Raw genomic sequence first — 57671 nt, forward strand, 5'->3', positions numbered from 1 at the left:
CGCTCGGCGACGGCGGGCTGCGGCCCGGGGAGATCGTGACCGAGAAGGCGATGGCCTCCGTGTACGGCAAAGGGTCCGACCCGGTCACCGGCGAGCAGCTCGGCCGGCCGTATCCGACGTTCAAGTCCGCCGCCGGGCGGATTGCCGACGCGGTTGCCGGCCTCCCCGCCGAGCTGTCGGAGGAGGCCCGGGCGGCGGCGGTCGCCGGGATCGAGGCGCATGTGAAGGCCAACCCGTCCCGGTCCGCGGTGGCGGGGTTCGATCTGACGTTCACGGTGCCGAAGTCGGCGAGCGTGCTCTGGGCCCTCGGCGAGGAGACCGTCCAGGCAGAGGTGGTCGGCGCGCACCGGGCAGCGATCGACGGGGTGCTCGAGCTCATCGAGGACCGGTTCCTGCACACCCGGATCGGGGCGCAGTCCTGCGCCCAGGTCCCGGCGCGGGGGTTGATCGCGGCCGCGTTCGATCACTTCGACTCCCGGGCCGGTGACCCGCACCTGCACACCCACGTCGTGGTCGCCAACAAAGTGCAGGGCCCGGACGGGCAGTGGCGCTCAGTGGACGGGCAGGAGCTCTACCGCGCCGCGGTCGCCCTGTCCGAGGTCTACAACGACCTGTTCGCCGACCAACTCGCCCAGCGCCTGCCGGTCACGTGGTCCTGGCGCGAACGCGGACCGCGGAGTTCGCCGGTGTTCGAGATCGACGGCGTCGACGACGACCTGCTCGCCGTCTTCTCCCAACGCTCAGTCCAGATCAGCGCCCAGCTGGAGGACCTGGTCGCCGACTTCACCGCCGAGCGCGGCCGCGAGCCATCGCGGGCGGAGGTGCTGCGCCTGCGGCAGCGCGCGACCCTGGTCACCCGCCCCGAAAAGGAGATCCACCCGCTTGCCGAGCTGCGTGACACGTGGCGGGCAACCGCTACCGCCGCGACTGGTAAGCGCCCGGCCGAACTCGTCGACCCGGCGCTCACCAGCACGCAATTCGCCGCGCTGGCAATTGAGAACGGCTTAGCGGTCGACACCGGAGCCGACCCGGCGGCGCTTGCCGAGGCCGTCCTGGCCGGGGTCGCGGTGCGCCGGCCGACCTGGACCCGGGCGAATCTGCTCGCCGAGGCAGCCCGCGCCACCCGCCACCTGCGCCTCACCGACCCGGCACAGCGGATCGCGCTGCTCGACCAGGTCGTCGAGGCCACCCTGGCGCGGTGCGTCGCGCTGGATCCGCCGGAGCTGTTCCGCACCCGCAGAAGTTCCGTCGCCTGGACGGCACCAGCGTCTTCGACCGGCCGTCGGAGGCCGCGTTCACCACCACCGCGGTCCTCGATGCCGAAGCCCGGCTGCTGGCCGCGATGGCGGACCTGACCGGACCGGCCGTCCCGGCCGCGGTCCTGGAGCCGCTGGACCGGCCGATGCCCGGGCAGCGCCTGTCCCCGGACCAGCACGCCGCGATCGTGGGCATCGCCACCTCCGCCCGCCGCCTGGACGTCCTCATCGGACCGGCCGGGACCGGGAAAACCAAGACCCTCGCGGTCCTGACCCGCGCTTGGGCCCACACGCACGGCCCCGATTCCGTGCTCGGGCTCGCCGCCTCCGCCGCGGCGGCCGCCCAACTCTCCCTCTCGTTGCGGATCCCGTGCGAGAACACCGCCAAGTGGCTCCACGACCACAACCATCCCCGCACGCCCGCGCCCGGGGCGGCCCCTTCAGTACTTGCCGAACCGGTTGCCGGCATGCTTGCCGGGCTGGCATCAGCGCAGGTCAACGGCCCGGGGTCGATGCGCGCCGGGATGCTCGTCATCGTCGATGAGGCCTCGCTTGCCTCCACCGCGCACCTCCACGCCCTCATCGGTCACGTGACCGCAGCCGGGGCGAAGCTGCTGCTGGTCGGGGACCACCACCAGCTCGACGCCGTCGACGCCGGCGGTGGGTTCGCGCTCCTCGCCGAGACCGCGATCGAGTCCGGCACCGGCCACTCCCTCGACGCGCTCTGGCGCTTCACCAACCGCTGGGAAGCCGACGCCACCCGCGCTCTCCGCACCGGCGACCCCGCCGTCATCGCCACCTACGCCGATCGCGGCCGGGTGCTCGACGGCGACACCGCGGCGATGACCGAGTCCGCCTACCGCGCCTGGCAGGCCGACCTGATCGCGGGCAAGACCACCCTGCTGATCGCACCCGACCGAGACACCGTCACCGCGCTGAATCTGCGCGCCCGCGAGGACCGCCTCATCGCCGGTCAGGTCGCCGGCCCCGAGGTCGGCTTGCAGGACGGCACCGCCTGTGCGGCTGGGGACTGGATCATCACCCGGCAGAACGACCGACGCCTCCGCATCCCCGACGGCGGGCACGTGCGCAACGGCGCCACCTGGACCGTCACCGCCGTCCACCCGGACGGCACCCTCGACGCCGTCCCGCGCGAACCCCACGACCTTCCGGGCGCTGCGCCGGCGCCGGAGCGAGCAGGCCGCCGACCGCATCGCCAGCGGCCCTTCGTGGCCCGACTCCGACTTCGTGTTCACTACCCGCCACGGCACCCCGATCGAACCGCGCAACCTGGCCCGCAGCTTCGAACGGATCGTCGCCGCGGCCGAACTGCCGCGGATACGTCTGCACGACCTCCGCCACATGTGCGCGTCGTTCCTGGCCTACTTGCGGGTGCCTCCGCGAACGATCATGGAGATCCTCGGACACAGCCAGATCGCGGTGACCATGAACGTCTGCACCCACGTCACATCGGACGAGCAGCGCGCCGCGATGCGCCTGATGGACCAACTCCTGGACCAGGGGAAACCCCCGGTCACCAAGGGCGACTCGGGATGACGTTGCCGTCAGCGTTGCCGTCAAACAGGGCCCGACAGCGAAAAGGACACCCGTGGAATCCACGGGTGCCCAGGTCAGCGGGGTGGGCCTAGATGGACTTGAACCATCGACCTCTTCCTTATCAGGGAAGCGCTCTAACCGAGCTGAGCTATAGGCCCGAGGGCTGCCGAGCGTGGGCGCGCGAGTTCGCTCCCGCGCCACGTTCCTGACCGCCGGTCGAAGATACAGCAACGCAGCGGGCCCCTCCCAATCGGTTGGGAAGGGCCCGAAGAATCTGCAGGTGGGACGGCGGTCACTCTTCTTCGGCGAGAGTCATCTCGAGGCCACCCACGAGCTCGGTGGAGAGGTTGTAGAGGTAGCTCGCCAGGGTCGCCAGCGCGGTGATCATGATCGTGTTGACCAGCGCCAGGATCGTCGCGATGCCCATCACGCGGGGCAGCGAGAAGAACGAGACCACGTTGAAGCCGGAGGAGTTCGCGCCCCCGCTGACGTCGCTGACGGTGTGGCCGACGCTGGAGAACACGCCCATCACGTCGAGGGCCGTCCAGAGCAGCGCCACCGCGACCATGAACACCAGGCCGAGGGCGACCGAGAACAGGAACGACACCTTCATCATCGACCACGGGTCGACGTTGACGACCTTCAGGCGGGCCCGGCGTACGCGCGGGGCACGCCCACCGGTGGTCTCGGTACTGCGGGAACGGCCAAGCCGGGAGCGCGGGATCGGGGCCTCGTCGGAGACGGCCTCGGTCTCCGCAGTGCCCTTGACGCGGGCGGCCGTCCTGGCCTTCACGGAGGTCCAGCCGGCTCTCGCGGCAGGGTGTGTGGGCGCCGCTTCCGGCTCAGGCTTGGGGGCCCTGCCGAACGGACGGTCGCTCACCGAATCGGCAACCACAATTCCGACCCCTGCCCCGGGACCGATGCCCGAAACCTGAGGAGTGCTCTCGGAGTTGCCCCGGATACGGCCCAGAGCGCGCCCGAATCCCGGGCGCTCCTCCTTGGGGCTGTCGTCCACGCCTAACCCTCCTGGTCTGCAGCGCCCCCCTCGGCGCCGCCATGGTCGTCTGAACCGACCGGGCGCGCGTCGCCCTCAACCCCCGCCTCGGGCTGCTCTGGTTCCGCAGAGCCCGCTTCGGTCTCCGAGTCCTCGTCGACCGAGTCCTCAGCGTTGCGCGCGATCGCCACCACACTGTCGCCGTCGGCCACGTCGATCAGCCGCACGCCCATGGTGGCACGTCCGGTACGCCTCAGGGTCACAGTTGTGATAACCGTACGTAGGACGCCGCCATTTGACGTGATTACGAACAATTGTTCACCCTCAACGACTATCAAGGCGCCCACCAGCTCGCCTCGATCGTCGGTCGTTCTGGCAGCTTGTGTCCCATATCCACCGCGTTGTTGCACCCGGTACTCGTCGACGTCGGTCCGCTTGACATAACCGTTCGCCGTCGCGACCACCAGGTCCGAACCCGGCCGGACCAGCGCCAGCGACAGAACGGCGTCGTCGTCCTTGAGGTTCATGCCACGCACGCCACCGGTGGCCCGGCCCATCGGACGCAGCGCGTCGTCGTCGGCGGTGAACCGGATCGACATGGCCTTGCGGCTGACCAGCAGCACGTCGTCGGTGGGGGAGACGAGCAGCGCGCCGATCACCTCGTCGTCCTCGCGCAGGTTGATGGCGATGACGCCGCCCTGCCGCGCGGAGTCGTACTCGCCCAGCGGGGTCTTCTTCACCTGCCCGCCGCGGGTCGCCAGCAGCAGGTACGGCGCGACCGCGTAGTCGCGCAGGTACATGACCTGGGCGATCTTCTCGTCGGGCTGGAAAGCCAAGAGATTCGCTACGTGCATGCCTTTGGCGTCGCGTCCGGAGTCCGGCAGCTCGTAGGTCTTCGCCCGGTACACCCGGCCTTTGTTCGTGAAGAACAGCACCCAGTGATGGGTGGTCGTCACGAAGAAGTGCTCGACGATGTCGTCCTGCCGCAGCGTGGCCCCGCGCACGCCCTTGCCGCCGCGCCGCTGGGAGCGGTAGAGGCTGGCGGAGGTCCGCTTCACATAACCGCCACGGGTGATCGTGACGACCATGTCCTCCTCGGCGATCAGATCTTCCATGGAGACGTCGCCGTCCCAGGGCATGATCTGCGTCCGTCGCTCGTCGCCGTACTTCTCCACGGTGGCGGCGAGCTCGTCGGAGATGATCTGCCGCTGCCGGCCCTCCGAGTCCAGGATCGCGTTGAACTCCGCGATCATCGCCATGAGTTCCTCGTACTCGTCGAGGAGCTTCTGCCGTTCCAGGGCCGCCAATCGACGCAACTGCATGTCGAGGATCGCCGTGGCCTGCAGCTCGTCGATCTCCAGCAGCGCCATCAAGCCGGTGCGGGCGTCCTCGACCGAGGCGCTGGCCCGGATCAGCGCGATGACCTCGTCGAGTGCGTCCAGAGCCTTGAGCAACGCGCGCAGGATGTGGGCCCGGGCCTCGGCCTTGCGCAGCCGGAACCTGGTGCGCCGGACGATGACCTCGATCTGGTGCGCGACCCAGTGCCGGACGAACGCGTCCAGGGTGAGAGTGCGCGGCACGCCGTCGACCAGCGCGAGCATGTTCGCGCCGAAGGTCTCCTGCAGCTGGGTGTGCTTGTAGAGGTTGTTCAGCACGACCTGGGCGACGGCGTCGCGCTTGAGCACGATCACCAGGCGCTGGCCGGTTCGGGCCGAGGTTTCGTCGTTCAGCTCCGCGATGCCCGCGACCTTGCCGTCGCTCACGAGCTCAGCGATCTTCTGCGCGAGGTTGTCCGGGTTGACCTGGTAGGGGAGTGCGCTGACGACCAGCTGGGTGCGGCCCTTGCTGTTCTCCTCGACCTCCACGACCGCGCGCATCGTGATCGAGCCGCGGCCGGTGGTGTACGCGTCGCGGATCCCGCGCAAGCCAACGATGTAGGCGCCGGTCGGGAAGTCCGGGCCCTTCACCCGTTCGAGCAGCGCGGCGAGCAACTCCTCCTTCGAGGCCTGCGGGTTCGCCAGGTACCACTGCACGCCCTCGGCGATCTCGCGCAGGTTGTGCGGCGGGATGTTGGTCGCCATGCCGACGGCGATACCGGCCGAGCCGTTGACCAACAGGTTCGGGAACCGGGCCGGCAGGACGTTCGGTTCCTGCTGCCGGCCGTCGTAGTTGTCGGAGAAATCGACGGTGTCCTCGTCGATGTCCCGGAGCATCTCCATCGCCAACGGCGCCAGGCGGCACTCGGTGTACCGCATGGCGGCGGCCGGGTCGTTGCCCGGAGACCCGAAGTTGCCGTTGCCGTCGACCAGCGGCATCCGCAGCGACCACGGCTGCGCCAGGCGGACCAGGGCGTCGTAGATCGCCGAGTCGCCGTGCGGGTGGTAGCTGCCCATGACGTCGCCGACGATGCGGGCGCACTTGTTGTAGCCCCGGTCGGGTCGGTACCCACCGTCGTACATCGCGTAGAGGACCCGACGGTGCACCGGCTTCAGACCGTCGCGCACGTCGGGCAGCGCGCGACCGACGATCACGCTCATCGCGTAGTCGAGATAGCTTCGCTGCATCTCGACCTCGAGCCCGACCGGCTCGACGCGGCCGCCGGGGGGCGGACCCGTCATTTCCTCAGTCACAAAGAATTCCTCGGTGGAGATAGGATCTGACGGCTGGTCAGATATCCAGGAAGCGGACGTCCTTCGCGTTGCGCTGGATGAAGCTGCGCCGGGCCTCGACGTCCTCGCCCATCAGCACGCTGAACAACTCGTCGGCCATCGCGGCCTCGTCGAGGGTGACCTGGAGCAGCACCCGGGACATCGGGTCCATCGTGGTGTCCCACAGTTCCTTGGCCGGCATCTCACCCAGCCCCTTGAACCGCTGGATGCCGTCCTCCTTGGGCATCTTGCGGCCGGCCGCGGCCCCAGCGGCGAGCAGCGCATCGCGCTCGCGGTCGGAGTAGGCGTACTCCGCGTTGTCCTTGCCGCCGGGCCATTTCAGCTTGTAGAGCGGCGGCTGGGCCAGGTACACGTGACCGGCCTCCACCAGCGGCTTCATGAAGCGGAACAACAAGGTGAGCAGCAGCGTGCGGATGTGCTGGCCGTCGACGTCGGCGTCGGCCATCAGGACGATCTTGTGATACCGCAGCTTGTTGATGTCGAACTCGTCGTGGATGCCGGTGCCGAGGGCGGTGATGATCGCCTGGACCTCGGTGTTCGCGAGCACGCGGTCGATGCGGGACTTCTCGACGTTGAGGATCTTGCCGCGGATCGGCAGGATCGCCTGGGTCATCGGGTCGCGGCCACCGACCGCGCTGCCGCCGGCCGAGTCGCCCTCGACGACGAACACCTCGCAGTGCTCGGGTTCGTTCGACTGACAGTCCCGCAGTTTTCCGGGCATGCCGCCACCGGTAAGCAGCCCCTTGCGGTTCCGGGCCAGATCGCGAGCCTTGCGTGCCGCGATCCGGGCGGTGGCCGCGTCGATCGACTTCCGGGCGATCTGCTTGCCCTCGGTGGGGTTCTTCTCCAGCCACTCGCCGAACCGGTCGTTCAGCACGGTCTGCACGAACGTCCGTGCCTCGGTGTTGCCCAGCTTGGTCTTGGTCTGACCCTCGAACTGGGGTTCGCTCAGCTTGATCGAGACGATCGCGGTCAGGCCCTCGCGGATGTCCTCACCGGTGAGGTTCTGGTCCTTCTCCCTGAGCAGGTTCTGGGCGCGCGCGAACTTGTTGATCAACGAGGTGAGCGAGGAGCGGAAGCCCTCCTCGTGGGCGCCGCCCTCGTGGGTGTTGATCGTGTTCGCGAAGGTGAACACCGACTCGTTGAACGTCGGGTTCCACTGCATGGCGATCTCGAGCGCCATACCGCGATCGGTGTCCTCGGACTCGAAGAACAGGATCGTCGGGTGCGAGACACCCTTCACGGCGTTCAGATGGGCGACGTAGTCGACGATTCCACCGGAGTACATGTACTCGACGCTGCGGACGTGGTCCTCGACGTCCTCGTGCCCGGGCCGCTCGTCGGTGAGCGCAATCGTCAGGCCCCGGTTGAGGAACGCCATCTCCTCGAATCGGCGGCGCAGGGTCTCGAAGGTGTACTCGACCGTGTCGAAGATCGACTCGTCGGCCCAGAAGGTGACGACGGTGCCGGTCTCATCGGTCGGCGCACCCTGGGCCAGCGGAGCGGTCGGGGCACCGCCGGCGTAGGACTGCGTCCACATGTAGCCGTCGCGACAGATCTCGACGTCGAGCCGCGTGGACAAGGCATTGACCACAGAGACACCGACGCCGTGCAGGCCGCCGGAGACCGTGTAGCCACCGCCGCCGAACTTGCCGCCCGCGTGCAGGACGGTCAGCACGACCTCGACAGCGGGCCTCTGCTCGACCGGGTGCATGTCGACCGGGATGCCACGGCCGTTGTCGCGAACCCGGACACCGCCGTCGGCGAGGATCGTGACGTCGACCCGGGTGCAGTAGCCGGCCAGGGCCTCGTCCACGGCGTTGTCCACAACCTCGTACACGAGGTGGTGCAGACCGCGCTCGCCAGTCGATCCGATGTACATGCTGGGACGTTTGCGAACCGCTTCCAGACCCTCCAGCACGGTGATCGTGCTGGCGTCGTAGGAATGCGCGACCGCCGTCCCGTTGAACCCACCGCCCGTTCCCGGATCCGGAGCGTCGGGCAGGACCGCCACGCCCGGCGCAGCTTGTTCGACCACCAGCGGTGCGTCCCCTCGGTAGTTCTGCCTTCGTCGCCGGAGGCACCCAGCGACCAGCGCCCCACCGAGAGAATCTCGGCGGGTCGCGCACGACAGTCGGGTGCCCCGGCGTTCCGGGATTCTGTCTCAGATTCTATCGTCTTTCGGCGGGTCGCATCGCCACGACGGGCTCGAATCGAGCCACAGACGCAGTTCACCCCCGGGTCGGTGTCCCCCCACGAGGGAGATCACGGCGAACTCTGTGGCGGCGAATCGCTGTTGTCCCCACAGTTCTGTCCACAGCTGTGGACAACACTGGGGACAACACGGTTGACGACCCGCCGACGGCTCAGTTCACCCGGCAGTGCACATCGTCGGGTTGCTGGCAACACGTGCTCCTTCGTTGCGCGCTTGCCTCAGTCACCCGTACGTGTCCCGCGGCCCACGGCTGTCGCGGGCCCGCAGCGGGCCCTTGACCCAGTTCGGCGCGGCCGGGCCGCGGACGTCCAGGCGGGTCACGGTGTTGTGCCCGAGTTCGGTGTTCAACCGGCGCAGGATGTCCGGGGCCATCAGCCGCAGCTGGGTCGCCCAGGCCGTGGAGACCGCGCGCACCACCAGCACCCCGTCGGTGAGCGACTCGGCCTCCGTCCGCTCGGCGATGTCCGACCCGACCAGCTCCGGCCAGCGGTCGACCACCCCGACGGCCTCGGCCGGCGCGGTCCAGCCGCGGTCGGTCACCAGCCGGCCGAGCACGGCACCGAACAACTGGGGGTCGCGGGACTCGTCGCCGCGGACTCGGACCACCGGACTTGCGGGTCGCCGGGTCCGGCGCGGGGTGGTCTTCCGGGCGCGGTCGCGGGCATCGGCCAGGGCTGCGCGGGCCAGGTCGAGACCGGCGGGTTGGTCCGGAGCAGCCGGGGGAGCGGCTGGGGTCTGTTCGTCATCGGACACGGCTGACCACCCCCTCGAGCACCTGGTACCGGGCGCCGGCCAGCTCCTCGGGGACGTCCTCCGGCACGGCCGCGGTGACCAGCACCTGCTCGGCGCCGGCGACCAGGTGCGCCAGGCGGCCACGTCGTTGCGAGTCCAGCTCGGCGAACACGTCGTCGAGGATCAGCACCGGGTCGGTGCCCAGGGCGCTGCGCAGCAGTTCGTAGGCGGCCAGCCGAAGCGCCAGCGCGAACGACCAGCACTCCCCGTGGCTGGCATACCCGCGCGCCGGTAGCGGACCGAGGCTGAGTACCAGGTCGTCCCGGTGCGGCCCGAACAGGCTCAGGCCCCGGTCGAGTTCGGCGTTCCGGCTCGCGAGCAGCGCGGCCAGCAGGGCCGACTCCAACGCGGGCCGGTCCGGCTCCAGGTCGACATCCGCGCCCAGCGAGCTGCGATACGCCAGCGCCGCGGCCCCCCGGCCCGCACTGATCTCGTCGTAAGCCTTGGCCACCAACGGCTCCAGGGCCCTGACCAGCTTCAGCCGGGCGGCCAGCAGGTCCGCCCCGAAGGTCGCGAGCTGGCCGTCCCAGGCCTCGAGCGTGCGCAGATCGCCCCGGCCGGATCGGACGGCGGCGCCGGCTGACTTCAGTAACGCATTGCGCTGCTTGAGCACCCGGTCGTAGTCGCTCCGCACGCCGGCCACCCGCGGGGACAGCGCCACCAGCAGATCGTCGAGGAATCCGCGGCGGGCCGACGGGTCGCCCTTCACGATCTCCAGGTCGTCCGGGGCAAACAACACGGTGGCCAGCACCCCGAGCACCTGCCGCGGCCGCGACAGCACCGCCCGGTTGAGCTGCACCCGGTTTGCCTTGCCGGGCAGGATCTCGATCTCGACCAGCGCGCGGCGTTCGTCGCGGACCAGCCCGCACCGCAGCACGGCCTGGGATGCACCGAGTCGGACCAACGCCGAGTCGGTCGCGACCCGGTGGCTGCCCAGGGTCGAGGCGTAGCCGATGGCCTCGACCAGGTTGGTCTTGCCGGCGCCGTTGACGCCCAGGAACGCACTCGGCCCGGCCGGCAGTTCGATCTCGGCCGTGGCATAGGACCGGTAGTCGGTCAGCCCCAGGAACTCGACGTACATCTGGCCCGGTGGTCTGTGGTCAGGCGGGCGGACCGGAGGTGGTGACGGCGTGCCCGCCGAACTGCTGCCGCAAGGCGGCCACGACCTTCATCGCCGGCGACTCGTCCTGCCGCGAGGAGAACCGCGCGAACAGCGCCGCGCTGATCACCGGCATCGGCACCGCGTTGTCGATCGCCGCCTCCAGCGTCCAGCGGCCCTCGCCGGAGTCGTCGGCGCGGCCGCGCAACTCGTGCAGGTCCGGGTCGGCGTCCAGCGCCCGGTCCAGCAGGTCCAGCAACCAGGACTGGATGACCGTGCCCGAGCGCCAGGACTTGAAGGTGGCGGGCACGTTGGTCACCACGTCGGAGGCGGCGAGCAACTCGTAACCCTCGGCGTAGGCCTGCATCAGGCCGTACTCGATGCCGTTGTGGACCATTTTCGCGTAGTGCCCCGCACCGACCCCGCCGGCGTGCACGAATCCGAACTCACTGTCCGGCTTGAGGGTGTCGAAGATCGGCTGCAGCCGGGCGACGTCGGAGTCCGCGCCGCCGACCATCAATGCGTAGCCGTTCGTCTTGCCCCACACGCCACCGGAGACGCCGGCGTCGATGTAGCCGATGCCGCTCTTGGCCAGGTGGGCGGCGTTCTCGATGTCCTCGGTCCAGCGCGAGTTACCGCCGTCGATCACGACATCGCCGACGGAGAGCAGCTCACCGAGGGCGTGGACGGTGTCGCGGGTCGGCCCGCCGTGGGGGACCATCACCCAGATCGCGCGCGGTGCTTCCAGCGCGGCGACCAGGTCGGCGAGGTTCTTGACGTCGGCCAGCCCCGGGTCGTTGTCGAACCCGATGACCTGATGGCCGCCGGCCTCGAGGCGTGCCTTCATGTTGCCGCCCATGCGGCCGAGTCCGATCAGGCCCATCTGCATCGGTTACGTCTCCGATCTGTCCGCGACGGCGAGAGGTTCGAGATTCAGCCCGAGAGCCGGACCGGCATCAGCAGGTGCCGGTACTCGGCCGTCCTGGGATCTTCCTGCCCGCTCCCCCCGGTTATCACCGCAGGTTTCGTCGAGGTGGTGAATGACAGGCGAACCTGTGGGTCATCGAGTGCGTTCAAGCCGTCCAGCAGGTAGCCCGGGTTGAACGCGATTGCGATGTCCGAGCCCTCCAGACCGGCCTCGAGCGCCTCCGAGGCGGAGGCCTCGTCGCCGGAACCGGCCTCCAGGACGACCTCGCCCGCGCTGAACGTCAGCCGGACCGGGGTGTTGCGGTCGGCCACCAGCGAGACGCGGCGAACCGCCTCTACCAGCCGGGCGGTCTCGACCGTGGCGCAGGAGGAGTACTCGCTGGGCAGCAGCGAGCGGTACTTCGGGAAGTCGCCCTCCAGGAGCCGCGAGGTGGTGCGTCGGCCGTTACCGGCCAGCCCGACGAGCCCGGCGCCGGCGTTCCCGGTGGACAACGCGAACTCCACCTCGCCGCTCAACGACTTCGCCGTGTCGGACAGCGTCTTGGCCGGCACCAGCGCCTGCAGGGAGATGCCCTCCTGCTCCGGCTTCCAGCTGAACTCCCGCACGGCCAGCCGGTAGCGGTCGGTCGCGGCCAGCGTGACCTTCTCGCCCTCGATCTCGATGCGGATGCCGGTGAGGATCGGCAGGGTGTCGTCGCGGCCGGCGGCGACCGCGACCTGGGACACCGCGCCGGCGAGCACGTCGGCAGCCACGGACCCGGAACGGGTGGGCATGTCCGGCAGGGTCGGGTAGTCCTCGACCGGCAACGTCAGAAGGTTGAACTTCGCGCTGCCGCAGGTCATCAGCACCTTGGTTCCGTCGGTGCGGATGTCGACGGGCTTGTTGGGCAGGCTCTTGCAGATCTCGGCCAGCAACCGACCCGAGACCAGCACGCGGCCCTCGTCAGCCACCTCGGCCGACAGCTCCGCTCGGGCGCTGGTCTCGTAGTCGAAACCGGCCAGTGCCAAACCGTTGTCGTCCGCGGTCAGCAGCATGCCCGCGAGGACCGCGACCGGTGGCCGGACCGGCAGGCTGCGCGCAGTCCACGCGACTGCGTCGGTCAGCACGTCGCGTTCTACCCGGAACCTCATCGGACACCGCCCATCAACCGTCAGTTGCCCAGTGGCCGTTCAGTCTGTCAGTCGCCGCTCGCGATTGCGCGCACGGTCGCTTCTTGTAGTTCAGAAGTGGGGAGAAGAGAGGAACCGCCGTAGTAAGTAGGAGCGGTGGGAACTGTGGACAACCGAGAACGTGCAGGTCAGCGTGCCCCTCGCCGTGCACCGCCCTGTGCGTTCGTCCGGGGATGACAAGAAATGTCCGACTCGTACCGGTTCGTCCGGCTTGGTGTCGGGGATGTTCGTGCTGCGTCGTCCACCGGTCGGGCACACGGTGTCCCCAGGGCTGTTCACAAGAGGTTCATCGAGCGCGAGTACCTATCGCCCGAAGCTCTTAGGCAATTCTCAGTCCACAGGGTTGTTCACAGCTGTGGGTATGTGAGTGAGGCAGACCACACATCCGGGTTCACGCGTTGCGGTTCTGCTGTTTGATCCGCGCGGTGAGCTCGGCGATCTGGTTGTAGACGCTGGCCCGTTGGGCCATCAGGTCGCGGATCTTGCGCTCGGCATGCATGACCGTGGTGTGGTCGCGGCCGCCGAACGCCTGGCCGATCTTCGGCAGTGACATGTCGGTCATCTCGCGGCACAGATACATGGCCACCTGACGGGCCGTCACCAGCACTCGCGAGCGGGACTGTCCGCACAGGTCGTCGATGGTCAGCCCGTAGTACAGCGCGGTCTGGGTCATGATCGTGGCCATCGAGATCTCCGGGCCGGCCTGGTCGGCGAGGATGTCCTTCAGGACGATCTCGGCAAGCGACAGGTCGATCGGGGTCTTGTTCAGGCTGGCGAACGCGGTCACCCGGATCAGGGCGCCCTCGAGTTCGCGGATGTTCGCCGAGACCTTGTCGGCGATGTACTCCAGGACCTCCGGGGGGGCCACCGAGCCGTCCTGGGCGGCCTTCTTGCGCAGGATCGCGATCCGGGTCTCCAACTCGGGCGGCTGGACGTCGGTGATCAGGCCCCACTCGAACCGGTTGCGCAGCCGGTCCTCCAGCGTGACCAACTGCTTCGGGGCGCGGTCGGAGGAGATCACGATCTGCTTGTTCGCGTTGTGCAGCGTGTTGAACGTGTGGAAGAACTCCTCCTGGGTCTGCTCCTTGTTCTCCAGGAACTGGATGTCGTCCACGAGCAGGACGTCCACGGCGCGGTAGCGCGAGCGGAATCCTTCGCCGCGGCCGTCGCGGATCGAGTTGATGAAGTCGTTGGTGAACTCCTCGGAGCTCACGTAGCGCACGCGCATGCCGCGGAACAGGTTCGACGTGTAATGCCCGGCGGCATGGAGCAGGTGGGTCTTGCCCAACCCGGAGTGGCCGTAGATGAACAGCGGGTTGTACGCCTTGGCCGGTGCTTCGGCCACGGCGACCGCGGCTGCGTGTGCGAACCGATTGCTCGAACCGGTGACGAAGCTGTCGAAGACGTATTTGGGATTCAGTCGCGCGGCCGGCTCGGCGTTGATCTCGCCGAGCGCCAGCGCGGGGTCGCCCGGGGGAGTGCCCGACCCTGTCCCGGCTGTATGTGAATTGAACTCAGGTTTGTCGTCCTGCGGTTCGGCTTCTACCTCCGCGGGCGGGTCGTCCACCGTCACCGCGATGCGGACCTCACGGCCGGCAGCGGTGCTCAGCGAGCCGGCCAGCTCCTCCCGCATGCGGGTCTCGATCGCTTCTTTGGCGAAGTCGTGCGGGGCGCCGATCAGGAAGGTGCCCTCGACCATTCCGATGGGGCGGCTCAACCGGAGGAACGCCCGTTGGTTCTGCGGCAGTTGCACGACCCGGTCATCCTCGAGAGCCCTGGTCCAGAGGGCGGAGAGGTCCGGATCCGGAACAGTCACGGGGCGATCCTTAATTGGTGACAGGCGGGTTGCGCCGCGATGCTCCGCGGTCGGCCGGAGTCGCAGCTCGCTGAAGCCGGCGGTACGTCCGAATTATGTCTGTTCGTCCCGCTCTCGCACACAGCCGGCCGGGGTTTCCTCCGCCGTTGTCCACAGGATGATCCACAGTTGTGGAATCCCATCCACCGTCAGGTCGAAGGGCGCCGCGCGCGGCGGATCACACGAGTTTGACCGCCCAGTCCTGGGGTGCGTAACGTATGCGAGTCGTCCCCGCGACGGCATCCACCATGCTCGGCTCTTCGCCCACTGGAACAACGTTGTCCGTGGGTTCCGGCCGACGATGTGCAACAAGCGGAGTATCCAGTGAGCAAGCGCACGTTCCAGCCGAACAACCGTCGTCGTGCGAAGACACACGGGTTCCGGCTGCGCATGCGCACCCGAGCCGGCCGGGCGATCCTCACTGCGCGTCGTGCCAGGGGTCGCGCGAAACTCTCGGCCTGACCCTCGTGCTGGCCGCTGCCAACCGCCTCTGTGATCGCCGCGACTTCCAGCAGGTAGCTCGCCGCGGGCATCGGTCCGGGCGCGACTGTCTCGTCGTACAACTCTTCGCCGGCGCTGATCGCACCGACCAACCCCGGGTGGGTTTCGTGGTGGGTCGTGCGGTCGGCGGCGCCGTCGTCCGCAACCAGGTGAAGCGTCGGCTGCGTCATCACGTACGCCCGCACCTCGACCGACTGCCGGCCGGCTCGATGCTCGTGGTCCGGGCGAACCCGACCGCCGCTACCTGCTCCTCGGCCACGCTGGCCGCCGAGCTCGACCGCGGTCTTGGCAAGGTCCTGCGCCGGGTGGGCGGCGACCAGTGAGATTCCTCTTCCTCGGTCTGATCCGGCTGTACCAGGTGACGGTCAGTCCGTTGCTGGGCCCGCGCTGTCGTTTCTATCCCTCGTGCTCGCGGTATGCCTATGAGGCGTTCCGGCAGCACGGCACCGCGCGCGGCGCCTGGCTGACACTCCGTCGCCTGCTGCGGTGCCACCCATGGAACCCTGGTGGGATCGACGAGGTGCCGGCGCCGTCGGACCGATTCGGGCCCCGCCTACTCCCCGCCGAGCATCACCATGGAGGCTGCGGATGAAGATCTTCGATCCGCTGTACACCGCTGTCTCGTGGGTGATCCTGCACCTGCACGACGGGTTCCACACCATCGGCATGAGCCAGAGCTGGGCGTGGTCGCTGGCGATCGTCGGCCTGGTCATGCTCATCCGGATCGCGCTGATCCCGCTGTTCGTCAAGCAGATCCGCTCGATGCGGAACATGCAGGTGCTGCAGCCGGAGATCAAGAAGATCCAGGAGCGGTACAAGGGCGACCGGGAGCGGATCTCCCAGGAGCTGATGAAGCTCTACAAGGAGCACAACACCAACCCGTTGGCCAGTTGCCTGCCGGTGCTGGCCCAGTCGCCGTTCTTCCTGGCGCTCTACCGCGTACTGAGCAAGATCTCCGGCGGTCACCCGATCGGGGTGATCAAGGGTGCCGACGTCGACAGCGCGAAGAACGCGACCTTCTTCGGCGCGCACCTGTCGGACAAGTTCATCGGCGCGCACTCGGTGCACGTCCAGATCGTCACCGTGGTGATGATCCTGGCGATGTCCGGCTCGCAGTTCTACACGCAGCGGCAGCTGATGACGAAGAACATGCCGAAGGACACCTCAGGTACACCCAGCGCCTTCATGCAGCAGCAGAAGGTCATGATGTACCTGTTCCCGGTGATGTTCGGGGTCTTCGGCATCAACTTCCCGGTCGGCGTCCTGGTCTACTGGCTGGTCTCGAACTTCTGGTCGATGGGCCAGCAGCTGTACGTGATCCGCCGGATGCCTGCGGTCGGCAGCGTTGCGCACGAGGCGATGCTGCGTCGCAAGGGTGGCGGGGGAGACGAGGGCGACTCGCCGGCCAAGCGGCCGCAGAGCCCCGAAGGTGGTCCCGCCGCCGGCCCGGGGGCGAGCGACTCGGCCTCGCCCGAGGCACCGGCGCCCGGGGGTCGACAGCAGCCGCAGCGGCAGTCGCGTAGCCAGCGCGGCGGCGCCAAGAAGCGTTAGCGGTTTCCAAGGACAGGGAGTTCCAACGGTGAGTGCACCAGAGCCGATGTCCGGCGAGCAGTCCGTGGTCGACGAGGACCTCGACATCCTCGACGAGGAGTCCGACTCCGATTCGGCCGAGTCCGACGAGTCCGGCAGCGGCGGCTCGCGTCCGCGGACGCCGCGCAAGCCGTCGAAGGCGCGCCTGGAACTGCTGGAGCAGGAAGGCGAGATCGCGGCCGACTACCTCGAGGGGCTGCTCGACATAGCCGACCTCGACGGTGACATCGACATGGACGTCGAGGGCGACCGCGCCGCGGTGTCCGTCGTGGGCGCCGACCTCAAGCAGCTCGTCGGCCGCGGCGGCAATGTGCTCGACGCCGTCCAGGAGCTCACCCGGCTCGCGGTGCTGCGCGCCACCGGCGAGCGCAGCCGGCTGATCCTCGACATCGGTGGCTTCCGGGCCGCCCGTCGTGAGGAGCTGACCGAGCTCGGAAGCAAGTCCGCGGAGGAGGCGCGCGCGAGCGGCGAACCGGTCAAGCTCGCGCCGATGACCCCGTTCGAGCGCAAGGTCATCCACGACGCCATCGCCGCGGCGGGCCTGCGCAGTGAGTCCGAGGGCGAGGAGCCCAATCGTCGGGTGGTCGTCCACCCGTCCTGATCCGCGCCGGAAGATGGATCAGTTGGCACCACCCGCTCCCGAGGCTGCCCGGCGCAACTTCGAGCCGTACCTGCCGAAGCTCGAGCAGTACGCGGCCGTGCTCGCCGACGCCGGTGTCGTCCGCGGGCTGATCGGCCCCCGCGAGGTCGAACGCCTCTGGGACCGGCACTTGCTCAATTGCGCCGTCGTCGCCGAGGCGGTCGGGTCGGCCCGCCGCGTGGCCGACGTCGGCTCCGGCGCCGGCCTGCCGGGCATAGTGCTCGGGATCGTCCTGCCTGATGTCGAGGTCGTCCTCGTCGAGCCGATGCTGCGCCGCGCGATGTTCCTGGCGGAGACGGTGGCGAGCCTCGAACTTCCCAACGTCCGGGTGCGCCGCGGCCGAGCCGAGGAGTGCGTCGAGTTGCGCGGTGCCCTCGACGTGGTGACGGCACGAGCGGTCGCCCCGCTGGATCGGCTGCTGGGTTGGACGCTGCCGCTGCTCGCCCCCGGCGGTCGGTTGCTGGCGATGAAGGGCGCGGCGGCGGCGGCGGAAGTCGCGGCCGCAGGTTCCCACCTGCGCTCTGCGGGTGTCGCGGACGTGGTTGTGAGAGGTTACGGAGTGGGGGTCGTCGATCCACCCACCACGGTTGTCGAGGTCACCACGTCGGCGTCGCGGGGAGTCGGCACCGGCCGTATGCGATGACGAATGTTTCACGTGAAACAAGGAGATGAGTGTCCGTGGTCGCGGGTTGGATGTTCCGGTCGAGTCGACCTTTGCCTTCCGGCGACGAGCCCGGCTCGGACCACGAGTCGGAGTTCGGCTGGCGCGACTCCGGCCAGGGACGCGACGACCTCCCGATCATGTCCGCGGCTCGGAAGGCTGCCGCGATGCGGGCCGGGGTCATGCCCCGGCTCCCGCGGCCCGCGCGTCGGCGGGTGATGGTTGTCGCGAACCAGAAGGGCGGCGTCGGCAAGACCACCACCGCGGTGAACATGGGCGCGGCACTGGCGATACACGGCCTGAACGTTCTGCTGATCGACCTCGACCCCCAGGGCAATGCCTCGACGGCACTCGGCGTCGACCACCACCGTGACGTCCCGTCCGTCTACGACGTGCTCACCGGGGAGATGTCTATCGTCGAGGCCGCGGTTCCGGTCCTCGACGTGCCCAACATGGCGTGCGTGCCGGCGACCATCGACCTGGCCGGCGCGGAGATCGACCTGGTGTCGATGGACCACCGCGAGACCCGGCTGAGCCGAGCGTTGGCCGCCTCGGAGCTGGAGGGGGTCGACTACGTCTTCATCGACTGCCCCCCTTCGCTCGGCCTGCTCACGGTCAACGCGCTGACCGCTGCCGGTGAGGTCCTGATCCCGGTCCAGTGTGAGTACTACGCGCTGGAGGGACTGACCCAGCTGCTCCACACGATCGAGCTGGTGCGCAGCCGGCTGAACACGAAGCTCGACGTCTCCACGATCCTGCTGACCATGTACGACGGGCGCACCAAGTTGGCCGAGCAGGTGGCCCAGGAGGTGCGGCGGCATTTCGGCCCGAGGGTGTTGCGGACGACGATTCCGCGTTCGGTGCGCCTGTCCGAGGCCCCGAGCCACGGCCAGACCGTGCTGACCTACGACCCGGGTTCCCCGGGTGCGCTGTCCTACCTCGAGGCCGGCCGGGAGCTCGCCCGGGCCGCTGTCGTCGAGGAGCCTGCGACGCCCGCGCAGTGACCGGCTGCTCGGTATGCGGCGCGTCCGCCGCGGCCGAACGTTTCACGTGAAACATCCGTGCCAGACTTGGCCCCGCTCTCGGGGCTCAGCCGTAACCGATCTCGACCTCTCGGAGCGTTGCAGTGTCTCAGCCGCGTCAGGGTGTTCCGTCTCTCGCCCCGGCCCGCCGCGGACTCGGCCGCGGGCTTGGCGCACTGATCCCGACCGCGCCGCCGGAGGAAGCCGGTGCCGCTTCGGCGGCCCGGGCCTCCGGGGCCCCGGCACCGGAGTTCGAGGTCCCGGCCGGCGCCTACTTCGCCGAGTTGCCGCTCTCGGCCGTGGTGCCCAATCCGCGCCAACCGCGTCAGGTGTTCGACCCGGACCTGCTCGCCGAGCTCACCCACTCGTTGCGCGAGGTCGGTCTGCTCCAGCCGGTGGTCGTGCGGTCGACCGGCCCGGGCAGCTACGAGCTGATCATGGGGGAGCGCCGGTGGCGCGCCGCCCAGCTGGCGGGGTTCACGACGATCCCGGCGATCGTGCGAGCGACCGAGGACGACAAGCTCCTCCTGGACGCACTTTTGGAGAACCTGCACCGTGCGGACCTGAACCCGTTGGAGGAGGCGGCGGCTTACGACCAACTGCTCAAGGACTTCGACTGCACCCATGACGTGCTGGCCGCCCGGATCGGCCGGTCGCGCTCCCAGGTGTCGAACACGCTGCGACTGCTGAAGCTCCCGGTCGCGGTACAGCGTCGGGTCGCGGCCGGCGTGCTGTCGGCCGGTCACGCCCGCGCCTTGCTGTCGATCGAGGACTCCGACGAGCAGGAGCGCATCGCCGGGCGCATCGTGGCCGAGGGGTTGTCGGTGCGAGCTGTCGAGGAGCTCGCCGCGATCGGCGACGGGAGCAAGCCGAAGATCCGGCGTTCCCCGGCCGCGCACCCGCGCTCGGAGGCGGCGGAGAACATCGCTGCCGCTCTGGCCGACCGGTGGGACACCCGGGTCAAGGTCCAGCTGAGTCAGGGCCGGGGCCGGATGATCGTGGAGTTCGCCTCGGTCGACGACCTGGAACGGATCGTGGCCCTGATGGGGCCCAACAGCTGATCAACGCAACCGTCCCGCGGGCGATCGCGACGAACGCCTTGCGGATCTGGTGACGGCGTGCGACCGGCCCTAGGCTGTCCCCCACCGCTCTAGCCAGAGGTGGTGTCGTGACACGTCGGTTGGTCAACATCACGCTGGACAACCTCGACCAGTTGCCCCGCCGGTGCCGCTCGTGCGTGTTCTGGGAGCTGGACCCGGTCTCCGGCGACCGCGCGAGCCATGCCGGTGACACCTCGCTGGAGAAGGAGGCCTGGGTGTCCGCGACGCTGCTGGAGTGGGGCTCCTGCGGCAAGCTGGTCCAGGTCGACGGCTTCACCGCCGGCTACGTGGCCTACGCCCCGCCCGGCTACGTCCCCCGCTCGATCGCTTTCCCGACCTCACCGGTCAGCGCGGATGCCGTGCTGCTGACGACCGCGTTCATCGTGCCGGAGTTCGTCGGCGGGGGACTGGGTCGGATGCTGGTGCAGGGCGCCGCCAAGGACCTGGTGCGCCGGGGGGTCAAGGCGATGGAGGCCTTCGGTGACGCCAAGGGAGAGTCCGAGGGCTGTCTGGTTCCGGCCGATTACCTGCGCGCGGTGGGGTTCAAGACCGTCCGGCCGCACCACCGCTTCCCGCGGCTGCGCCTGGAGCTCAAAACCACGGTGTCGTGGCGCGAGGACGTGGAGATCGCGCTGGAGCGACTGCTGGGCTCGATGACCCCGGAACCTGCGTTCCGTCCAGTCTGACGGGTAGTCAGATTTATCTGACGATGCGTCAGATAGCCTTGCCGGCGAACAGCTCGTTGATCCGCAGCGCGCCGGTGGGGGCGTCGTCGTCGGCCGGCAGATACAGCCTTTGGACGGCGATCACGATCGACTCGGCGACCACGTCGCGGAACGACGCGTCGGACAGCCGGGCCGCGTCGCCGGGGTTGGTCAGATACCCCAGGTCGAGCCGGACGGCCGGCATCCGGGTGCGGCGCAGCAGGTCCCACGTCTTGCCGTGGGAGCCGCAGTCGAGCAGATCCGTGCGGGCCACGATCTCGCGCAGCAGCAGCTCGGCGAAGCGCTCGCCGGTCGCGCTGGACTGCCCGTACCGGTCGGTGCCGAAGTAGTACGTCGCCACGCCGCAGGCTCCCGCGTTGGGGTGGCTGTCGACGTGCAGGGACACCACCAGGTCGGCGCGGGCCTCGTTGGCGAACATCGCCCGGGCCTCGTCGTCCAGGTCGACCCGGGAGGCGTGCCGGGCGCTGACCGCACGGGTCAGGTAGGCCTGTACGCCGGTGGCCGTCAGCCGGCCCTCGATGCGCGCGGCCAGGTCCTCGACGATCGACGCCTCGGTCAGCCCGTTGCCCACGTTGCCGTGGTCGAGCCCGCCGTGCCCCGGGTCGATCACGACCACCTTGCCGCCCAGCCGGGGGCCGGCGCGGGCCACGGCCTCGGCCTCGCGCAACCGGTGGGCGTGGCCGCCGACGACGGTGCGGTTCAGCCGCTCGAGCGCGCGGAATGTCTCCGGTCCGCACGTGCCGTCGGCGCTGACCCCGAGGCTGCGTTGGAGTTCGCGCAGCGCGGCGGCGGTCTCGGCGCCGAAGATGCCGTCGACGCGACCGCAGTTGAAGCCCATCTCCAGCAGTCGGCGCTGCAGCGCGGCGACGTCGTCGCCCCGCTGCGATCGGCTGACCTGGTGGGACAGCACCCGGTCGCCCAACCGCCAGCGGGCTTCCTCGAGCGCCTCGTACGTCTCCCGGCCGACCAGGCCGTCGACGTTCAGGCCGCGTTGCTGCTGGAAGTGCCGGACCGCGCGGTCGCAGGCGTCGTCGAAGCTCGCTTCGGCGGGATCGTCGACAGCGTCCGGCGAGTCGGGCAGCAGGCTCAGGATCGCCAGCTTCCGCCGAATCTCGGCAACAGTCGGACCGGTGTCGCCCCGCCGGTGCACCGGGTGCGGCAGTCGGCTGTCCACGCCGGTGTCTCCTCCCAGTGCTGCCCACGCAGTGGGCTCGGGCCGAACAAGGGTCGAGCCTAGCCCCGCCGGGTGCACGCACGCGGTTGATTGCTCCGTGACGAACCGCTGGTTTGCGCGAGCCGTTGAATGAGGACATCGGGGGCTCCGGGTCCCGACATGGCGACGGGCCGACCGGTGCGATACCGGTCGACCCGTCGGATCAGGCTCAGACGTACTCGGCGAGGTCCTTCAGGATCATCGGCTTCGGCTTGGCGCCGATGATCTGCTTGACGACCTGGCCGCCCGAGTAGAGGTTCATCGTCGGGATCGAGACGACGCCGTACTTCGCGGCGGTCTTCGGGTTCTCGTCGACGTTGAGCTTCAGGATTCGGATCTTGCCCTCGTTCTCGGCGGCGATCTCCTCGAGGATCGGAGCGACCTGGCGACACGGTCCGCACCATGGCGCCCAGAAGTCGACCAGCACCGGTACGTCAGCACCGAGCACGTCGGACTCGAAGGTCTTGTCGGTGACTTCCCCGATGGAACCCATGGTGTCTTTTCTCCTCTCGACGGCTCGCGCTGCGAGCCGGTGGCGGGTGCTGAAGTTCGGTGCGATCAGTGCTCGGCGTCGGCCAGGAACCGCTCTGCGTCCAGGGCCGCGGCACACCCGGTACCCGCCGCGGTGATGGCTTGACGGTAGATGTGGTCGACGACGTCGCCGCAGGCGAACACACCGCTCAGGTTGGTCCGGGTGCTGGGCGAGGCCACCTTGACGTAGCCCTCGCCGTCCAGGGCGACCTGACCCTTGAACAGTTCCGAGCGCGGGTCGTGGCCGATCGCGACGAACAGGCCCGTCAGATCTAGTTTGGACTCCTCGCCGCTCTTCAGATTGCGCACCACGAGCCCGGTGACCTTGTCCTCACCGATCACGTCGATCGGCTCGGAATCCCACAGGAACTTGATCTTCGGGTTGTCGAAGGCGCGCATCTGCATGACCTTGCTGGCGCGCAACTCTGCCCGGCGGTGGATGACGGTCACCGATTTGGCGAACCGAGCCAGGAAAGTGGCTTCCTCCATCGCGGAGTCCCCGCCGCCGACCACCGCGATGTCCTGGTCGCGGAAGAAGAACCCGTCGCAGGTCGCGCACCAGGACACCCCGTGGCCGGACAGCCGCTTCTCGTTGGTCAGCCCCAACTCCTTGTAGCGGGAGCCGGTCGCCAGGATCACGGTGGTGGCGGTGTGCTCGCCGTCGGAGGCGGTGACCTTCTTGACCGGTCCGGTCAGGTCGACCGCGGTCACGTCGGCGCCGACCAACTGGGCCCCGAACCGCTCGGCCTGGGCGCGCATCGCGAACATCAGATCCGGGCCCTGGACCCCGGAAGCGAAACCGGGGAAGTTCTCGACCTCGGTGGTGTTCATCAGCGCGCCACCCATGGTGACCGCGCCTTCGAACACCAGCGGGTTCAGGTCCGCGCGCGCCGCGTAGACGGCTGCCGTGTAGCCCGCCGGGCCCGACCCAACAATGATGACGTTCCGTTGCTCGCTCACGCCGGTCCTCGCTCGTCAGTTTTCGCGACCTGGGCCGCGAACTTCACGTTGCCGAAAACCGATCCTAGGGCTGCGTTGTTCCCGGGCCCGCGGTTGCCGGGCCGGGGAACGAACGACTAGGGCTTGCCGGCCGAGGGGAAGAACGCCTTCGTCTCCAGCGGCTGCGGGGTCGAGGTGTCCAGCGGGTCGGCGGTGGCCGCCGGGACCGAGGACTTCACCTGTGTCTGCGACGGTGTGACAGCCCCGACCCGCTTGGGCTGGGTCGTCGACTGCGCCGCCGACCCGGTGCCCGGCTTGTCGACCGGCTGCGACCAGGGCGTCTGCGCCGGGTTCGCCGCTCCATGGCACTCGCCGTAGAAGACGTAGCCGATGACCTGGTTCGCGTTGTCGCTCTGTACGACCACGACCGTGGCGGGCTTGTTCTGCCAGGTGCCCTCGTCGCCGGCGACCGCCGCGCGGCCGATCTGCCTCGCGCAGCGCAGCACTCGGGCCTGGACGTTCGCCGAAGCCGGGCCGTGCGCGACCGGCGCCAGGTCGGCCGCGGAGGGCGCGGAGTAGTTGGTTGCCACGTTCTGGGAGGGGCTGACCCCGGAGGACGTGGTGTCGGCCGTTGTGGTCGAGGAACTCGGCGCACTGGCCGGAGGAGCCGCCGGGTCGCCCGGGGCTGCCGGGTCGCCGCCGGCACTCTGGCCGCCGCCTGCCGGGACGCTGTCGTTCGACTCGGTGTGCTGGTCGGCCTGCGAGACCAGGTCCATGACCTTCGAGGCGAAGTTGTCCTCGTTGTAGGCCTGGCCGGTCTGGGTGACGTACGGGTCGCCCTCGGACTTGCCCGGCACGTTCTCGGTGCCGACGCGACCGCCGGGCTTGGTGGCGGTGTTCGGCGCGGCCATCTGCTTGCCCGGCTGGGCGGCGGGGGTCGGACCGGCTGCGGGAGCCTGCGTGGCCGCGGGCGGGTTGGTCTGGCCGGCCGCCGGGTTGCCACCCGAGGGCTCGTTCTTGTGGCCCTTGGGGATGATCAGCGGCGCCGCGTTGCCGCCCGCCTTCGAGTTGTTGTTCTGCGTGCCAACGGGCTGGGCGGGCTGAACCTGGATCGGGTGGCCGTTCGCGCCTTGCACGATCTCGCCGCCACCGGGCTGAAGGACCTTGACCGCCGTCTTGGTGTCCTTGCCCTTGACCACGTAGACCGAGCCGTCGGAGGTCACGTAGTTGCCCTGGGCGTTCTTGACCGCGCCACTGGGGACGTTGAGCACGTCGGCCGACAGGTAGGTCGCCTGGACCTCCGGCGGCGGGACCGATCCCGCGTCGGGCTGCTCACTGTGGTTGCCGACCGACTCGATGCCGAGCGCGACCCCGCCGACGAGCAGCACGACGCTGGCCGCGACCGTGCTGACCCGGCGCAGGCCGGTCATCATGATTTTGCGCCGCGAGGCGAGGTCGATGACCTCGGCCCCGCCGCCGGTGGCCGCCGCCACCGAGGTGGCGGGCCGGGCGGACAACCCGGGCGTCACCGGTTCGGCGATGGCCAGTTCGGCCAGAGTCGCGTTGATGCGGGCGACGTACTGTGCGGGCATCGGCCCGGGGTCGTCGGACGCGAGGATGTCCGAGACGGAGGCCAACAACATGGCAGTGTCACGGCAGTCGGCACACGAATCGAGGTGCGCCGACACCCGTCCGGCCTCGGACTCGCCGAGGAGACCCTCGGCGTGGTCCGCCAGAGTGTCTGTAGATACGTGCTCGCCGTAAGTCATTTCCGCTGGTCCGCTCCTTCCGCCGAGCCCGTTGGGCCAGGCGGTCCCCCACCGACTGCCGGCGTCGCACCCCGGTGCAGAGGCACAACTTTGGCACTCACCTCCGGTTCGACGCAGGCGGAGCCAATCTCGTTCCCTTGCCTCAAATGTGCCAGCAACGGAAGTAGTCGGGCACGTCCGCGTGCGCACCGACTCTTCACGGTTCCAGTGGGTACGCCGAGGATCTTCCCGGCCTCCTCCACGGGGTATCCCTGCAGGTCAACCAGCACAAGCGCGGCTCGCTGGTCCATCGGCAGGGTGGCCAACGCGGCCGCGACGTCCATCGAGAGATCGGCATCGTCGGTCGGGTCGTCGGCGATGGCGACATCCCGGCCGCCGCGGTCCTCGTCGTTCTCCTGGTCCGGAAGCGGGACCGTGCGCCGGATGCTGCGGCGCCGGGCCCGGTCCAGGCAGGCGTTGACGACGATGCGGTGCAGCCAGGTGGTGATCGCGGAGTCACCACGAAAAGCGCCCGCCGCCCGGTAGGCCGAGACCAGCGCGTCCTGGACGGCGTCGGCCGCCTCCTCCGGGTCGCCCAGGGTGCGCAGCGCGACGGCCCACATGCGGTCGCGGTGCCGCCGCACGATCTCGCCGAACGCGTCCGGGTCGCCTTCCCGGTGCAGTTCCAGCAGCTCGCGGTCGGAGGTCGCCGTCAGCTCAGCCATGGCCGCGGCATCCGACAGAACTGGACCCTCGCCGCCCCGCGGGCGCACCCGCAAGAAGGGCGTGGGACGTTGCCCTCCTGGCCGGTCGCCGGCAACGGCCCGGCATCCGGCTCAGTTCAGTCAACATCGGCGCAGGCGTCTCCCGGGAAAGACTGTCAAGGTAAGCCTTGGTACACGGTACGCGAAGGGCGGGGAGGCTTCGGCGAGCCGTCGCGGGGGTGGACGTGATCAACCGCTCACGGTTACTTCCGAGATGCCGCTGCGGTACCCGCCGCCGGAGGGATCCTTCGGCAGCCGGGTCAACCAGATCAGGATGAACCGCGTGTTCGTCGCATATGCGAACCGCAGCGTGTCCTCGGCGGGGGCGTTGTCGGCCGAGGACAGCACCAGGTAGGAATCCAGGTCGGTGGGCGCGGTCGAGGCCGAGGCTCCCGCGGCCCGGATCTGGAACCAGGTGCCGGCGACCGGCAGCAGCAGCTTCACCTGGCGCACCACCTGGGCGTGACCGAGGTCGAGCACCAGCCCGACCCCGGGCTTGGACTTGTTGAACGTCGCGGTCCGGTACCGGTTGGTGTGCCAGGTGGTGTCCGCCTTGCCGTCGACGGCAAGCGGCGCCTGTTCCGGATTCTCGGTCTGGTCGCCACCGGGTGCCGGGTCGAAGTCGATGACGTCGGCGATCGGGATCGTTTGCAGGGTGTCGGCCCCGGTGGCGTCCGAGTTCGACCCGCTGCCCGAACCGATCGCCCGGGCGATCTGCCAGCCGAGCAGCGACAGGCCCAGCGCCAGCACGAACGCGACGCCGATCTGCGCGCCCCGGGTGGCGTTCGACGGTCGCCAGGACGGGCCCGAGGCCGCACTGGGCGTCGGCGGGGCGAAGGTGCGCGGGGCGGACGGTTTGGCCGGCGGCGGGCTCGGGGTCCGATGCGGCACCTTCCGGATCGCGGCGGCCAGCTCAGCCGGCGTCCGCAGCGGACTGCCGGCCCGCGGCCGCGGGTTCAGCACCCGGTCGACGATCGAGTCGACCGCGTCCGGCACGCCGGCCCGGACCTGCCGGGGCGTGCAGATCGCCCCGTTCTCGTACGGCGCGGCGGGCAGGCCGAACGCCTCGCCCTCCGGCCACTTCGCGGTGAGCATCGCGTAGAGCACCCGGGCCAGCCCCCGAGTGTCGGCCCGGGCCGGGTCGACCGCGCTCGTGCCGTGCAGTGCCGCCTCCACGCACAGCCCGAAGATCTTGACCTGGCCGGCCGGCGTGATCAGCACGGTGTTCGGTTGGAGGCGCAGATGGGCCAGCCCGGCCTCGTGGGCGACGCTCAACGCCTCCGCGGCCTCGGTGATCATCACCTGGGCGTCCGCCGGGCCCAACGGACCTTCCTCGGCGAGCACCACGCGCACCGGCCGAGCCGTCGGGATCCATTCCTGGATGACGTGGACGACCTGGTCAGTTCGGACTGCGTCGAGGATGCGGACGAACCGAGGGTCGTCGATGTTCGCGGCAGCCTGCGCGGCGGCGACCACCGCCTCGGCCAGGTCGTGGTCCTCGGGGATCAGGTAGATGCCGACCGGACGGGCCAGCATCTCGTCGGTGGCGTGCCAGAACGCGATCCCGTCGTAGTCCCGCATCAGCTCCGCGAGCCGGTAGCGGCCCCCGATTCGGGTGCCGACCTCCGGGGTCGCTCGTGCCACCAGCAGTCCTTCCGTACCGAGGGAGCGCCGGTCGGGGTGGGACGCCCTCGTCCGCTCCATCCTAGGTCGGCGCGGCGCCGCAGCACGGTCACTACTCCGGCGGGTCCGGACTCACCACCCCAAACGGTTCAGCAGCTTGTCGATCGGCCGGATCACCTCACGGATCTCCATGAAGATCGCGACGATCAGGAACGTGACCACCATCGCCAACCCGCCGCCGATCACGGTCACCAGCGACCCCTTCTGCCCGGTGCCCCAGCGGTGGTAGGCCAGCTCGCCGATCGCCAACGCGGGCACCGCGGCGGCCACCGACGCGATCACCAACTTGTCGTAGGTCGTCCGGACCGAGGGGTCCAACGGCCCGATCCGCCGGGCCAGGCGGTTGGCCGAGATCCGCACCCCGACCATGTAGGACACCGAGTAGCTCACCGCCAGCCCGACCGCCACCCAGCGCGCGGGCAGCACCTCGGCACAGCCGATCGCCAGCACGATGTTGGTCGCGGCGATCCAGACGTTGATGGTGACCGGGGTCCTGGTGTCCTCGAACGCGTAGAACCCGCGCAACAACTGGTTGTGGATCGTGAACGGGACCAGGCCGAGTGCGAACGCGGACAGCACGAACCCCATGTACTCGGCGTTGTAGATCGAGGTGTTCCCGTGGCCGAACATCAACACGGACATGCTCGGCCCGAGCACCCCGAACGCCACCGCCGAGGGCACCAGCACGGCCCCGGTCAGCCGTAGGCCCGTCGCGAGGTCGGCGCGCATGTCGTCGATGCGGCCGTCGGCCACCGCCCGGCTCATCCGGGGCAGCAGCGCGGTCACCACCGACACGGTGATCACCCCGTGCGGCAGCAACAGGATCAGGTAGGCCTTCGTGTACGGGGTGAAGCCGCGGCCGTCGAAGCCCATCGCGGCGGCCGTGTCGCCGGCCGAGGTCGCGATCTGCACCACGGCCAGGTAGGCGATCTGGTTGACCAGGACGAACAGCAGCGTCCAGGTCGCCAACCGGTAGGACGTCCCGAGTCCCTTGCCGCGCAGGTCGAGCCGCGGCCGGAACCGGTAGTTCGTCCGGCGCAGCGACGGCAGCAACCCGAGCGCCTGGATCACCACACCCAGCGTGGTCCCGATCCCGAGCACCCGGATCTCGTTCGCCGTCACGTTGGAGGTCGTCGGGTCGGCGTTGTGGTTCATCACCAGGAACGCGATGCCGGTGCCGATCACCACGAAGTTGTTCAGGATCGGGGTGAACATCATCGGCCCGAACTTGCCCCGGGCGTTGAGCACCTGACTGAGCATCACATACAGGCCGTAGAAGAAGATCTGCGGAAGGAAGTACCGGGCGAAGGTGACTGCGACCGTGTAGTTCGCGTGCGACCCGGAGTGTGTGAAGCTCCACGCGTACGCGCTGACCACCCACGGCGCGGCCAGCACCGCCAGTGCGGTTATCACGATGAGCATCGAGCCGATCGCCGTGATCAACCGGTCGGCGAACGCGGTGCCGCCGTCGGCGTCGTTCTTCATCGCCCGCACCAGTTGCGGCACGAACACCGCGTTGAGCGCACCGCCGGCCAGCAGGATGAAGATGACGTTCGGCACCGTGTTGGCGACGTTGTAGGTGTCGGCCAGGAACCCCGTGCCGATGGCCCAGATCAGGACGACGTCGCGGACGAAGCCGGTCAGCCGCGACACCGCGGTGCCCACGGCCATCACCGCGCTGGATCGGGTGACCGCCTCGGCGGGTACCCCAGTCATGCTTGGACCGCGTCCACGGTGCGGGCGGCCCGGCCGCTCGAGGCGGGCGCCGCCCGGGCCTTACGGATTCGACGGATGTTCCTGATCACCGCAGCAGTGAACAGCAGGCCGCCACCGCCGATCACGATGATCAGCCCGACGCTGCCGTAGTTGGTCACGTTCACGCGCAGCGGCATCGGCGAACCGAAGCGGTCGCCGGCCGCGTCGACGAGGTCGACCTCGACCCGGGTGATGCCGTTGACGGTGGCCTTCGCCGGGATCCGGACCGGGACCTTGCGTCCGGCGGCGATCGTGACCAGGTCCGAGGCCTGCGTGCGCAACCGGCCGGCGACCAAGGGCTGAACCTCGGCGCGCACCCGGACCGGGGCGTCCAACTCGTTGTAGATCGTCAGCGGGATGTTGCCGTTGCTGCTGGACAGCGTGACGATGCTGCGCCCGACCACCTTCACCTTGCCGGTGTCGTCCTGCACCTGGTCGGCGAGGTTACGCAGGTAGGTGTTGGCGCCCTTCGGATCGGTTGTCCAGGTCGACGCCGCCGCGACCAGGGTCGCGTCGGTGAGGCTCTCGATCATCGGACCCGGTTTGACCAGGACGGCGCTGAGCCGGTCGAGGTCCGTGGCGGTGCCGTGCAGCCGATTCACGTATCCGGGCTTCAGCTCGTGCGGCCCGGGGACGGGCGGGTAGGCCGGGTTCGCATTCGCCAACTCGGACGGGACGGGAAGCACGCTGAGCGACTTCAGCTCGGCCAGGCGCAGCCACGGGGCGCCGTTGACCGCGTTGAGCAGCCGACCGGCGCTGTCCGGGCTGGGGTTCCACCGTCGCGGCGGGTTGATCAGGATGCTGCGCTGCTCGTTCGGCCGCTCGAGGGTGATCATCGCGGTGTCGGCGAGCAGGCGCTGCGCCGCCGGGGCGCCGGTGCCCGCGGCGGACAGGTCGCCGGACAGGTCGTCGGTCAACCCGGTGTCGGCGATCAGGACCTCGAGATGACCGGCTTCGGTGTCGACGCCGACCCGCCCGGTCGGGGTGTGGTTGAGCGTCGCGAGCGCCGGGAACTGGGCACCGGACAGCACGACGGTCTGGGTCCCGCCCGTGCGCAGGGCCGCGAGCGTCGCCTTGTCGGCGAGCCCGGTGGGCGGGAACGCGACGCTGGTGTCCGACTGCCGGTCCAGGGTGCGACCGGTGACCAGGCGGGACTGCGCCTCGGCACTCGCGATCGCGCCCGGGTAGCCGTTGTGCACCAGCCCGGCCAGGTCCGGGTCGCCGTAGGGCAGCGCGGCCACCGGCTTCCCGGCGAGCTCCGTCCGCACGTCGGACAGCCACTTGGCGGCGCCCGGATCGGCGGCCTCGTCGGTCGTGCCGCTGCCGTTGACTCGTTGGTGCGCCACGCTCAGTTCGGCGGTCGAGTCGAGCAGTTCCGGGTCGAGCAGCCAGGTGACCGGGTATTTGCCGACCGTGGCGACCAACTGCGCCAGCCGACCGGTGGGCGCGAACTCCCCGCCCGCCGCGCGCTGCAGGAACGCGCCCGTGCCGTCGCGGGCCGGGGTGCCGGCCAGCGGCCAGAGCCAGCTGATCGTCACCGGGCGGAACGACTTCGGCTTGGACAGGTACGGCAGGAACGTCGTCAGGCTCCCGACGCGGCGGACCCCCGGGGTGGTGTTGTCCCGCTGGCCGGCGGCCTGCACCGAGATCGCGTAGACCCCGTCGGCGCCCAGGTGCAGCGCGCTGATCGGGACGGTGATCGTCCACGGCACCGACGCCCCGGGCGCGACGTCGCGCCCGAGCGGGCCGCCGGTCCCGGCGATCGGCTCACTGCCGGCCGGGAGGTCGGTGGCCTCCGCGAGCGTCTTGACCTCGCCGCGGTCGATCAGCAGGCGCCGGCGCAGCAGCAGGGAGACCGACGCCTGGCGGATCGTCCCGGCGCCGGTGTTGCGCAGCTCGCCGCGCAGCACGAGCTTGCTGTTCGCCTGCGGCGCGCTCGGGGTCATGTCGTCCAGCAGCACCTGCGCACCGGTCGGCGCGGGCGCCGCCCCGACCGGCGCGGCGGCCAACGGACTGGCGACGATCAGGGTCAGCGCGGCGCCCAGGCAGAACAGGCGGTACCGGCGCCGCCCGGACGTGGCGGCGTGACTCACCGGTTCGCCGCCGATCGTCGGTGCGAGTCGTGGGTGGCGGACGCTGGGACATTGATTCACTCGCTGCGCTCGCTCATGCCCCGTCCGCCTGCTCGGGGTCCTCGGCGCTGGGCAGCCCGAGCTGCTCGGCCAGCGAGGTCAGCAGCTTGCGTTCGGTGTCGTACGCCAGCTTGCGGGTCAGGTCGGTCAGCGGCACCCAGGCCACCTCGTCGACCTCGATGTCGGCGTCGGACAGCTCGCCGGACTCGGCCTCGAGCAGGAAGTGGTGGACGGTCTTGTGCACCCGGTGGCTGTCGGCGACGAACCAGAAGTCGATGACCCCGAGCTTGGAGAGCACCCGGCCGCGGATGCCGGTCTCCTCCTGCACCTCGCGGACTGCCGCCTCCTCGGGGCTCTCACCGGCCTCGAGGTGTCCCTTGGGCAGTGACCAGAGCAGCCGACCGCGTCGGTCGAGGCGTCCGATCAGAGCGCCCTGGGCCACCGGGCCGCCGCGGTCGACCACCAAACCCCCGGCGGACACCTCGGAAACCGTGCGCAAACGCTTGGGCGACGACTGCGCACGGGAGCGTGACACCTGTCGATGTTATTCCTGTGGCGGTGGCCTGACCTCGCGTTGCCGCAGCGGGGCGGGCGCGTGCCGAATTGATATGTCCGCGGGGCCGTCCGGCCGCCCGGTCGGAAGGTGCCGATCGGGCACTAGGCTGGCCGGTCGTGTCTGCCTCGAAATCCCTCGACTCGACCGCGCCGCCGCCGGCCCCCACCAACGGGCTGTCAGCGGCGCAGCGACGGGCGGTGGCCGAGTTGATTCGGGTTTCCCCGGTGGCCGTGGAACTGGGCCGCCGCTTCGAGGCCGCGGGCGCCGAGCTGGCTCTGGTAGGCGGCTCGGTCCGGGACGCCCTGCTCGGCCGGCTGGGCCATGACCTGGACTTCGCCACCTCCGCCCGGCCGGAGCGGACCGCGCAGATCCTGCGGGGCTGGGCCGAGTCGGTGTGGGACGTCGGGGCCGCGTTCGGCACGGTCGGGGCCCGGCGCGAGGGCTACCAGCTGGAGATCACCACCTACCGGGCCGACGTTTATGACCGCTCCTCCCGCAAGCCCGAGGTCACCTATTCCGAGTCGCTCGGCGACGACCTGGTGCGCCGCGACTTCACGGTCAACGCGATGGCGGTGCGGCTGCCGGCAGCGGATTTCGTCGATCCGCACGACGGCCTGCGCGACCTGGCCGCGAAGGTGCTGCGCACCCCGCGGACCCCGGCTGAATCGTTCTCCGACGACCCGCTGCGGATGATGCGCGCCGCCCGATTCGCCGCCCAGCTGGGCTTCGACGTCGCCCCCGAGGTGCACACGGCGCTGGTCGAGATGGGCCAGCGGCTGGAGATCATCTCGGCCGAGCGCATCCGCGACGAGCTGATCAAGCTCGTCGACGCCGCGCAGCCGCGACGTGGCCTGCAGTTGCTCGTCGACACCGGGCTGGCCAACCGGTGCCTGCCTGAGCTGCCGGCCCTGCGGTTGGAGATCGACGAACACCACCGGCACAAGGACGTCTACGAGCACACCCTGACCGTGCTCGAGCAGGCCATCGCGCTGGAGACCGACGGCCCGGACTTCGTGCTGCGCTTCGCCGCACTCATGCACGACGTCGGCAAGCCGCGTACCCGGCGCAACGAGGCCGCCGGCCGGGTCAGCTTCCACCACCACGAGGTGGTCGGCGCCCAGATGACCAGAACGCGGATGAAGGCGCTGCGGTTCGACAAGGCCACGACCGAGGAAGTCGCCCGGCTGGTCGAGCTGCACCTGCGCTTCCACGGGTTCGGCACCGGCGAGTGGACCGACTCGGCCGTGCGCCGCTACGTGCGCGACGCCGGGGACATGCTGGAGCGGCTGCACCAGCTGACCCGGGCCGACTGCACAACCCGCAACCGGCGTAAGGCCGCCGCGCTGGCCAAGTCCTACGACGAGTTCGAGAACCGGATCGCCAAGCTGGCCGAGGAGGAGGAGCTCGCCTCCCTACGTCCGGCGCTGGATGGCAACCAGATCATGGCCGAACTCGGGCTGCGGCCGGGCCCGGACGTCGGCGCCGCGTACCGGTACCTGCTGGACCTGCGCATCGAGCAGGGCCCGCTGGACTCCGAAGCCGCGCGGGCCGCGCTGCGCGCCTGGTGGGCGGAGCGAGGGGCTACGAACCGGTAACGCCCGGGTTGGGTGATCGCTTCTCGTGGGTACGGTCGTGACAATTGGTACGAAACTTCCGGCAGCAGCCCACACTGCCGGGCCGGCCCGGGAGGCTCGAATGCGGATCCGAGTCGCCCGCCGGCACCGGGGCGCCGCGCTCGCCGTCGCGGCGATGCTCGTCCTGTCCGGCTGCGGCGACTGGGGTGGCGACGACACCGCGTTCGGGGCGAGCACGGTCGGCGCGCTGACGGTTTCCGGCTGTCGGCCGCAGAACCCGCTGATCCCGTCGGACACCAACGAGGTCTGCGGCGGCAACATCCTCGACCAGGTCACCGCGAAGCTGGTCCGCTACGACCCGGAGACCGGCAACCCGAGCAACGACCTGGCGCAGTCGATCGACACGACGGACAGCAAGGTCTACACGATCAAGCTGAAGCCCGGGATCAAGTTCCAGGACGGCACGCAGGTCACGGCGCACAACTTCGTCGACGCCTGGAACTTCGCCGCGTACGCGCCCAACGCGCAGGCCGACGCCTCGTTCTTCGAGCCCATCGCCGGCTACGGTGACGTCTCGGCCAAGACCCCGACGACCGACAAGATGTCGGGGCTGAAGGTCCTCGACGACTACACCTTCACCGCGACGATGCAGGACACCTACTCGATCTTCCCGTTGGTCGTCGGGTACGAGGCGTTCGCGCCGTTGCCGGACTCGTTCTTCCGCGACAAGGGCGCCGCGTTCGGGGTGCACCCGATCGGGGCCGGCCCTTTCAAGTTCGTCTCCGGCAACCCGGACGCCGGCTACGTGCTGGCCGCCGACCCGAACTACGACCGGGCGGGCAAGCCGCACATCTCCGAGGTCGTCTACAAGGTCTACACGTCCTCGCTGGCGGCCTACAACGACCTGATCTCCAACCGCCTCGACATGCTCGACGTGCTGCCGACCGCGGCCCTGCTCGGCTCTGCCTACCAGCAGGACATCCCCGGGCGGTCGTTCTCCCGGGTGGTCGGGCAGTTCCAGTCGGTCGACTTCCCGCCGGCCAAGGTCGACCCCAGCTACAACAACGTGAAGCTGCGGCAGGCGCTGTCGATGGCGATCGACCGGCAGTCGATCATCGACGCGGTCTTCGGCGGCACCAAGCAGATCGCGACCGGCTGGGTCTCGCCGGTGGTCAACGGGTACAAGGCGGGCGCGTGCGGGCAGTGGTGCGTGTTCAACCCGACCCAGGCAAAGGCGCTCTACCAGGAGGCCGGCGGCCACCAGGGCCCCATCACGATCTCGTACAACACCGGTGAGGGCGCCGATCACGGTCCGTGGATCACCGCGGTGTGCAACAGCATCCACAAGGTGCTCGGCGTGGAGTGCGACCCGACGCCGGTGGCCACGTTCAAGTCCTTCCGCGACCAGATCGTCTCCCACAAGATGCACGGGTTGTTCCGCACCGGCTGGCAGATGGACTACCCCTCGATCGAGGACTTCCTGACCCCCATCTACCGGACCGGGGCCTCCTCGAACGACAACGACTACTCGAACCCGGCCTTCGACGCGAAGCTCAAGGAGGCCGGCGAGCAGAGCTCGGTGGCCGCCGCCAACGCCGCCTACGAGCAGGCCGAGGCGTTGCTGGCCAACGACATGCCGTCGCTGCCGATGTGGAGTTCGAAGCTCGTCGGGGGTTTCTCCGACCGGGTCGCGAATGCCTCGCTGACGGTGTTCGGGACGTACAACCTCGCCGCGGTGACCATCAAGTGACGGCGATTCAAGTGACGGCGTTCGTGCTCGACGTCGGTGGGGAGTAGCAGTTGGCCCGATACGTGATCCGGCGCCTGCTGCAGATGGTCCCCGTGCTCGTCGGGGCGACGTTCCTGATCTTCGCGATGGTGTTCGCGCTGCCCGGCGACCCGGTGGCCGGCAAGTGCGGCGACCGGCCCTGTCCGCCCGCGTACGCAGCCGCCTACCGGGCGCAGTTCCACCTCGACGACCCGCTGCCGGAACGCTACGTGAAGTACCTGGGCAACCTGGTGAAGGGCGACCTCGGCGAGGACTCCTCGGGCCAACGGGTCGCGCCGCAGATCACCCACGCGTATCCGACGACGATGAAGCTGACCGGGATCGCGATCGGGTTCGAGATCGTCATCGGGATCGGAATGGGCGTGCTGAGCGCGATCAAACGCCGCGGGCTGCTCGACAAGAGCGTGCTGGTGGTGACGTTGGTCCTGATCGGCCTTCCGGTGTTCGTCACCGGGACGGTGCTGCAGTACCTGTTCGGGTTCCGGCTGGGTTGGCTGCCCGGGACCGCCGGCGACGGGACGCTGCACGAACTGGTGCTGCCCGGCTTCGTGCTGGCCAGCCTGTCGCTGGCCTACGCCTCCCGCATCACCCGGACCAGCCTGGCCGAGGTGTTGCGCGCCGACTACATCCGCACCGCGCGGGCCAAGGGCCTGCCGACACGGCGGATCCTGGGCATCCACGCGCTGCGCAACGCGCTGATTCCCGTGGTCACCTTCGTCGGCGCCGACATCGGGGCGCTGATGGGCGGGGCCATCGTCACCGAGGGCATCTTCAACATCCACGGCGTGGGCAACCTCGTCTACCGCGGGATCGGGCAGAAGGAGGGCAACACCGTGACCAGCGTGGTCAGCATCCTGGTCGTGGTGTTCCTGTTCACCAGCCTGCTGGTCGACCTGCTCTACGCGGTCATCGACCCGAGGATCCGCTATGAGTGAGCCCCGCCCGCGTATGAGAGAGCCCCATCCGCGCATCAAAGAGCCCCGTTCAATCATCGATGATCGCAGCGTGAGCCATGAGTGACCCGGGGCTGGCGGCGGTCGCCGAACCGGTCGCGAGCGAACGCGCCCGGTCGTTGGGTCGCGACGCCTGGGACGACCTGCGCAAAAACCCGGTCGTGATCGTCTCGGCGTTGCTGATCGTGGTGTTCGTGCTGATGGCCGCGTTCCCCGGGCTGTTCAGTCGGACCGACCCGAACCTGTGCGACCTGGCGAACACCCGCAAGCCGCCGTCCTCGGAGGCATGGTTCGGGTACGACCTGCAGGGCTGCGACATCTACTCCCGCGTCATCCACGGGGCGCGGGCCTCGATCGTCGTCGGGATCCTGTCGACGCTGGCGGTCACCGTGCTCGGCGGACTGGTCGGGATGCTCGCGGGGTTCTACGGCGGGGCGTTCGACTCGGTCGTCTCGCGCATCGCGGATGTCTTCTTCTCGATCCCGTTCCTGCTCGGCGCGATCATCGTGCTGACGACGTTCCCGTCCGGTGGTGCGGGCAGCTTCTGGGGGCCGGTGCTGAAGGTCGTGGCGGCCCTGGCGCTGTTCGGTTGGCCGAGCCTGGCCCGCATCATGCGCTCGACCACGCTGCAGGTGAAGGAGGCCGACTACGTCGCGTCGGCCCGGGCGCTGGGCGCATCGGTGCCGCGGATCCTGCGGGTACATGTGCTCCCGAACGCCGTTCAGCCGGTGATCGTCTACGCGACGATCGCGCTCGGCGGGTTCATCGGCGCGGAGGCGACCTTGTCCTACCTCGGCGTCGGGCTGGTCCCGCCGACGGTCTCCTGGGGCATCGACATCAACAACGCGCAGAACATCGTGCGCAGTTCGCCGCACGTGCTGCTGTTCCCGGCGCTGTTCCTGTCGTTGGCGGTGCTCGCGTTCATCGTGCTCGGCGACGCCGTCCGCGACGCCCTCGACCCGAAGCAGCGTTGATGACGCAACCGAAGCCGACCGCCGGCGCGACCCAGGCCGAACCGACGGCGCCGCTGCTCGAGGTCGCCGACCTGCACGTGGAGTTCCGCACCCGCGAGGGAGTGGCTCGGGCGGTCAACGGCGTCAGCTACGCGGTGCGGCCGGGGGAGACCCTGGCCGTGCTCGGCGAGTCCGGGTCGGGCAAGAGCGTCACGGCCCAGGCGATCATGGGGATCCTGGACACCCCGCCGGGCTACGTCACCGGCGGGTCGGTGCGCTTCCGGGGCGAGGACGTCCTGAAGATGTCCGAGGACAAGCGGCGCGCGCTGCGTGGCCCGGCGCTGGCGATGATCTTCCAGGACGCCCTGTCGGCGCTGAACCCGGTGTTCTCGGTCGGCTGGCAGATCGGCGAGATGTTCCGGGTGCACCAGGGCCTCGCGCGCCGCGACGCGAAGGCGAAGGCCGTCGAGCTGATGGACCGGGTCGGGATCCCGTCGGCCAAGGCGCGGGTCAACGACTACCCGCACCAGTTCTCCGGCGGCATGCGGCAGCGGGTGATGATCGCGATGTCGATCGCGCTGAACCCGGCGCTGCTGATCGCCGACGAGCCGACAACCGCACTGGATGTCACCGTGCAGGCCCAGGTCATGGACCTGCTCGCCGAACTGCAACGCGAGTCCGGGATGGCGTTGATCCTGATCACCCACGACCTCGGGGTGGTTGCCGATGTGGCCGATCGGATCGCGGTGATGTACGCCGGGCGGATCGTCGAGCAGGCCGACGCGGCCGACCTGTACGCCAACCCGGCGCACCCGTACACGAAGGGGCTGCTCGAGTCGATCCCGCGGCTGGACGACAAGGGCCGGGCGATCTCGGTGATCGGCGGTCTGCCGCCCACGCTGACCAACTTGCCCAGCGGCTGTTCGTTCCACCCGCGGTGCAAGTACGTGCGCGACATCTGTCGCACGGAGGTCCCTCCGCTGGTGAAGTTCGCCGGCAACCGGGGTAGCGCGTGCCACTTCTGGCAGGAGGTGGTCGACGGTGGCGAGTAGTGGCCCCAATGACGAGGTGGTCCTGGAGGTCCGCGACCTGGTCAAGTACTTCCAGCTGACCCAGGGGATTGTGATCAGACGTCAGGTCGGTGCGGTGCAGGCCGTCGACGGGGTCAGCTTCGACCTGCACCGCGGGGAGACTCTCGGGCTGGTCGGCGAGTCCGGCTGCGGCAAGTCCACGGTGGCCAAACTGCTGATGGGCCTGGAGAAACCGACCTCCGGCCACGCGTACCACGACGGCCAGGACATCTTCCTCCTCGACGCCGCCGCGCACCGGCGGCTGCGACGCAAGATCCAGTTGGTCATGCAGGACCCGTACTCGTCGTTGAACCCCCGGATGACGGTGGCCGACATCGTCGGGGAGCCGTTCGAGATCCACCCGGACGTGGCGCCGAGGGGCGATCGGGCACGGCGGGTCAAGGAACTGCTCGATGTGGTCGGGCTGAATCCGGAGCACATCAACCGGTACCCGCACCAGTTCTCCGGCGGGCAACGGCAGCGGATCGGCATCGCCCGCGCGCTCGCGCTACGGCCGGAGATCATCATCTGCGACGAGCCGGTCTCCGCGCTCGACGTCTCGATCCAGGCCCAGGTGATGAACCTGCTGGAGCAACTGCAGGAGGAGTTCGGGCTGTCCTACCTGTTCATCGCCCACGACCTGTCCGTGGTCCGGCACCTGTCCGACCGAGTCGCGGTGATGTACCTGGGCCGGATCGTCGAGATCGGCACGGACGTCGAGATCTACGAGCACCCGACGCACCCGTACACGCAGGCGTTGCTCTCGGCGGTGCCGGTGCCCGACCCGACCTTGCGGGGCCGGCGGGAGGTGATCCGGCTGACCGGGGACGTGCCCAGCCCGGCCGACCCGCCCTCGGGCTGCCGGTTCCGGACCCGCTGCTGGAAGGCGCAGGACAAGTGCGCAACCGAGGTGCCGGAGTTGGTGGAGCGCCTGGCCCGCCACCCGAGCGCCTGCCACTTCGCCGAGGAGCGTGTGGTCATCGCGCCCGCAGGCTGACGGTCAGGACAGCGGGCGCAGTTCCTCCGCCTCGACCCGCACGGGGACCGGGGCCAGCTGGGGGGGCGGCTCGATGGAGATGCTGGGCAGCGGGCGGCGGTGCTGGCCGGCGGCCTTGCCGTAGAGGATCCCGGCCAGGGCGTAGAGCACGCTGACCGAGATCAGGATGATGTAGGACTTCCCGGACTCCGGCATCGTCAGCGACGCCACCGCCGCCGAGGCGACGAACGCGCAGTTGAAGAGCATGTCGTAGAAGGCGAACACCCGGCCGCGGAACTCGTCCTCGACGTTCTCCTGCACGATCGTGTCCACGCAGATCTTCACGGCCTGTGCGGACATCCCGATCACGAACGAGCCGAGCACGATCGGCGGGGCCTCGTAGGGTACGACCAGCGCGAAGCCGAACACCGCCGACCAGGCCATCGAGACGATGATCCAGTTGGTCTTGCCGATCCGTGGGGTGAGCTCGGGGGTGATCACCGCGGCCACGAAGTAGCCCAGGCCGCCGGCGGCGAACACCCAGCCGAGGCCGGCCATCGCGGCGTCGCCGTTGGAGCTCGGGTCGTGGAAGTAGTTCCGGTACAGCAGCAGGGTGGCGATCGTGCCGGTGCCGTAGCAGAACCGCTGGATCGTGATCAGCGCGAGTGCGTTGCGGGCGGCGGGCCGGTCGAGGACGTGGCGCACGCCGCCGATCATCTCCCCGGCGGTGTGGCGCAGCGCCTGCCGGCAGCCGACGGTCGCGATCTCCCCGTCCGGACCGAGGCGGTCCGGATGCAGCCGCGCGGCCAGCGCCGCCGCACCGGCGTAGCCCAGGCCGGTGATCACCATCATCGACGTGGAGGAGCGCCACGTCATGTGCAGCAGCAGCCCGACCGCGCCGCCGGCCATGGCCACCAGCGAGCCCGAGGTGGCCCAGACCGAGTTCGCCATCACCAGGTCGCGGCGGGCGACGACGTGCGGCAGGGAGGCCGACATCGCCGAGGAGTAGAACCGGCCGCCGGACAGGATCAGCAACGCCGCCAGGAAGATCGGCACGCCCCGGATGCCGAAGATCATGAGCAGCGTGGTGATCGCGACCAGGACCGTGCGAACCATGTTGGTGCGCACCAGCACGTGGCGACGGCGCCAACGGTCGAGGAACACGCCCGCGAACGGTCCGGCGAAGCTGTACGGCAGGAGCAGGGTGGCGAAGGTCAGCGCGGCCGCCCCGGATGTCGCCTGCTTCTCCGGGGTGAAGAACACGTAGGACGCCAACGCGACCTGGAACAGACCGTCCGCGGCGCCGGATGCCAGGCGCGGCGCGAACAGCCGGCGGAAGTCGCGCTGGACGACAACCACGGACAGGTCGGAGGAGAACGACACAGATGGAGGCTATGCGCGAAAACGCCGCCGTGAAGGGCGAATGTCGATGCCGGACGGGAAGAAAAGCGAGTCGGAGCAAGCCCTTGGCGTTGCCCTGACCTCGCGCTTTACGGCCATGTGGATCTCCCTTGCCGGTCGGTGCATTTCTCACGCGCACGGCGACCGGAGCCGATGTGCGTTGGACGTTGCCCAGGTGCTCGACGTTCCGTACCCAGTCTGGGCGGAACCCAATTACGAGTTGGATTCGGCGAGGTGACGATCGACTTCACCGCCGACGAACGTTCGGTACCCGAGAGATCGTGCCGTAGCCGGGATTGCCCGTCGCTTCCGCGAAATGTGAGCCGCGCCGGCATCGACTTGGTGCGACCCTACGTCCTGCTCGGGCCGGGACGGCGGGCGCGGCGGTGTCCGACGGCCCGCCGGACGCGAAAGGCGCCGCGCCCCAGGAGGGGTGCGGCGCCTTTCGCGTTGTCCGTGGCGGTTACCGCTCGACCTGTCCCTTGATGAACGCCTCGACGGCGCGGTGGCACTCGTCGTCCGCGTACTGCTCCGGCGGTGACTTCATGAAGTAGCTCGACGCCGACAGCAGTGGGCCGCCGATGCCACGGTCCAGGGCGATCTTCGCCGCACGCACCGCGTCGATGATGACGCCGGCGGAGTTCGGGGAGTCCCAGACCTCCAGCTTGTACTCCAGGTTCAGCGGGGTGTCGCCGAAGGAGCGGCCCTCGAGGCGGACGTAGGCCCACTTGCGGTCGTCGAGCCACGGCACGTGGTCCGACGGGCCGATGTGGACGTCGGCGTTGCGCATCTCGTGCGGGATCTGCGAGGTGACCGACTGGGTCTTCGAGATCTTCTTGGACTTCAGGCGCTTGCGCTCGAGCATGTTCTTGAAGTCCATGTTGCCGCCGAAGTTCAGCTGGTACGTGCGCAGCAGCTCGACGCCGCGGTCCTCGAACAGCTTGGCCATGACGCGGTGGGTGATCGTGGCGCCGACCTGGGACTTGATGTCGTCGCCGACGATCGGGACCCCGGCGTCGGTGAACTTCTGCGCCCACACCGGGTCCGAGGCGATGAACACCGGCAGCGCGTTGACGAAGGCGACCTTCGCCTCGAGGCAGCACTCGGCGTAGAACTTGTCGGCCAGCTCCGAACCCACCGGCAGGTAGGAGACGAGCACGTCGACCCGAGCGTCCCTCAGGACCTTGACGACGTCGACCGGCTGCTCGTCGGACTCGTCGACCATCTCGAGGTAGTACTCGCCGAGGCCGTCGAAGGTGTGGCCGCGCGAGACGGTCACGCCGGTCGGCGGGACGTCGGCGAACTTGATGGTGTTGTTCTCGCTGGCGCCGATGGCGTCGGCCAGGTCCTGCCCGACCTTCTTCGCGTCGACGTCGAACGCGGCGACGAACTCGACGTCACCGACGTGGTACTCCCCGAACTGCACGTGCATGAGACCCGGCACACGCTGCGCGGGGTCGGCGTCCTTGTAGAACTCGACGCCCTGAACCAACGATGCGGCACAGTTTCCGACGCCGACGATTGCTACGCGTACCGAACCCATAACTGGGCGCTCCTGTCCTGGGAATGCTATTTGCGAGAACTACTGGGTGGGGTGTGTTGCGCGCTCGGTCGCGATCAGCTCGTTGAGCCACCGGACCTCACGTTCGACCGATTCCAAACCGTGGCGGTGCAGTTCGCGGGTGTAGTTGTCGACCCTCTCGGCCGCGCGTGCCGCGCGGGTGTTGTTCAGGTGGGCCATCGCGTCCGCCCGTTCCTCCAGGCGGCGGCGCCGACCTTCCAGGATCCGCAGCCGCACCGCGGCCTCGGTCCGACCGAAGAACGCGAACCGGATGCCGAAGCTGTCGTCGTCCCATTCCTCGGGGCCGCACGCACTGATCAGCTCGGCGAAGTGGTCCTTGCCCTCGGCGGTCAGCTTGTAGACGATCTTCGCTCGCTTGCCCGCCAGCGGCGGAGCCGGCTCGGCCGGGCTCTCCTCGGCGATCCAGCGCGCCGCCACCAGCGACTTCAGGCACGGGTACAACGATCCGTACGAGATCGCACGTAGGGTTCCGAGCAACGCGTTGAGGCGCTTGCGCAGTTCGTAACCGTGCATCGGCGACTCGTGCAGCAGTCCGAGGACGGCGAGCTCGAGCACACCGCTGCGCTTGCTCATCCGCCTCCCTCGGTGCACCGTTCGATGTATCGAATCGATATATCGAAGCCAATCACATCGCGGGAAGATCGGCAAACCGGCACGCCGTGTCGAACGCCACCCTGCGCCGGTTCGTCGCTCGATTCTGGGTATGCAGCAGACGTATGCACTGGTCAAGGCGTTGCTTGCGGGCACAGCCTCTTGTGCACCGGATTGGTCAAGGGCGATTCGTCCCAAGTTGGGCGGCGTACTGTGCCGGTTGGTACTGAGTGCCCGAGAGCAGCCCAATTTGCAGGTCTGAAGTCTCTGTAGAACGGGCTGCTTTCGTTCGCATCAGTACTGTGCTGCGTCAGTGTTCGCGTCGCCGGGAGTCCACACCAGATGAAGCTGTTCGGGCGCGGGAGATCGAAAGCGGTCCCCGCCAGTGGCCCGTTGCACTCCGACGACGACCAGTGGTTCCGGCCGCTGGAGTCCGACGAGAAGTCGCGGGGCAAACTGCTGCGACGCAGGATCCCGGTGACCGCGCCGGCCGGTCCGAGGGCGGGGTCGGAGAGTTCCACCGACGTCACCGGGCCGATCGCCGCGCCGATCCCGGCCGCGGACGCCCCGACCGAGTCGATCCAGATCCCGCCGGACTGGCGCGACGCGACGGCTCAGCTGCCCCGGGTGAAGGTCGCTCCGACACCGGAGCTCGAGACTGAGCCGGGTGCCGACGGCCCGCCGCCCGCCCCGGTCCCGACCAAGGGCCGGCCGCGGCGGCGGCGTTGGCTGCGCCGGCTGGCCTGGGGCTCGCTGGTCGTGTTCGCCGGGCTGTTCGTCGCGATCCTGTTCGTGTACTCCCGGATAGACATCCCGAACCCGAACGACAGTGCGTTGCGCCAGACCACCCGGATCTACTTCGGCGACACCGGCAAGGAGATCGGCCGGTTCGGTGAGGTCAACCGGGTGGCCGTCCCGCTCGACAAGGTGCCGCAGCCGCTGCAGCAGGCCGTGCTGGCTGCGGAGAACCGGAACTTCTACAACGACAACGGCGTCTCGCCGACCGGCATCATGCGCGCCTTCTGGAACAACCTGCACGGCGGCAACGAGCAGGGCGGTTCGACGATCACCCAGCAGTACGTGAAGAACTATTACTTGACCCCGGCGCGGACGTTCAAGCGGAAGATCCGCGAGGCGCTGCTGTCGATCAAGATCGACCAGAAGCTGTCGAAGAAGCAGATTCTCGAGGACTACCTCAACACCATCTACCTGGGCCGCGGCGCGTACGGGGTCCAGGCGGCGGCCAAGGCCTATTTCAACACCGACGTGCAGAACCTGACCCCGGCCCAGGACGTCGTGCTGGCCTCGGTCATCCGGGCGCCGGCGCGCTACTCGGCCAACACTACGGCCGGGCTCACGGCGCTGAAGGCCCGCTGGTCCTACGTCGCCGACTCGATGGTCGGAACCGGCGCGCTTAAGCCCGACGACCGCAAGGCGTTGGTGTTCCCGGCGATCGGGAAGCAGTCGCTGATCACCAACCAGTACGCCGGGCAGAACGGCTACATCCTCACCGCGGTCCGGGCGGAGCTGAAGGACCGCGGCCTGTCCGACGAACAGATCGACAACGGCGGTCTGCGGGTCTACACGACCATCGACCCGAACGCCGAGGCCGCCGCGGTCGCAGCGGTGAACCAGGAGTACCCGACCAAGGACAACAAGGGTCTGCGGGTCGGCCTGGTGTCGATCGACCCGAAGACCGGTCGAGTCATCGCGATGTACGGCGGCAAGAACTTCCTAGGCAAGGACAAGTACGCCCAGGTGAACGCCGCGCTGTACCCGATCCAGCCCGGGTCGACGATGAAGATCTTCACCACGGCGACGCTGTTGGAGAACGGCTACACGATGACCAGCGACTGGGACGGCGACTCGCCGGCGAAGTTGCCGCACTCGCCGTCGGTCCGTAACGAGTTCCACAAGAGCTTCGGGTCGGTGACGCTGCAGGAGGCGTTGGACAAGTCGATCAACACCGCGTTCGCCCGCGCCGCGGTGAAGGTCGGCCCGGCCCGGATCCGGCAGCTGATGGTGCGGGCCGGCATCCCGGACGACTCGCCAGGCCTGGAGACCAACGCCCGAATCACGCTCGGTATCGCCTCGATCCGGCCTATCTACATCGCCGACGCGCTGGCCACGATCTGCAACGGCGGTGTCCACAACGAGCAGCACATCGTGGACAAGGTGCTCGGCCCCAACGGCGGCGAGGTGCCGCTGCGCAAGCCGGACACCTCCGCCTCGCCGGTGATCCCGCCGGACATCGCCTACCAGACGATCAAGGCGATGGAGGACGTCGTCGAGCACGGCACCGGTACCGCGGCCAAGAAGCTGGGCCGCCCGGTCGCCGGCAAGACCGGCACCCACCAGAACCTGACCGCGTGGTTCAGCGGCTGCACCCCGCAGTTGGCGACCTCGGTCGACTACTTCAAGGGCGACGGCCTGACGTCGCTGGACGGCACCGGCGGCCTGCCCACCTTCTACGGCGCCGTCTACCCGACCAAGACCTTCACCACGTACATGAAGGGCGCGTTGAAGGGCGTGCCGACCGCGGACTTCCTGGCGCCGGTCTCCTCCTCGACTTCCGCGGCGCCGGCCAACCCGTACGACACCTCCAGCGGTGTGCAGAACACGCCGCAGGTCAGCGCGTCGGACCAGCCCACGTTCCCGACGTTCGACACCGGGCCGGACTCCTACACCCCGCCGCCCTCGGCGACTCCGACGCCGAGTTCGACCGGTGCTCCGAATGCCAAGCCGAATGCCAAGCCGAAGATCGCGAGCACCTCGGCGCCGGCGGCCGTCCACAAGGCGGCCCAGTGCACCAACGACCCCACGAAGCAGAGTGCGTCCACCCCGTTCAGCCCGCAGTGCTCGTCCGACGGCCGAGAACGGACCAAACCGCAGGACGTCGCACCGAACTGATCGGAACCGGCGTGCGGTGCGCGGGCGACTGCGAGGCGTACGCAACGATGGGGTGTGCAACGGGGAACAGTGACAGGAGCTACGACCACGGTCCTGCCGACTCGCGATGACGCGACGCTGCAGTGCGCCGCCGAGGTGCTGGGGGGTCCGGCCGGCCGACGCGTCGCCCCCGGGCGTAGTTGGTGGAATCCGCTGCGGATTCTGCTCGCGCTGGCGGTGCTCTCGATGGCGCTGGGGGTGGTCGAACGCGATCCGTGCCAGGCGCACGCGTGGAGTCGGTCCGACGGCCAGCAGTACGCGCACGTCTGCTACTCCGACATCCCCCAGCTCTACCGGGAGCGAGGATTCGCGCAGGGCGACCGGCCCTACCTGGACTCCGGGGACTACCAGCCGCTGGAGTACCCGGTCCTGACCGGGTTCTTCATGCAGGTCGCCGCAGTGATCACCAGGCCACTGGCCGGTGCCGGGATCGACGCTCAGGCGGTGCGGTTCTACGACGTCAACGCGGTGCTGCTGGGGCTGGCCGGACTGGTCCTGGTGGGAGCCACGGTCCTGCTTGCCGGGCGAAGACCTTGGGACGCCCTGGCGTTGGCCGCGTCCCCGGTGCTGGCGTTGGACGCCACGATCAACTGGGACCTGTTCGCGGCCGGGCTGACCGGTGTCGGGATGGTCGCCTGGTCGCGCCGTAGACCCGGGTGGGCCGGCGTCTGGTTGGGCCTGGCGGTCTCGGCGAAGCTCTATCCGATCGTGCTGCTGGTGCCGCTCGGGTTCCTGTGCCTGCGGACGCGGCAGACGGCCGTGTTCGCCCGGACCGTCGCGTTCGCGGCCGCGGCCTGGGCTGTGGTGAACGTGCCGATCGTGCTGGTGGCGCCGACCGCCTGGCGGGAGTTCTACACGTTCAACGCGCACCGCGGCGCCGACTTCGGTTCGATCTGGTTCGCGTTGGACAAGGCCGGGCACCCGGTGGGCGCCCTGAACCTGATCAGCGGTGCGTTGACCGCCCTGGGCCTGCTGGCCGTCGGGCTGCTGGCGCTGTGGGCGCCGACCCGGCCGCGGTTCGCGTCGCTGGCGTTCCTGGCGGTGGCCGTGTTCGTGATGGTGAACAAGGTCTGGTCCCCGCAGTACGACCTGTGGCTGCTGCCGCTGGCGGTGCTGGCCCGGCCCCGGTTGCGCGACCTGGCAATCTGGCAGTCCGGTTCGGTCGTCTACTTCATCGGGGTCTGGCTCTACCTGCTCGGCGGCTACGACCGCGGGTTGTCGCAGGGCGGGTACGACGTCGTGCTGGTGCTGCACCTGTTCTGCCTGCTGTGGCTGGTCGGCGTGGTGGTGCGCGACGTGATCCAGCCGGACTGCGACCCGGTGCGCGCCTCCGGGGTCGAGGACCCGACGGCCGGTCTGCTCGCGCCTGCGACCCCGACGGCGGTGCTCGCATGAGCGAGACCGATCTCGAGCCGCCGCGCGTGACGTCCGGGCTGCCGGCCGGGGCGCGGAACGCGCTGCGGCGATTGGGGCCCGGCGACCTGGCCGCCCTGCGACTGTGGCTGCTGACCCGGATCAGCGTGTTCCTGCTGGTGAGCTCTGCCGCCTGGCTGTTCGCGCAGGACGGCGAGGCCCGCACAACCGTGCCGTACGTCTCGCGCTGGACCCAGTGGGACACCGTCCACTACGTCACGATCGCGCACTGGGGCTACAGCGGGAACCCGGTCACCGGGCCGGAGGTCCCGCTGGAGGCGTTCTTCCCGGGCTTCCCCGTGGTGATGAGGCTGGTCCACCAGCTCTCCGGGCTCGGCTACGTCGTGTCCGGGCTGTGCATCTCGGTCATCGCCGGGGCGATTGCGACGGTGGCCCTGGCCCGCATCGCGGCCCACGAGGCCGGCGGTGGCCCGGCCGGCGACATCCTGGCCGAGCGCACCGTGCTGCTGTTCCTGCTCGCGCCCTCGGTGATCTTCCTGGCCGCGGCCTACACCGAGGCGTTGTTCCTGGCCTTCGCGTTGCCGGCGTGGCTCTACGCCCGGCGGCGCAACTGGATGGCGGCCGGCACATTCGGCTGCCTGGCCGCCGTCACCCGAATCACCGGCCTGTTCCTCGGTGTCGCCCTGGTCGTCGAGTTCCTGTGCTCCCGCGACGGTCGACGCTGGCGCGAGGCGCCGTGGCTGGCCGGTCCGTTCCTCGGGGTGTTCGGCTACGTCCTCTACCTGCATCAGCGCACCGGCGACTGGATGGCCTGGCAGCACGCCGAGGAGAAGGGCTGGTACCGCTCGTTCCACTGGCCGTGGGAGTCGCTGAAGATCACCTGGCAGAACGCCGCCGACCACCGGCAGACCACCGGCTTCGCCTGGATGTTCTTCGCCGAGATCACCGCGGTCGCCATCGGGATCGCGCTGACGGTGTGGCTGATCCGACAACGCCGCTGGGCCGAGGCCGTCTACATCGGGTTGCAGCTCTACGCGTTCACCACAGACATCTGGTTCTTCTCCGTGCCCCGTGCCACGTTGCTGTGGTGGCCGCTGTGGACCGGTCTGGCCGCCTGGACGCTGCGCCGGCGCTGGGTGCTGCAGGGCTGGTTGACGCTGTTCGCACCGTTCTCGGTCGTGTTCACGTTGCTGTTCGTCACCGGCCGCTGGGCCGGCTGACCGCCGCCGCTTTATCGCCGGGGGGCCTGACGGCTCGGCGGCACCGGGGGGAATACTCGCGAGCCATGGAGCACAAGCGGAATCTGGATGCCACTGCTGTCGAGATCGTCACGATGGCCGCGGTCCTGGACGGGGCCGACATGTCGACCCCGGTGCCGTCCTGCCCGCAGTGGGACGTGGCCGAGCTGACCCGACACACCGGACGGGTTCATCGCTGGGTCCGGCACCTGGTGTCCACCCGGGCCCCGCAGATGGTCCGCTGGAAGGACATCCCGATGGACGTCCCGGACAGCTCCCAACAGCTGCCCGCCTGGCTGGCCGCGGGGGCCGAGCCGTTGGTGGCCGAGTTGTCGGTCGACCCGAGCACGGCCGTCTGGACGTTCTCGCCCGACCAGACCGTCGGGTGGTGGGGCCGGCGGCAGCTGCACGAGACCGTCGTGCACCGCTGCGACGCCCAGCTCGCGCTCGGCGTCGAACCCACCGTCGAGACCGAGATCGCGCTGGACGGCATCGATGAGCTGATCCGCGGTCTGTTGCCGCACAGCGGCGCGCCCAAGAAACTCGCCGCGCTCGGCCGGGGGGGTGGCTCCCTGCACGTGCACGCCACCGACGGCGCCGGCGAGTGGACCGTCGTGCTCACCGACAGCGGGTTCACCGCCGAGGTCGGGCACAGCAAGTCCACCGTCGCCGTCCGCGGCACCGCCACCGACCTGCTCCTGCTGCTCTGGAACCGGCGCACGCCGGACGGGCCGCGGTTCGAGACGTTCGGCGACGGCGAACTGCTCGCGGCGTGGTTGCGCGCCACCGTGCTGTAGCCGCAAGTCCGCCAGGATTCAGGAGCGAGCATGCAGGGCCCCGGGCAGATCCTCAGCGTCGCCGCAGCACGCCGACCCGACAAGACCGCGCTGATCACCGCGACCCGGTCGCTGACCTACGCCGAGCTCGACGACGCCTCGACGCGCGCCGCCGGTGCTTTGCTGCGCCGTGGCGTGCGGCCCGGCCGGGTGGTTTCGCTGTTCGGGCCGAACACCTGGCAGTGGGTCGTGGCCTACCACGCCATCCTCAAGGCCGGGGCGATCGTCAACCCGATCAACTCGATGCTCACCCCGCCGGAGGTGGCCTACATCCTCGGCGACGCCGAGTCGACCGCGATCCTGGCGACCGCCGCCCAGGTGTCGACCGTCGCCGACCTGACCGGCGAGCTGCCGGAGCTGACCGGCGTGTTCGCCCTCGACGCGGAGGTCGCCGGGCACGAGACGTTGATGGACCTCGCCGCCGAGTCCCCGACGTCGCTGCCGCCTGCGCCCGAGCCGACAGCAACCTCCACGATCGGCTACACCAGCGGGACCACCGGCCACCCCAAGGGCGCGGTGCAGACCCAGCGGGCCGTCCTGTTCAACTGCGCGCTGACCGCGACCGCGCACTCCCGCGGCCCGGACGACGTCTGCGTGACCGCGCTGCCGGCCCCGCACGTGTACGGCAACGTGGTCATCAACGGCACGTTCCTGGCCGGCGGCACGCTGGTCCTGCACCAGCGGTTCGAGCCCGAGCCGTTCCTGGACTCGTTGGCCGAACACCGCGCCACGATCATCGACGCGGTCCCGGCCATGTACGCGGTGATGCTCGCCTCGCCGGCGTTGGCCCGGGCCGACTTCTCGGGGGTGACCCGCAGCGTGTCCGGTGGGCAGACGATCTCGGCGACCACGATCGAGGCCTGGGAGGACCGCAGCGACAGCCGGTTCCTCGAGCTGTGGGGCATGACCGAGCTGTCCGGACCGGCCACCTCGCAGACGTTCTTCATGCCCCGTTCCCCCGGCTCGGTGGGCCAGAGTTTCCCGGGCACCGAGGTCCGGATCGCCGACCTGGCCGATGCCTCCCGTGACGCCGCGAAGGACACCCCGGGTGAGCTGATGGTCCGCGGGCCGCTGGTCATGACCGGCTACTTCAACAACCCGGACGCGACCAAGCTCGCGATCGAGCCGGACGGCTGGCTGCACACCGGCGACATCGCCCGGCTGGACGACGACGGCAACGTGTGGATGGTCGACCGCCGCGGCGACATGATCATCACCGGCGGCTACAACGTCTACCCGGCCGAGATCGAGCGCGTGCTGGCCGCTCACCCGGCGGTCGCGCTGGTCGCGGTCGGCTCGGTCCCGGACGCGGTCCGCGGCGAACTGGCCTGCGCCTACGTGATCCTGAAGGAGGGGTCGACCGTGTCGCCGGCGGACCTGATCGACTCGACCAAGGACTCGCTGGCCCCGTACAAGCGGCCGCGGCTGATCCGGTTCGTCACCGACCTGCCGCGGACCTCCAGCGGCAAGATCATGCGCCGCAAGCTGCTCGAGCATGCCGACGCGGCCGGTGCCGCACCTGCGGCCGGGCCCGGGGCGGCACCGTGAGCGACTGCGACGAGCGAGGAACGAGCGAGGAGCACAAGCGAACCAAGGGAGCGCAGTGAGCGACTGCGACGAGCGAGGAACGAGCGAGGAACGAGCGAGGAGCACAAGCCAACCAAGGGAGCGCAGTGATTGACGAGCCGGCGGCAAACGGGCTGGCCGTCCACGTGCTCGACGCGCTGTGGTCGGCCGACGACCTGGGCAAGGGTGAGTCCGACGCCGTCGTCGAGCTGTACCGGGAGCTGCGCGAGCAGGACTGGGGCGACGCCGACACCGACGGCATCGCCGAACTAACCGCCCAGATCGAGGCGTTGGGCGGCCCGGCGGGGTGGGCGAACCTGATTCGCAAACGGCTGCCGGGGGCCTCGACCCGGGTCGAGGTGCTGCGCGCGACGGCGGTCGTCGAGGCGTGCGAGCTGCTGATCGGCGCGGACCTGCACAGCCCGGCCGACTTCCGCGCCGCGAACGCCGAGACGGTGGGCCACCTGGAACGGTCCTGGAAGCGGATGGCCGGGCAGCGCTCCGGGAAGTCGTTCCGGCGTCTGCTGGCGCTCTGCGGTGCGGACGGGCGACCGTAGCGGCCACCACGCTAACCTGACGGGGCGTCAGAAATCTGACGGGGCGTCAGGATCAGCCGGGCGCCATGTCGACGAACCGCGAGTAATGGCCCTGGAAGGCCACCGTGACCGTCGCGCATGGTCCGTTGCGGTGCTTGGCCACGATCAGGTCGGCCTCACCGGCTCGGGGCGACTCGGGTTCGTGCATGTCCTCGCGGTGCAGCAGCACCACGATGTCGGCGTCCTGCTCGAGCGAGCCGGACTCCCGCAGGTCGGACAGCAGCGGTCTCTTGTCGGTGCGCTGCTCGGGACCGCGGTTGAGCTGGGACAACGCGACCACCGGGACTCGCAGTTCCTTGGCCAGCAGCTTCAGCGACCGGGAGAACTCGGAGACCTCCTGCTGCCGTGACTCGACCTTCTTGCCCGAGGTCATCAGCTGCATGTAGTCGACGATCACCATCGACAGGTCGTGGCGCTGCTTGAGCCGGCGGGCCTTGGCCCGGATCTCCATCATCGTGAGGTTCGGGGAGTCGTCGATGAACAACGGCGCCGAGGACACCTCGCCCATCCGCCGCGCCAGCCGCGTCCAGTCCGCATCCGACAAGGTCCCGGCGCGGATGTTCGCCAACGACACCCGGGCCTCAGCCGAGAGCAGTCGCATCACGATCTCGTTGCGGCCCATCTCCAGCGAGAAGATCACCGCGGTGCGGCCGTGCTTGATCGAGGCGGCCCGGGCGAAGTCCAACGCCAGCGTGGAATTGTGCGTGGGGATCATCGAGCGCCCGGCCAGGAACAGGTGATCGGCCGCCGCAACCTGCACGCACCGGACCGGCACCGAGGCCACCGGGTGCACCCCGGTGATCGTCCGGGTGCCCGCGCGCAGCGGCTCGGCCGGTGCCGCGCGGCGTTGGTCCAGCCGCTTGCGGCCGTGCCGGAACACCTCGAGGCCCGTGCGGAACGCGACCGTGAACTCCACGGCGCCGGCGGCGCCGGCGCGCCGTTGGGTGAGGGTCGCGGTGTGGCCCAGGGAGACCACCAGTTCGTGGACGTCGCCGGCCAGGCCCGGGTTCGGTGTGCGGAAGTGCACGAGCCCGCCGGTGCGCACCGAACCGTCGGCGTCGAGCAGGCCGGCCAGCAGTGCCCGGCGCTGCCCGGCCTCGGCCCGCAGCAGGTGGCGCGGCACCCGGTCGACGATGTCCAGCTCGGGCACCAACTCGGTCTCGCCGGTGCCGCCCCCACCGACCCCGGACAGCACTCGGGCCCGAGGCGCGGGCGACAGTGCCGCGACCAGGTGCCGGACGGCGAGCCGCACCCCGGCCACGTAGGGCGGGACGGCCTGCGGGGTCGCGGCGGGCAGATCCAACGGTTTGGCGTTGACCACGACGTGGTGGGTGCCGCAGCCCGAGCGGGGCGTCGTGGCCGCGATCTCCGCGGTGTTCCGCACCGCCGCCGGCATCCGGCCGGTGCGGCCGCGTCCACGGTCGGTGTGCTGCTCGGTCAACCACTGGTGTGCGGCGTCGGCGACGATCCGCGACCCGTCGGAGAACGTGACCGCGTAGCAGGGTCGGGAATGCAGCACCTCGGTCGCCGCGACCACCCGAGTGGGGCGGCCGTCGGAGCCCAGCAGCAGGTCGCCGACCGCGACCTCGCCCATCGTCGTCCAGCCGGTGGGGGTGGGCAGCGGGGTGTCCAGCGCCAGTGCCTTCCCGACCGCGGGCCGGGCCGCGACGATCACCATCTGCCCGCCCTGCAGGCCGTTGGTCAGCTCGTCGAGGCCGGCGAACCCGGTGGGCACACCGGTGATCCCGCCGCCGCTGTTGCCGATCGACTCGATCTCGTCGAGCGTGCCCTCCATGATCTCGGCCAGCGGCAGGTAGTCCTCGGCCGCGCGGCGCTCGGTGACCGAGAAGATCTCCGCCTGAGCGGCGTCGACGATCGAGTCGACCTCGCCGTCGGCGGCGTAGCCCATCTGGGTTATCCGGGTTCCCGCCTCGACCAGGCGCCGCAGCACGGCGCGGTCGCGGACGATGCAGGCGTAGTAGCCGGCGTGCGCAGCGGTGGGCACCGAGGAGATCAGCGTGTGCAGGTACGGGGCTCCGCCGATCCGCGCGATCTCGCCGCGCTTGGTCAGCTCGGCCGAGACCGTGACCGCGTCGGCCGGTTCGCCGCGGCCGTAGAGGTCGAGCACGGCCTCGTAGACCAGTTGGTGGGCCGGACGGTAGAAGTCGACGCCGCGCAGCGTCTCGACGACGTCGGCGATCGAGTCGGCGCTGAGCATCATCCCGCCGAGGACGCATTGCTCGGCCAACACGTCCTGCGGCGGCGTTCGGTCGAACTCGGCCGACCCGGACCGAGCCGGAATCTCGATGACGCTCACGACTGAACCTGGAAAGCACCGCCCGCGTCGGCCCCTGCGCCCGTTCGCTGATTCATCGGCCCCCTCGATCCATGTCTGCCCCCGGTGTCGATGGAACCGCTTGCGTCCGACAATTTCGCGCCGTCGGCGACCGAGGGCTCGGCTGCGCCCGGCGGTCGGTCGGTGGGATGTCGGCAACCGTACGCACCAAGGGCGTGCGGCCCAACCGTGTTGTCCACAGGCCCTGGGGACGAGCTGTGGGCAGTGTGTGCACGATGCGCACCCGACCTGGGGCGCGACGTACACAGCTGTGGAGACCGCTGTGGATGAATCGGGGACCGCGGGCGGTCGCAGGGCTCGGGGCTGCGGATTCGTCCGTCCCCGGATGTGGACGAGGAGAAAACCCTTGCAGAGGTGCGAATTCGCCGCGCGACACGCCGTGACCGGGTTCGGATGACCAACATGTGAGAAAGCGACGGCCCGCCCGGATGAACCGGGCGGGCCGTCGGTCTGAGTTTCTCGGGGCAATCCAAAGCCGATAGCCCAAGCCATCGGAGGTTCTACGAGCGCAGCGAGCGCGAAGCGACGCCAGCGTCGCAATTCAACGACGAGACGACCTGGTTCGCGCTTTCCGCGAACACAGGTCGCCCAACGTCTCGTGGGATTAGGCCGCGACGACGTTCACGGTCACCGTGGCCGACACCTCGGGGTGCAGGCGGACCGAGACCTTGTGCGCACCGGTCGCCTTGATCGGGTTCCCGATCTCGACGCGGCGCTTGTCCACCGGCGGGCCACCGGCGGCCGTGACGGCCGCGACGACCTCGGCCACCGTGACGGCACCGAACAGGCGACCGGAGTTGCCGGAGCGGGCCGTCAGGTTGACCTTCAGGTTTTCCAGCTGGGCCTTGGCGGCCTTGGCCTGGTCGAGGTCCGCGATCTCGCGGGCCTGCCGGGCACGACGGATTGCGGCGATCTGCTTCTCGCCACCGCGGGTCCAGAGCAGGGCGTAGCCCCGCGGGACGAGGTAGTTACGGCCGTAGCCGTCCTTGACCTCGACGACATCGCCGGGGGCCCCGAGGCCGGAGACCTCCTGAGTGAGGATCAGCTTCATCCCGGGCCTCCTAGCGGGCGGTGCTGGTGTAGGGCAGCAGCGCCATCTCGCGGCTGTTCTTGACCGCGACAGCGATGTCGCGCTGGTGCTGCGTGCAGTTGCCGGTCACCCGCCGGGCCCGGATCTTTCCGCGGTCGGAGATGAACCGACGCAGCAACGGGGTGTCCTTGTAGTCGACGTACTTGATCTTGTCCTTGCAGAACATGCAAACCTTCTTCTTCGGTTTGCGGATCGGCGCCTTGGCCATCGTGGAGCTCTCCGTCTGTAGAGCCCCGCCTCGTGGGCGGGGATGGTCATTTCGGTTGTTCGTTGTATTTCGGTTGTTCGTTGTATTTCGGTTGTCAGGTGTCCGTTCGGATCAGAACGGGGGCTCGTCGGAGAAGTCGCCCGCGCCGCCGCCGCCCCCGCCGGCACTGCCACTGCCACCCCAGCCACCGCCGGAGTTTGCCGGGGCCGCGCTCGCCCACGGATCGTCGGTCGGGCCGCCACCGAACCCGCCGCCACCACCGCCACCACCGCCGCCGCCGCCACCCCGGGAGGCACGGCTGACCTTGGCGGTCGCGCTGCGCAGGCTCGGGCCCAGCTCGTCGACCTCGATCTCGTACACGGTGCGCTTCTCGCCCTCACGGGTCTCGTACGAGCGTTGCTTCAACCGTCCGGAAACGATCACCCGGGTGCCCTTGGTGAGGGACTCGGCGACGTTCTCGGCGGCCTGCCGCCACACGTTGCACGTTAGGAAGAGGCTTTCCCCGTCCTTCCACTCGTTCGTCGCCCGGTCGAGGGTGCGGGGCGTCGAGGCGATGCGGAACTTCGCGACCGCGGCTCCACTGGGTGTGAAGCGGAGCTCGGGGTCGTCGACCAGGTTGCCGATGACGGTGATCGTGGTGTCGCCAGCCATGCGTTCGGCTTCCTTCCGGTGGTCGGGGAGTCGGTCGGGGGGTGTGGAACGGTCAGCGCACGTCGGGTCGGATGACCTTGGTGCGCAGCACGGACTCGTTCAGGTTCAGCTGCCGGTCCAGCTCGGCCAGGACGGCCGGCTCGGCGGCGAGGTCGACCACGGCGTAGAAGCCGTCGGCCTTCTTGCGGATCTCGTAGGCCAGGCGACGCTTGCCCCACACATTCACCGATTCGACGGTGCCGCCGGCATTGCGGACAACCCCGAGGAACTGCTCGAGCGAGGGCGCGATTGTGCGCTCGTCGAGGTCGGGGTCGAGGATGACCATCAGTTCGTATCGACGCACGTGACGTCGACCTCCTCTGGACTCATCGGTCGCGGTCTCTCCGCGACAGGAGGGTGGTTCGCGATCGCGAACAGGCAAAGACTAGCCGGGACCCCCGACAAACTTCGATTCGAGGCTGCGCCGGTGGACAGTCCGGGCCTGTGGATCATCGCTCGCCTGCTCGCACCGCTCTGGCCGCACGCGTTCTAGGCTCGCGGGCATGGTGCTGATCGGTGCGCACGTCGATTCCCCGGACCCGGTGGCCGCGGCGCGCGAGCGCGGTGCCGACCTCGTCCAGTTGTTCCTCGGCGACCCGCAGGGCTGGAAGGGGCCGGAGATCCCCTACGCGGGGGGCGCCGCCGCACTGCGTTCGGCCGCGACGGCGGCGAACCTACGGCTGTACGTCCACGCTCCCTACGTCATCAACGTGGCGACCACGAACAACCGCATCCGGATGCCCAGCCGAAAGCTGCTCTCCCAGCACGTCGCGGCGGCGGCCTCGGTCGGGGCGGCGGGGTTGATCGTCCACGGCGGGCACGTGCTGAAGGACGACGACCCGGCCCTCGGCGTCGAGAACTGGCGCAAGACATTCGAGCGCATGGAGTGCGAGATCCCGGTGCTGATCGAGAACACCGCCGGGGGCGAGCAGGCGATGGCTCGCCGGCTCGACGCGCTGGCCCGGCTCTGGGACGCGATCGGCGAGTTCAACCCCGGGTTCTGCCTGGACACCTGCCACGCCCACGCCGGCGGCGAGGAACTGGCGACGATCGTCGACCGGGTCAAGGCCATCACCGGCCGGGTCGACCTGATCCACGCCAACGACTCCAAGGACGCCTTCGACTCCGGTCGGGACCGCCACGAGAACCTCGGCGCGGGCAACCTCGACCCGGACGACCTGGTCGCGGTGGTCAGCGCGGCCGGTGCGCCGGTGGTGTGCGAGACGCCGGGCGGGGCGGCCGGTCAGGCCGCGGACATCGCCTGGCTGCGCGGGCGCGTGCCCGCCTGAAACGTTTGGTCAGGGTCGCGAGGTCGAATCGAGTTCGCGGCTCCCTGCACGCGGCGCCGGTGGGACACCCTCGGCGTGCTCGGCCGGAACCGGCTCGTCCCGGTCGCCGGCCGTGGCCACCGCGCCACCCCGGGTGCTGCGCCACAGCCGGGCGGCGCCGATCAGCGCGGCGGAGACCAGCAGCAAGTTGCGCACCGTCAGCAGCAGCACGGCGCCGCGATCGGCGCGGATCAGGTCGTCGAACCAGTACGGGAATTCCACCGCGCTCAGGCCGGTCGCGGCCAGCACGAGCACCACCGGCAACCGCATCACCGAGTCGCCGCGTGGGCCGAAGTTCAGCGCGCACGCTGCGCCGAGACCGACCAGCCACACCATGTACTGCGGGCTGATCACCCGGGAGGTGATCACGAACAGCAGCAGCGCGACCAGCGCCGCGTCGGCGACCGTCGAGGTGTTCCAGGTCCGCACGGTGACCCGCCAGGCCACCAGCCAGGCG

The 57671-nt window shown here is 69.6% G+C and carries 51 protein-coding genes and 1 tRNA gene (1 of these 52 running past the window's edge); 24 read left to right on the forward strand and 28 right to left on the reverse strand.

The features are described 5' to 3' along the window. A partial coding sequence (gene mobF / locus VHU88_19985) for a MobF family relaxase (GenBank protein ID HEX3613979.1) occupies window positions 1–1355 on the forward strand: 1355 nt, incomplete at its 5' end. Window positions 1356–1741: 386 nt separating this feature from the next. Here the strand turns inward: mobF and VHU88_19990 are convergent. Then, the gene (locus tag VHU88_19990; GenBank protein HEX3613980.1) at window positions 1742–2419 is read right to left on the reverse strand and encodes a hypothetical protein; all 678 of its coding nucleotides are present in this window, start codon (window positions 2417–2419) and stop codon (window positions 1742–1744) included. 49 nt (window positions 2420–2468) lie between these two features. Here VHU88_19990 and VHU88_19995 point away from each other — a divergent pair, with 49 nt between their 5' ends. Beyond that, on the forward strand, window positions 2469–2813 hold the full coding sequence (locus tag VHU88_19995; protein HEX3613981.1) for a tyrosine-type recombinase/integrase: 345 nt from the start codon (window positions 2469–2471) through the stop codon (window positions 2811–2813). Between the two features lie 83 nt (window positions 2814–2896). Here the strand turns inward: VHU88_19995 and VHU88_20000 are convergent. The 9 genes from VHU88_20000 to dnaA all read right to left on the reverse strand — a co-directional run bounded on the left by VHU88_20000 (window position 2897) and on the right by dnaA (window position 14495). After that, a tRNA-Ile gene (locus tag VHU88_20000) sits at window positions 2897–2971 on the reverse strand. Between the two features lie 134 nt (window positions 2972–3105). Further along, window positions 3106–3606, reverse strand: coding sequence for a DUF3566 domain-containing protein (locus tag VHU88_20005; protein ID HEX3613982.1), 501 nt, complete (start codon window positions 3604–3606; stop codon window positions 3106–3108). 224 nt (window positions 3607–3830) lie between these two features. After that, window positions 3831–6425, reverse strand: coding sequence for a DNA gyrase subunit A (gyrA, locus tag VHU88_20010; GenBank protein HEX3613983.1), 2595 nt, complete (start codon window positions 6423–6425; stop codon window positions 3831–3833). Between the two features lie 49 nt (window positions 6426–6474). Beyond that, entirely contained in the window at window positions 6475–8481 is a 2007-nt protein-coding gene (gyrB, locus tag VHU88_20015; GenBank protein HEX3613984.1) for a DNA topoisomerase (ATP-hydrolyzing) subunit B, read from the reverse strand. A gap of 432 nt (window positions 8482–8913) precedes the next feature. Next, window positions 8914–9444 carry a DciA family protein gene (locus VHU88_20020; GenBank protein HEX3613985.1) on the reverse strand — a complete coding sequence of 177 codons (531 nt, stop codon included), beginning with the start codon at window positions 9442–9444 and terminating at the stop codon, window positions 8914–8916. Next, complete coding sequence (gene recF, locus VHU88_20025) at window positions 9434–10564, reverse strand: DNA replication/repair protein RecF (GenBank protein HEX3613986.1); 1131 nt, start codon at window positions 10562–10564, stop codon at window positions 9434–9436. The genes VHU88_20020 and recF overlap by 11 nt, the downstream gene beginning before the upstream one ends. Window positions 10565–10583: 19 nt before the next feature. Beyond that, window positions 10584–11465 (reverse strand): decarboxylating 6-phosphogluconate dehydrogenase, encoded by an 882-nt coding sequence (gene gnd / locus VHU88_20030; protein HEX3613987.1) that lies wholly within the window; start codon window positions 11463–11465, stop codon window positions 10584–10586. Between the two features lie 50 nt (window positions 11466–11515). After that, the gene (gene dnaN, locus VHU88_20035) at window positions 11516–12640 is read right to left on the reverse strand and encodes a DNA polymerase III subunit beta (GenBank protein ID HEX3613988.1); all 1125 of its coding nucleotides are present in this window, start codon (window positions 12638–12640) and stop codon (window positions 11516–11518) included. Between the two features lie 430 nt (window positions 12641–13070). Next, entirely contained in the window at window positions 13071–14495 is a 1425-nt protein-coding gene (dnaA, locus tag VHU88_20040; GenBank protein HEX3613989.1) for a chromosomal replication initiator protein DnaA, read from the reverse strand. Between the two features lie 363 nt (window positions 14496–14858). Between dnaA and rpmH the strand changes: the two genes are divergently transcribed. The 9 genes from rpmH (at window position 14859) to VHU88_20085 (ending at window position 20734) form a co-directional block, all read left to right on the forward strand. Continuing rightward, on the forward strand, window positions 14859–14996 hold the full coding sequence (gene rpmH, locus VHU88_20045) for a 50S ribosomal protein L34 (protein HEX3613990.1): 138 nt from the start codon (window positions 14859–14861) through the stop codon (window positions 14994–14996). A gap of 5 nt (window positions 14997–15001) precedes the next feature. Then, on the forward strand, window positions 15002–15358 hold the full coding sequence (gene rnpA / locus VHU88_20050) for a ribonuclease P protein component (GenBank protein HEX3613991.1): 357 nt from the start codon (window positions 15002–15004) through the stop codon (window positions 15356–15358). Then, the gene (gene yidD / locus VHU88_20055; GenBank protein ID HEX3613992.1) at window positions 15355–15627 is read left to right on the forward strand and encodes a membrane protein insertion efficiency factor YidD; all 273 of its coding nucleotides are present in this window, start codon (window positions 15355–15357) and stop codon (window positions 15625–15627) included. The genes rnpA and yidD overlap by 4 nt, the downstream gene beginning before the upstream one ends. Then, window positions 15624–16586 carry a membrane protein insertase YidC gene (yidC, locus tag VHU88_20060; GenBank protein HEX3613993.1) on the forward strand — a complete coding sequence of 321 codons (963 nt, stop codon included), beginning with the start codon at window positions 15624–15626 and terminating at the stop codon, window positions 16584–16586. The genes yidD and yidC overlap by 4 nt, the downstream gene beginning before the upstream one ends. Before the next feature lie 28 nt (window positions 16587–16614). Then, a complete protein-coding gene (locus tag VHU88_20065) occupies window positions 16615–17226 on the forward strand; it encodes a R3H domain-containing nucleic acid-binding protein (protein ID HEX3613994.1) in 612 nt (203 codons plus the stop codon). Window positions 17227–17239: 13 nt separating this feature from the next. Beyond that, window positions 17240–17908 carry a 16S rRNA (guanine(527)-N(7))-methyltransferase RsmG gene (gene rsmG, locus VHU88_20070; GenBank protein ID HEX3613995.1) on the forward strand — a complete coding sequence of 223 codons (669 nt, stop codon included), beginning with the start codon at window positions 17240–17242 and terminating at the stop codon, window positions 17906–17908. 29 nt (window positions 17909–17937) lie between these two features. Further along, a complete protein-coding gene (locus VHU88_20075) occupies window positions 17938–18930 on the forward strand; it encodes a ParA family protein (protein ID HEX3613996.1) in 993 nt (330 codons plus the stop codon). 122 nt (window positions 18931–19052) lie between these two features. Then, window positions 19053–20009 carry a ParB/RepB/Spo0J family partition protein gene (locus tag VHU88_20080; protein HEX3613997.1) on the forward strand — a complete coding sequence of 319 codons (957 nt, stop codon included), beginning with the start codon at window positions 19053–19055 and terminating at the stop codon, window positions 20007–20009. Between the two features lie 107 nt (window positions 20010–20116). Then, a complete protein-coding gene (locus VHU88_20085) occupies window positions 20117–20734 on the forward strand; it encodes a GNAT family N-acetyltransferase (GenBank protein ID HEX3613998.1) in 618 nt (205 codons plus the stop codon). A 28-nt stretch (window positions 20735–20762) separates the two neighbouring features. Here VHU88_20085 and VHU88_20090 read toward each other — a convergent pair whose 3' ends face one another. The 9 genes from VHU88_20090 to VHU88_20130 form a co-directional block, all read right to left on the reverse strand. Continuing rightward, window positions 20763–21947 carry an N-acetylmuramoyl-L-alanine amidase gene (locus VHU88_20090; protein HEX3613999.1) on the reverse strand — a complete coding sequence of 395 codons (1185 nt, stop codon included), beginning with the start codon at window positions 21945–21947 and terminating at the stop codon, window positions 20763–20765. A 208-nt stretch (window positions 21948–22155) separates the two neighbouring features. Next, window positions 22156–22479 carry a thioredoxin gene (gene trxA / locus VHU88_20095; protein HEX3614000.1) on the reverse strand — a complete coding sequence of 108 codons (324 nt, stop codon included), beginning with the start codon at window positions 22477–22479 and terminating at the stop codon, window positions 22156–22158. 65 nt (window positions 22480–22544) lie between these two features. Then, window positions 22545–23477: a thioredoxin-disulfide reductase gene (gene trxB / locus VHU88_20100; protein HEX3614001.1), complete on the reverse strand. Its 933-nt coding sequence runs from the start codon at window positions 23475–23477 to the stop codon at window positions 22545–22547. Between the two features lie 116 nt (window positions 23478–23593). Continuing rightward, a complete protein-coding gene (locus VHU88_20105) occupies window positions 23594–25099 on the reverse strand; it encodes a hypothetical protein (GenBank protein HEX3614002.1) in 1506 nt (501 codons plus the stop codon). A gap of 122 nt (window positions 25100–25221) precedes the next feature. Further along, a complete protein-coding gene (sigM, locus tag VHU88_20110; protein ID HEX3614003.1) occupies window positions 25222–25929 on the reverse strand; it encodes an RNA polymerase sigma factor SigM in 708 nt (235 codons plus the stop codon). 228 nt (window positions 25930–26157) lie between these two features. Further along, window positions 26158–27612: a protein kinase family protein gene (locus tag VHU88_20115; GenBank protein HEX3614004.1), complete on the reverse strand. Its 1455-nt coding sequence runs from the start codon at window positions 27610–27612 to the stop codon at window positions 26158–26160. Window positions 27613–27723: 111 nt separating this feature from the next. Continuing rightward, the gene (murJ, locus tag VHU88_20120; protein ID HEX3614005.1) at window positions 27724–29367 is read right to left on the reverse strand and encodes a murein biosynthesis integral membrane protein MurJ; all 1644 of its coding nucleotides are present in this window, start codon (window positions 29365–29367) and stop codon (window positions 27724–27726) included. Beyond that, window positions 29364–31499: a DUF6049 family protein gene (locus VHU88_20125; protein HEX3614006.1), complete on the reverse strand. Its 2136-nt coding sequence runs from the start codon at window positions 31497–31499 to the stop codon at window positions 29364–29366. The genes murJ and VHU88_20125 overlap by 4 nt, the downstream gene beginning before the upstream one ends. A 73-nt stretch (window positions 31500–31572) precedes the next feature. After that, a complete protein-coding gene (locus tag VHU88_20130; protein HEX3614007.1) occupies window positions 31573–32073 on the reverse strand; it encodes an NUDIX hydrolase in 501 nt (166 codons plus the stop codon). Between the two features lie 137 nt (window positions 32074–32210). Here VHU88_20130 and VHU88_20135 point away from each other — a divergent pair, with 137 nt between their 5' ends. The 6 genes from VHU88_20135 (at window position 32211) to VHU88_20160 (ending at window position 39430) form a co-directional block, all read left to right on the forward strand. Next, on the forward strand, window positions 32211–33689 hold the full coding sequence (locus VHU88_20135) for a CCA tRNA nucleotidyltransferase (protein ID HEX3614008.1): 1479 nt from the start codon (window positions 32211–32213) through the stop codon (window positions 33687–33689). 100 nt (window positions 33690–33789) lie between these two features. Further along, window positions 33790–35418: an ABC transporter substrate-binding protein gene (locus VHU88_20140; GenBank protein ID HEX3614009.1), complete on the forward strand. Its 1629-nt coding sequence runs from the start codon at window positions 33790–33792 to the stop codon at window positions 35416–35418. A 50-nt stretch (window positions 35419–35468) separates the two neighbouring features. Next, on the forward strand, window positions 35469–36392 hold the full coding sequence (locus VHU88_20145; protein ID HEX3614010.1) for an ABC transporter permease: 924 nt from the start codon (window positions 35469–35471) through the stop codon (window positions 36390–36392). A gap of 77 nt (window positions 36393–36469) precedes the next feature. Then, a complete protein-coding gene (locus VHU88_20150) occupies window positions 36470–37384 on the forward strand; it encodes an ABC transporter permease (protein ID HEX3614011.1) in 915 nt (304 codons plus the stop codon). Next, the gene (locus tag VHU88_20155) at window positions 37384–38415 is read left to right on the forward strand and encodes an ABC transporter ATP-binding protein (GenBank protein ID HEX3614012.1); all 1032 of its coding nucleotides are present in this window, start codon (window positions 37384–37386) and stop codon (window positions 38413–38415) included. Before VHU88_20150 ends, VHU88_20155 begins: the two co-directional genes overlap by 1 nt. Further along, complete coding sequence (locus VHU88_20160; protein ID HEX3614013.1) at window positions 38405–39430, forward strand: dipeptide ABC transporter ATP-binding protein; 1026 nt, start codon at window positions 38405–38407, stop codon at window positions 39428–39430. Before VHU88_20155 ends, VHU88_20160 begins: the two co-directional genes overlap by 11 nt. Window positions 39431–39433: 3 nt before the next feature. Here VHU88_20160 and VHU88_20165 read toward each other — a convergent pair whose 3' ends face one another. From VHU88_20165 to VHU88_20175, 3 genes are all read right to left on the reverse strand, one after another. Next, the gene (locus VHU88_20165; protein ID HEX3614014.1) at window positions 39434–40792 is read right to left on the reverse strand and encodes an MFS transporter; all 1359 of its coding nucleotides are present in this window, start codon (window positions 40790–40792) and stop codon (window positions 39434–39436) included. Between the two features lie 481 nt (window positions 40793–41273). Then, entirely contained in the window at window positions 41274–42353 is a 1080-nt protein-coding gene (locus VHU88_20170) for an inositol-3-phosphate synthase (protein ID HEX3614015.1), read from the reverse strand. 39 nt (window positions 42354–42392) lie between these two features. After that, window positions 42393–42965: a PadR family transcriptional regulator gene (locus tag VHU88_20175; protein ID HEX3614016.1), complete on the reverse strand. Its 573-nt coding sequence runs from the start codon at window positions 42963–42965 to the stop codon at window positions 42393–42395. A gap of 360 nt (window positions 42966–43325) precedes the next feature. On the opposite strand from VHU88_20175, the gene VHU88_20180 reads away from it, so the two are divergent. From VHU88_20180 to VHU88_20205, 6 genes are all read left to right on the forward strand, one after another. Continuing rightward, window positions 43326–45893 carry a transglycosylase domain-containing protein gene (locus VHU88_20180; protein ID HEX3614017.1) on the forward strand — a complete coding sequence of 856 codons (2568 nt, stop codon included), beginning with the start codon at window positions 43326–43328 and terminating at the stop codon, window positions 45891–45893. A 69-nt stretch (window positions 45894–45962) separates the two neighbouring features. After that, window positions 45963–47327, forward strand: a complete 1365-nt coding sequence (locus VHU88_20185; protein HEX3614018.1) for a glycosyltransferase 87 family protein — start codon at window positions 45963–45965, stop codon at window positions 47325–47327. Continuing rightward, a complete protein-coding gene (locus tag VHU88_20190) occupies window positions 47324–48526 on the forward strand; it encodes a mannosyltransferase family protein (GenBank protein HEX3614019.1) in 1203 nt (400 codons plus the stop codon). Before VHU88_20185 ends, VHU88_20190 begins: the two co-directional genes overlap by 4 nt. Window positions 48527–48591: 65 nt before the next feature. Then, window positions 48592–49341 (forward strand): maleylpyruvate isomerase family mycothiol-dependent enzyme, encoded by a 750-nt coding sequence (locus tag VHU88_20195; protein HEX3614020.1) that lies wholly within the window; start codon window positions 48592–48594, stop codon window positions 49339–49341. Between the two features lie 30 nt (window positions 49342–49371). After that, window positions 49372–50928, forward strand: coding sequence for an AMP-binding protein (locus tag VHU88_20200; GenBank protein ID HEX3614021.1), 1557 nt, complete (start codon window positions 49372–49374; stop codon window positions 50926–50928). A 125-nt stretch (window positions 50929–51053) separates the two neighbouring features. Beyond that, complete coding sequence (locus VHU88_20205; protein ID HEX3614022.1) at window positions 51054–51503, forward strand: hypothetical protein; 450 nt, start codon at window positions 51054–51056, stop codon at window positions 51501–51503. A gap of 52 nt (window positions 51504–51555) precedes the next feature. Here the strand turns inward: VHU88_20205 and dnaB are convergent, their stop codons facing one another. From dnaB to rpsF, 5 genes are all read right to left on the reverse strand, one after another. After that, window positions 51556–54390 (reverse strand): replicative DNA helicase, encoded by a 2835-nt coding sequence (gene dnaB / locus VHU88_20210; GenBank protein ID HEX3614023.1) that lies wholly within the window; start codon window positions 54388–54390, stop codon window positions 51556–51558. Between the two features lie 112 nt (window positions 54391–54502). Beyond that, window positions 54503–54949 carry a 50S ribosomal protein L9 gene (gene rplI, locus VHU88_20215; protein ID HEX3614024.1) on the reverse strand — a complete coding sequence of 149 codons (447 nt, stop codon included), beginning with the start codon at window positions 54947–54949 and terminating at the stop codon, window positions 54503–54505. A 10-nt stretch (window positions 54950–54959) separates the two neighbouring features. Then, a complete protein-coding gene (gene rpsR / locus VHU88_20220; GenBank protein HEX3614025.1) occupies window positions 54960–55196 on the reverse strand; it encodes a 30S ribosomal protein S18 in 237 nt (78 codons plus the stop codon). 111 nt (window positions 55197–55307) lie between these two features. Further along, complete coding sequence (locus VHU88_20225) at window positions 55308–55847, reverse strand: single-stranded DNA-binding protein (protein HEX3614026.1); 540 nt, start codon at window positions 55845–55847, stop codon at window positions 55308–55310. Window positions 55848–55899: 52 nt separating this feature from the next. Then, window positions 55900–56190, reverse strand: coding sequence for a 30S ribosomal protein S6 (gene rpsF / locus VHU88_20230; GenBank protein HEX3614027.1), 291 nt, complete (start codon window positions 56188–56190; stop codon window positions 55900–55902). A 199-nt stretch (window positions 56191–56389) separates the two neighbouring features. Here rpsF and VHU88_20235 point away from each other — a divergent pair, with 199 nt between their 5' ends. Continuing rightward, on the forward strand, window positions 56390–57175 hold the full coding sequence (locus VHU88_20235) for a deoxyribonuclease IV (protein ID HEX3614028.1): 786 nt from the start codon (window positions 56390–56392) through the stop codon (window positions 57173–57175). A gap of 9 nt (window positions 57176–57184) precedes the next feature. Here the strand turns inward: VHU88_20235 and VHU88_20240 are convergent, their stop codons facing one another. Then, a protein-coding gene (locus VHU88_20240) for a glycosyltransferase family 87 protein (protein HEX3614029.1) crosses the window boundary here: on the reverse strand, window positions 57185–57671 show its end. Its footprint extends 941 nt past the window's final position; 487 of the gene's 1428 nt are visible here — the last part of the coding sequence; the start codon falls outside the window, past its right edge; the stop codon is at window positions 57185–57187.

The sequence above is a fragment of the Sporichthyaceae bacterium genome, from assembly GCA_036269075.1.
Lineage (GTDB): Bacteria > Actinomycetota > Actinomycetes > Sporichthyales > Sporichthyaceae > DASQPJ01.

Coding starts and splice junctions, on each gene's coding strand:
- gyrA (HEX3613983.1), bottom strand. CDS start 6,425: ATGACGGGTCCGCCCCCCGGCGGCCGCGTCGAGCCGGTCGGGCTCGAG.
- recF (HEX3613986.1), bottom strand. CDS start 10,564: ATGTACGTCGAGTTCCTGGGGCTGACCGACTACCGGTCCTATGCCACG.
- gnd (HEX3613987.1), bottom strand. CDS start 11,465: ATGGGCCTGATCGGACTCGGCCGCATGGGCGGCAACATGAAGGCACGC.
- dnaN (HEX3613988.1), bottom strand. CDS start 12,640: ATGAGGTTCCGGGTAGAACGCGACGTGCTGACCGACGCAGTCGCGTGG.
- yidC (HEX3613993.1), top strand. CDS start 15,624: ATGAAGATCTTCGATCCGCTGTACACCGCTGTCTCGTGGGTGATCCTG.
- rsmG (HEX3613995.1), top strand. CDS start 17,240: ATGGATCAGTTGGCACCACCCGCTCCCGAGGCTGCCCGGCGCAACTTC.
- trxA (HEX3614000.1), bottom strand. CDS start 22,479: ATGGGTTCCATCGGGGAAGTCACCGACAAGACCTTCGAGTCCGACGTG.
- VHU88_20105 (HEX3614002.1), bottom strand. CDS start 25,099: ATGTTGTTGGCCTCCGTCTCGGACATCCTCGCGTCCGACGACCCCGGG.
- sigM (HEX3614003.1), bottom strand. CDS start 25,929: ATGGCTGAGCTGACGGCGACCTCCGACCGCGAGCTGCTGGAACTGCAC.
- murJ (HEX3614005.1), bottom strand. CDS start 29,367: ATGACTGGGGTACCCGCCGAGGCGGTCACCCGATCCAGCGCGGTGATG.
- VHU88_20140 (HEX3614009.1), top strand. CDS start 33,790: ATGCGGATCCGAGTCGCCCGCCGGCACCGGGGCGCCGCGCTCGCCGTC.
- VHU88_20150 (HEX3614011.1), top strand. CDS start 36,470: ATGAGTGACCCGGGGCTGGCGGCGGTCGCCGAACCGGTCGCGAGCGAA.
- VHU88_20155 (HEX3614012.1), top strand. CDS start 37,384: ATGACGCAACCGAAGCCGACCGCCGGCGCGACCCAGGCCGAACCGACG.
- VHU88_20170 (HEX3614015.1), bottom strand. CDS start 42,353: ATGGGTTCGGTACGCGTAGCAATCGTCGGCGTCGGAAACTGTGCCGCA.
- VHU88_20175 (HEX3614016.1), bottom strand. CDS start 42,965: ATGAGCAAGCGCAGCGGTGTGCTCGAGCTCGCCGTCCTCGGACTGCTG.
- VHU88_20180 (HEX3614017.1), top strand. CDS start 43,326: ATGAAGCTGTTCGGGCGCGGGAGATCGAAAGCGGTCCCCGCCAGTGGC.
- VHU88_20190 (HEX3614019.1), top strand. CDS start 47,324: ATGAGCGAGACCGATCTCGAGCCGCCGCGCGTGACGTCCGGGCTGCCG.
- VHU88_20195 (HEX3614020.1), top strand. CDS start 48,592: ATGGAGCACAAGCGGAATCTGGATGCCACTGCTGTCGAGATCGTCACG.
- VHU88_20200 (HEX3614021.1), top strand. CDS start 49,372: ATGCAGGGCCCCGGGCAGATCCTCAGCGTCGCCGCAGCACGCCGACCC.
- dnaB (HEX3614023.1), bottom strand. CDS start 54,390: ATGGCTTGGGCTATCGGCTTTGGATTGCCCCGAGAAACTCAGACCGAC.
- rplI (HEX3614024.1), bottom strand. CDS start 54,949: ATGAAGCTGATCCTCACTCAGGAGGTCTCCGGCCTCGGGGCCCCCGGC.
- rpsR (HEX3614025.1), bottom strand. CDS start 55,196: ATGGCCAAGGCGCCGATCCGCAAACCGAAGAAGAAGGTTTGCATGTTC.
- VHU88_20225 (HEX3614026.1), bottom strand. CDS start 55,847: ATGGCTGGCGACACCACGATCACCGTCATCGGCAACCTGGTCGACGAC.
- VHU88_20235 (HEX3614028.1), top strand. CDS start 56,390: ATGGTGCTGATCGGTGCGCACGTCGATTCCCCGGACCCGGTGGCCGCG.